The following is a 55387-nucleotide window of genomic DNA, read 5'->3' on the forward strand; positions in this document are numbered from 1 at the left end:
CTAAAATGAAAGAAACCAATGCGGTCTTGTTGATGGATAAATTTATCTACTACCTGAAGCAACACCGCTTATATACCCGCACACTTGGAATTATTTGAGTCTCTAAAAATGAGGGGATCTCTGAGACACCCACCTCCTCAATAGCCGACTTGCCTGGCAAGGTGGGTGTCCTCTGTCAGTCATCCAGTTAAATCATTTCAATGACGATCTTGCCCACGGCAAGTTGCGCTTCGCTGCGCGCTCAAGCATCGCTGGCTTGTGCAAGTGTGTAGACGCGGTCGAGTCGTACCTGTACTTGGCCTTGGTCAATCATGTTGGCAATGATGGTCAAGTCGTCGGCGTTGGGTTGCACCACATACGTTTAAACGTGACTTGGTTGGCGTCCCAGTATTCGGCTGCGACGTCGTCCAAAGTAGAAACCACTGTTCCACCGGGGCGAGGAAACCCTGGGACACCCACCTCCTCGATAGCAACCTAGCCGGGCATGGTGGGAGTCCCAATATTGATGTCAGATAAATACATCGCCCCGTATTTATGCAAAGAGATACTCCTCCACAGACTTGACGGTAGCGTAGCCAAATTCAAACGCGGCCATCATTGCCGCATGGGTATGAGCGGCTGGCACGGTCACGCCACCAAACGAAAGATCCAGGGTAGCGCAGGCGTCATGCAGCACAGTCACCGGATACCCCATGTCCACCGCCGCACGCACTACAGCGTCAACACACATATGGCTCATTGCACCCATGACGACGATCTCTTGAACATTGAACGCATCCAGCTGCTGCTTGAGGTCGGTTTCTCGAAAGGCGTTGATGTGTTTCTTGACGATGACGGCTTCATTGCCTTCCGGGGCGACCGCAGACTGGATCCGGGCGCCGTCGGAGCCCTTGAGAAATAGCCTGGCATCCTGGCCATCGGCTTCGTGCCGAATGTGAAAGACGGGCATATCGCTATTGCGAGCATGGGCGATGACTCGGCCTGCATTCGCGACAGCGGCTTCGATGCCGGACAAGGGCAATTTGCCCGTCGGCAGATACTCGTTTTGCAGATCAACGACGACAAGACCTGGTTTCATAAAGATGCTCCAGTCAAATTATCAAAGTGGCGTTGTGTGAAGGCGCAGGCGTTCGCTGGCGCTTCACATTGGGTGTGCAGCAGTGGGTTATTCAATAACCCACTGCTGCACCGAGCACCGGATCCTTTATGGATCATCACTGGCGACGTCATTCGGTGCCGTGTGATTGACATCAGAACGCCAGCGACGCACCGTCTTCCGGGATATCGACGCGGCGCTCGATCCCCTGCTTCTTGACGTAGGCCCGCAGCTCTTCACGGGTCAAGGACATGTGATTGACTGCATCCATGTGCACCGCGACAATTTTCGCGTTTTTCGCAGCCTGTGACGCCCGCAGCACGTCTTCCTCGCCCATGATGATTGCACCGTCGTACCCGATCATTTTTGCTTTCCCGGCGTTGAGGACGATCACCTCGGGCTCATATGTCTCAATGGCCTGGTCTACTTCTTTGCGCCAGATGGTGTCACCGGCCAAATAGAGGGTCTTGTAGCCCTTCGCTTGAAAAACGACGCCCATGGCTTCACCAAGCAGTTTTGCGGGAACGGGATCGGCATACATTTTGTCTGTGCCATGCTGGCCACCGGTTTTGGTGATTTTTACGCCGCCGAACTCGGCTTCGTCAGCCAGTACGCGTACGTTCTTGAAGCCTTGCGAGCGGATCAGCTGCGCATCAGCCTCATGCTGCGCAAACAGCGGAATGTCTTTAGGCAAGGCTTGTTGTGCCGCATCGTCCCAGTGGTCAAGGTGGGTATGAGTAACGATGACCGCATCAACCCCCGAGAGGATGCTCTCTGCCGATGCGGGTAATTCCACCAGCGGATTGCGAAGGTGGCTGCGATAGGTGCCTTCAAACCCGGGGTAAGTGCCCTTTTTAGCCAGCATCGGATCGATCAGGAAGGTTGTGCCTGCGTAAGTGATTTTCACGGTCGCATTACGAACCTGCTGCATCTCAACTTTATGGGTTGAAGTGGAAGCCTGAACGTCGCTGTCTGCTGCAAATACAGGGGCAGTGACGGTGCCAAACGACATGGCGAGTACGAGGGGAAGAGCGTTGAATTTCATGTGATGGGTCCTGTTGATGTGTCGAGGAGGTCATTTTTGCTCAATCCCCATGCGTTAAAAAGTGGCCAAAATGACAACTTTCGATAGAATTGGGCCATCAATACTCAAGCAGGATCTAATCCATGTCCGTCATACGGGTTGCTGTGCTCGCCTTCGAGGGGGTGAGCCTGTTTCATCTCTCCGTGCCTGGGCTCGTCTTCGGCACCGTCCAAACCGCGCAGCATGAACCGCAATACGAGGTCAGCTACTGTGCTGAAGTGCCGGGCATGATAGAGAGCGATCAGGGCATCGCCATCGCCGTCACGCACGGGCTTGAGCTCATGGAGGAAGCCGATGTCATCATCATTCCGGCCTGGAGTGATCCCGCAGCCGTGGCATCAACGCAACTGGTGGACGCCCTTCGATGCGCCAATGCCCAAGGCAAGCTGATCGTGGGGTTATGCCTGGGCGCGTTCGTGCTCGGCGATGCCGGTTTGCTGGATGAGAGGGAGGCGACCACCCATTGGCTCGCACGCGATATTTTTGCTCAACGGTTTCCGAAGACCCGTTTTCGGCCCGAGGTGCTCTACGCCAGTAGCGACAACATAGTGACCTCTGCGGGAACCCTGGCCGCGATTGACTGTTGCCTGCATCTGGTGCTGCAACGATACGGCGCTGACACGGCAAATCGCACCGCGAAGCTGCTGGTGACCCCTCCACATCGGCAGGGGGGGCAAGCACAGTATGTTGAACACTCCGTCCCCCGGCTCGCTACCGAGACCCATCTGTCCGATGTGCTGACATGGGCGAGGCAGAATCTGGCCAGCGATCTGTCGCTGGATCTGCTGGCTGAAAGGGCAAAGATGAGCAGGCGCACCTTTACTCGGCGGTTTCGCGACGCCACCGGCAGTACGGTCACCCAGTGGTTGAATGCCGAGCGCGTTGTCAGAGCACAGGAGCTGTTGGAAACGACGGATTTGCCGATTGAATGCATCGCGGGTGAAGCCGGTTTCGGGACCCCCTTGTCGTTGAGGCAGCAGTTCAGCGCCCAGCTGGGCACGTCACCCTCTGACTATCGGCGGATGTTCTTTCGCAAGATGAGCCCGGATGCGAAGGCCCAAGGCCCGGAGCGTTCAACCGGGTCGCCAACATAGGCATACTCCCCCGCCTGAATATGCGCCGAACGATAGCCTTGCCCTCTCTCTGTCCGTCGCCTCCCCGCCCCGGCTTCAAGTCGAAGAGAGAAGCTGGCCACCGTCTTGATAGCAGACCCGATCATGGCTTGCTCGGTAAACGGGGGGTCCCCTCTCAGTACACTGCGCCGATGGCGTGCCCCCCCCTCGGGGATGCATTCCCCCCTGCCACTGGCCTATAGTGGGCTCCTTTCACACCACCTTTGCGAGCAGCAGCATGTATATCGGCGAATTTGCCCGGCTGGCGGGCACCACACCCAAGGCCATCCGCCTCTACGAGCAGCTCGGGCTGCTGCCCGAGCCCAGGCGGCGCGGCAAGTATCGCGTCTACCGGGCCGAGGATCTGGAGTGGGTCGCCTTTATTCGCGAGGCCCAGCGGCTCGGTTGCAAGTTGAGCGAGCTGGTTCCCTTGCTGGCGGGCCTCACCCGTCTCGCCGAGTTTCCCTGGCAGGCGGTGGAGCAGCTGGTGGCAGGCAAGCTGGCGCAGATAGAGGCAGAGATGGCCAGGCTGCAACGCCAGCACCAGGGCCTGAGCCAGTGCGCCGCCCTGCTGGCGCAGCACCCCTGCCGCTATGGCGCCCCGGTCCGACAGGACCGGGGCGAGTGGGATCATCCCGTAGAAGTGGATCAGGCGCACAAGGTGGCTTGACTCTGTCCCATGGGACAAGGGGTGTAATGGCGGCTCACCTCAAGGAGCCATACCATGACCCCCAACCTGCTTGTCATCAACGGCAACCCCAAACCCGACAGCCTCTGCCATGCCCTGGCCCGCGAATATGCCCGCAGCGCCGAGGCCAGCGGCGCCCGGGTCACCCTGCTCCATATCGGCGAGCTGGCCTTCGAGCCGGACTTGCGCCATGGCTATGATCAGATGCCGCCGCTCGAGGCGGATCTGCTGGCATTGCAGCAGAGCCTCAAGGCGGCCAGCCATCTGGTGATCGTCTCCCCCGTCTGGTGGGGCAGCCTGCCCGCCCGGCTCAAGGGGTTGCTGGACCGAGCCCTGCTGCCCGGGTTTGCCTTCCGCTACCAGGCGGGCAAGGCGCACCCGGAGCAGCTGCTCGCCGGCAAGACGGCGCGCCTGCTGCTCACCATGGACAGCCCGCCCTGGTACTACCGCTGGTGGCTGGGGGATCCCATAGGTCACACCCTTGGCAAACCCGTGCTGGGCTTGTGCGGCATCAGGCTCAGCCATCAGCAGCATCTGGGGCCTGTCCACACCGCCAGCGAGAAGATGCGCACCCGCTGGCTGGCCAGGGCCTGCGCCGCGGCTCGCGCCGATGTGCGCAGGCTGGCGCGCCAGCGCAAATAAAAAAGAAGCCCCGCGATGCGGGGCTTCTTGTATCAGGCGAGGGCGCTTAGGCGGCCGTCACGGGAGCGCGATACTCCTGCTCGGCATCGGCGAAACGCTGGCTCATGGCGCGGGAAGGCGCCTTGTCCAGCAGGCTGAACACCAGGATGGCGATGCTGGCGAACACGAAGCCCGGGATGATTTCATACAGGCCCAGCCAGCCGAACTGTTTCCAGACGATGACGGTGACGGCACCGACCAGCATGCCCGCCAGGGCGCCATTGCGGGTCATGCGCGGCCAGAGCACGGAGAAGATCACCAGGGGGCCGAAGGCGGCACCGAAGCCGGCCCAGGCGTAGCTCACCAGGCCCAGCACCCGGTTGTCCGGATCCCGTGCCACCAGGATGGCCACGACGGCGATCAGCAGCACCATGGCGCGGCCGACCCAGACCAGTTCAGCCTGGCTGGCGTTCTTGCGCAGGAAGGGCTTGTAGAGATCCTCTGTGATGGCACTGGAGCAGACCAGCAGCTGACAGCTCAAGGTACTCATGACGGCGGCCAGGATGGCGGAGAGCAGCACACCGGCTATCCAGGGGTTGAACAGTATCTTGGAGAGCTCGATGAAGACCCGCTCCGGGTTGGCGCTCACGCCGGCTGCCTGCTCGGGGAAGCTGGCGAAGTAGGAGAGGCCGAAGAAGCCGACGCCGACGGCGCCGCCGAGGCAGAGCACCATCCAGGTCATGCTGATGCGACGGGCGTTGACCATGGTCTGGTGGGATCCGGCCGCCATGAAGCGGGCCAGGATGTGGGGCTGGCCGAAGTAGCCCAGACCCCAGGCCATCAGGGAGACGATGGCGATCACGTCCAGGTTCCTGAACATGTCCAGATGGCTGGCGTTGTTGGCCGCAATCTCCACCATGGCGCTGTCGACGCCGCCGACGGCGATGATGACGAACACCGGGGTCAGGATCAGGGCGAAGATCATCAGGGTCGCCTGCACCGTATCGGTCCAGCTCACCGCGAGGAAGCCGCCGAAGAAGGTGTAGGTGATGGTGGCGGCGGCGCCGATCCAGAGGGCGGTGTCATAGTCGATGCCAAAGGTGCTCTCGAACAGGCGGGCACCGGCCACCACGCCGGAGGCGCAGTAGATGGTGAAGAACAGCAGGATCACCAGGGCGGAGAGGATGCGCAGCACCCGGCTCTTGTCCTCGAAGCGGTAGGTGAAATAGTCCGGCAGGGTCAGGGCGTTGTTGTTGCGCTCGGTGTGGATCCGCAGACGACCGGCCACCAGGCGCCAGTTGAAGTAGGCCCCTATGATGAGGCCGATGGCGATCCAGCCCTCCGAGATGCCGCCGAGGTAGACGGCGCCCGGCAGGCCCATCAGGAGCCAGCCGCTCATGTCGGAGGCCCCGGCGGAGAGGGCGGTGACCCAGCTCCCCATGCGGCGACCGCCGAGGATGTAGTCATCGAAGTTCTTGGTGGCGCGATAGGCGATGAAACCGATCAGCACCATGCCCAATATGTACACCAAGAAGGTGATTAACATAGGCGTGCTAGCTGTCATGCAATACTCCCTTATGTGACTCTGGGGCCCGTTCTATGGACGGACCCTCCTTAAAAAAACGCCCTAGCTTAATCAGCCGATCCCCTCTTCTCAACTGTTTTTAACAATTAAAAAACAGTTGGAAAACGTTTTTCATCTAATCAACTGACCAGCCAGGGGTTTCAAAACCAGATATTGTGCTGCGACTCACAGCAAAAAGCCCCCGCCGTGGCAGGGGCCGGGGGGATGCCGGCTCATGGCAGCCGGATCCCCTGCAGGGCGAAGTCCCGTATTCGCCTCAACGATTGATGGCCAAAGGCATGCCGGTGCGCTGCTCCAACGCCTGCTTGACCCGCTGGGAGTCGCTGTCGGCGTGGGCCAGGAAGCGGGTGATGGCCTGGGTCATGGGCAGCGGGGCCGGGACCTTGGAGGCCATCTCCTCTTCGGTGCGCGACAGGGGCTGGTGCACCTCCAGGTAACGGCGGCCGTCTGGCTCGACGCTGGCCTTGATGGGCTGGTTGACGAACTGGACCCGGGTGCCGACCGGTACCTTGTTGAACAGGTACTCGATGTCGTCGTTGCGCAGCCGCACGCAGCCGTGGCTCACCCGCAGGCCGATGCCGAAGTTGGCATTGGTGCCATGGATGGCGTAGAGGTTGCCGATATAGAGCGCAAACAGCCCCATGGGGTTGTCCGGCCCGGCCGGCCAGACCGCGGGCAGGGTCTCGCCGCGCGCCGCGTACTCCTTGTGCACCTTGGCGGTGGGGGTCCAGGTAGGGTTGGCCCTCTTGCGCTGCACGCTGGTGACCCAGTCTTCCGGGGTGTCGGTGCCGAGCTGGCCGATGCCGATAGGCAGCACTTCCACCACCTGCTGCCCCTTGGGATAGTAATAGAGGCGCATCTCGGCCACGTTGATGACGATGCCCTCCCGGGGCGCATCCGGCAGGATCAGCTGATGGGGAATGGTCAGGGTGCTGCCGGGGCGCGGCAGGAAGGGATCCACCCCCGGGTTGGCTTCCATCAGGTTGGTGAGGCCGAGCTGATAGCGGGCGGCGATATCTTCCAGGGTACCCTTGCCCTCGGGCACCTGATATTGGACGTTCTCGCCCACCAGACGGCTGTTGGCCGCCGGCAGCGGGTATTCCAGGGCCCAGCTCGGCGCGCTGGTGACGATCAGGCCAAGCAGCAGGCTGGCCAGGGAGAAACGAAGGCTGTTCATAAATGTCCTGTGATGATGACTGAACCCCGGCGGGCACGGGCCGCGCCGACCGCCTTAAACGGCCCGCTATTCTTCTTCGCGGCGGCTAAAAGTTCAACTGGCAAATCCACGGCGTCTCAGGCGTGCTCGCGCAAGTGCTCGCGCACCGGCAGGGATCCCTGCAACCCGCGCAGATCGTAACCGGTCGGTGTCTGGTGCAGCCGCAGGAAGAAGGCGCCAATCACCGCAAACAGGTGATCGAAGATGTCGGCCTGGATCCCCTCGTACTCGGCCCAGGCCGTGGTCGAGGTGAAGCAGTAGATCTCCAGCGGGATGCCGTCGGAAGTGGGCGCCAACTGGCGCACCATCAGCGTCATGTCCTTGCGGATGGCGGGATGGGCCTGCAGGTAGGCCTGCAGATAGGCGCGAAAGGTGCCGAGGTTGGTGAGGTGACGGCCATTGATGGGGCAGCTGATGGCGTCGCTCTGCTGCTGGTTGTAGGCGCTCAGCTCCTGCTCCTTGCGGCTCAGATAGGGCGCCAGCAACTGCGCCTGCTTGAGCTGCCGCTGCTCGTCCACCGTCAGGAAGCGGACGCTGGTCATGTCGATGTTGATGCTGCGCTTGATGCGGCGCCCCCCCGCCTCCGTCATCCCCTGCCAGTTCTTGAAGGAATCCGAGATGAGGGCATAGGTGGGGATGGTGGTGATGGTCTTGTCCCAGTTGGAGACCTTGACCGTGGTGAGGCCGATGTCGGTCACCTCGCCATCGGCGCCATACTTGTCCATCTGCAACCAGTCGCCGACGTTGAGCATGCTGTTGGCGGAGAGCTGGATCCCGGCCACCAGGCCGAGGATGGGATCCTTGAACACCAGCATCAGCACCGCCGTCATGGCCCCCAGGCCGCTGAACAGTATGATGGGGGACTTGCCCATCAGCAGGGCCAGCATCACTATGCCGACCAGGATGCTGCCCATCAGCTTGACCCCCTGGAAGATGCCCCGCAGGGGCAGCGTCTTGCCCATGGGGGCGCGGCGGCTGATGAAGAGCACGCAATCGAGCACGCAGAAGCTGGCCAGCAGCAGGAACAGCAGGATCCAGAGCTGGGCCACCGTCTCGATCAGGTGCAGGCTCTCGCTGTAGCCCGCCAGCCAGATCTCGGCCTGGGCCAGCAACACAGCCCCCTGCAGGGCGAAGGCGAAGCGGTTGAACATCTTCTGCTGCAACTGGGGCGGCAGCCAGACCTGCAACCAGCGCCCCAGCTGCCGGGTCAGGGCCACCAGCACATAGCGGTGCAACACCAGGTGCAACACCAGAGAGGTGAGCAGGATGAATCCGATGGCGATCACCAGCGCCATCAGGCTGGTCACCTCCACCCCCTGCCCGGTCAACCAGGCGAAAAATGCCTCTCTCATGGCTTCAGCTCCTCTCATGCAACGAGTCGGTCAGACTACGGATCTGCCGTCATATGTCAAACCCGCCCAGTGCTCAAACGACAGCGCCGGCCCAGGGCCGGCGCTGCGTATCAGGCGGGGGCGTCTCAGCCCACCAGGGCCAGGGCGTCGCGGGCGATCACCAGCTCTTCGTTGGTGGGCATCACCAGGGCCAGGCGGCTGCCCTCTGCCGTGATGGGGCCCTCGCCACCGAGCACGGCGGCATGGTTGGCTTCCTTGTCGACCTTGAAGCCAAGCAGGGCCAGTCGTGCCAGCACCATCTCCCGCACCATGGCGGCGTTCTCGCCGATGCCACCGGTGAACACCAGGGCGTCCAGGCGGCCATCCAGGGCGGCGGCGTAAGCGCCCACATACTTGGCAACCCGATAGGTGAAGACATCCAGCGCCCGTTTGGCACCGGCATCGCTGGCGTAGTTGGACGTGACATAGCGGCAGTCGCTGCTCGCCTCGGTCATGCCCAGCAGGCCGGATTCGCGGGTCAGCACACGGTTGATCTCGTCCACCCCATAGCCCAGCTGATCGTGCATGAAGAAGACCACGGCAGGATCGATGTCGCCGCTGCGGGTGCCCATGGCCAGCCCTTCCAGCGGGGTCAGCCCCATGGAGGTGTCGACGGACTCGCCATTTCTGATGGCGCAGACGGAGGCGCCGTTGCCCAGGTGGCAGTTGATGATGTTGAGTTCATTCAACGGCTTGCCCAGCGCCTTGGCGGTCTCTTCGGCGATGAAGCGGTGGGAGGTGCCGTGGGCGCCGTAGCGACGGATGCCGTGCTCCTTGTAGAGGGGATAGGGCAGCGCGTAGAGATAGGCCTCCTCGGGCAGGGTCTGGTGGAAGGCGGTATCGAACACGGCCACGTTCTTGTCGGCCAGGGTCGGGAACACCTTCAAGGCGGCGCGAATGCCGATGAGGTGGGCCGGGTTGTGCAGGGGGGCGAACGGAATGGCGGCCTCGATGCCGGCGATCACCGCCTCATCGATGCGCACCGAGCGGGAGAACTGCTCGCCACCGTGGACGATGCGATGGCCGATGGCCACCAGCTGCTCGGCCAGGGCGGGATCCTGGGGCAGGATCTGGCCCACGATATGGTCGAGGGCGGCCTGGTGCGCGGCACCCGCGCCCAGCATGGCCTCCCCCTTGACCCCGTGGAGTTTCCATTTGATGCGGGCATCATCCAGATTGAAGCATTCGGCCAGGCCGGACAGCATGTCCTCACCCGTTGTGGCATCCATGACGGCAAATTTCAGGGAAGAGCTACCGCAGTTAAGGATCAGTACCAACTTGCTCATGTTCTACATCTTCCTGTGGGCCGGCGTCACGCCGGACAGTATGGTGTCATCCGCGAGGGATGGGATTTCCCCTGCCGGGGGCGTATGGCCGCCTCTGGCGACCAAGTCTTTGATTCCTTTGCCGGGATGCCGCTCGGTGCTCGCCCTAGGGCAGCAGCAGATCCCTGTGTACCTTGACCACCAGCTTCCTGACGGCGCCCGGTTCGTCCGGGGTGCAGAGCGGGCGGTGCAGCTCGCCGGGCCAGAAGATGGCGAAATCCCCCGGCTGCAACGCCAGGTAGCTGGTCTGTTCATGGTCGACAAACCAGAGATCCGGATAGGGGTGACTCGCCCCCTCCTGCCGATATTGATGGGGGCCCACCCCGATCCACTCCCGGCCACGCAGCAGCAGCTGGATGTCGAGGTATTGCTCATGGAACTCGCCGCGGCGATCGCGGGCGGGCTCCGTCATCTCTTCGCCCACCAGGGTGAACAGGCGCAGGCCATCGACGTGCGCCTTGCCAAGGGGCGCGGCCAGCCAGTGGTCGACGCTGATCACCACCTCTTTCATGATGCGCGCCAAGGGGGCGGGCAAGGGGGTACGACCCAGGGTCTCGAGATTGCCGGTGATCATGGCCGTCGCTCCTTTTGCTGCATCTGGTCAGCATCTTTGTCCACAAACGAAAAAGGACCGCAAAGGGTCCTTGTCATGACTGCCTGCACTCCTTGCAAGCAGTTTGCTCACGGCCTGCAACACCGGCCGGACCCACACTGTTACACACTCTGCGGGCCCTTGCCAAGGCATGGGCGATCAGGCGATGAGGAAACGTACCATCTGAAACAATATTATTCACCAGGGGGGGACATCGCACTTTGACCGGGCGCAAAAACGGGAGCCTGAGCTCCCGTTTTTTCATCCCGCGCTGAATCAGCGCACCTTGCCGGCGTTCTCCACCGGCTTGGCATACATGGCGCGCCAGATGGCCTTGTGCTCCTCGGGTACCTCGGACTGGCGGGTCAGAAACGCCGCCTGCTCCAGGGTGTTGGCCCGATCGGGCACATCCGCCGCCAGATAGTTGCCGGGGAAGAGGCGATAGTTGCCCCAGACCGCCTTGTCGATCAGCGCCGCCAGTTGGTCGGGATCCTCGAAGCCGTCGCGGATGGGGGCGCCGAAGGCCACATGGACCCGCCCCTTCTGGCCGACGATGCCGGCCACTATGCTCTCGATATCCTCGAACTCGCCCTTCTCGTAGCTGCCGTTGACCGACTTCTCGTAGAGCTCCCGCGCCTTGGCCTTGTCGGTGGGATCCAGCTCGTAGCTGATGCTGACCGGCACTATGTTGAGGCTGCGCATGTAGTCGGCGAACGGGATCTTCTGCTTCTTGCCGTCCACATAGAACATCTTGAGGATGGCGGGATCCGTCTTGTCATCCCCGTCCTTGGCGCGCCCTTCCCGCTGGGCTATCCAGATGGAGTGCCCCTGGTGCACCGACTGGCCTATGTAGGCAGACAGCTCGCCCAGCGCCTTCATCATCTCCCGCGGCCCCTTGGCGGAGCGCTTGACGATGAAGCTCTTGTTGAGCTTCATCAGCTCAGTGGCACAGGGCTTGCGCAGCAGGTTGTCGCCGATGGCGATGCGCACCGTCTCGAAGCCGTGGGTATGCAGCCCCCAGTTGACGAAGGCGGGATCCATGGCGATGTCCCTGTGGTTGGAGACAAACAGGTAGCCCTGGCCCTGCTGGAGGTGCTCGATGCCGGAGAAGGTCACCCCCTTGGTGGAGGTGGCAATCATGCGGGACATGTAGCGGGTCACCCCCATCTGCACCTGGTGCACCGTGGTCACATGGCGCCATTTTCTGCGCAGGAAGTAACGGATCAGCGGGCGCAGCGCCCAGCCGAATACGCTCATCAGGGCACCGAAACGGTACTTGGCGATGGCGCCGATAAACTCGTCGTCCTGGATGAGGCGCTCGATGGCGGCGGGAACTTCATCGTCGTGATAGGGGCGAATGTCTGCGAATCTGTCTACTTCTGTCACCGGGTCTGCCTTGCTTGAGAGAGAGGCTGGCCGACGGGTCGGCCAAAATTCAGGGCGCAATTTTACACGCTTTTACCCCGAGGACTATGCCACAACGGTCGATATGAGATCTGACCAGCATCAAGAGAGCAGGGATGGGGCGAAAAAGAGGCCCAATCGATAACGGCGCCGCGGATCGGATAGCCCACGGCAACCGATCCGCTCCTGCCCCTGGCAGGCAAGGCGTCTCACGCCCGGGCCAGAGACCAGGCCACCGCCGCCTCGGCGTGGATGGCGGTGGTGTCATAGAGGGGCACGGCGGCGCTGGCGTCCCCCAGCAGCAGCGCTATCTCGGTGCAGCCGAGGATCACGGCTTGCGCCCCCGCCGCGGCCAGCTCGGCGATGATGGCCAGGTACTCGGCCCGGGACGGCTCGCGGATCTGCCCGAGACAGAGCTCGTCATAGATGATGCGATGCACCCGCTCCCGCGCGGCGTCGCCGGGTACCAGCACCTCCAGCCCGAATCCCGCCTCCAGGCGCCCCTTGTAGAAATCCTGCTCCATGGTGAAGCGGGTGCCGAGCAAGCCCACCCGGGTCACCCCGTCGGCTTGCAGGCGGCGGGCGGTGGCGTCGGCGATGTGGATGAGGGGAATGTCGATGGCGGCGGCGATCTCGGGGGCCACCTTGTGCATGGTGTTGGTGGCGATGAGCAGGCACTGGGCGCCACCGGCTTGCAGCTTGCGCGCCTCGCTGGCCAGCAGGCGGGCGGTGGCGGGCCAGTCACCGGCGTGTTGCAGCCGCTCTATCTCGGCAAAATCCACGCTATTGAGCAGCACCCGCGCCGAGTGCAGGCCGCCAAGCTCTGCCCGCACACCCCGGTTGAGAGCCTGATAGTAGCTGACGGTAGACTCCCAGCTCATGCCCCCCAGCAGACCGATACATTTCATAACTGCTCCTTTTCATTGGGGGCACTGAGCCCCGCGGACAAAAAAGGCCCCGCAGGGCCAACAAGACAGACGGCAAGGTGCAGGCACCTAAATCCAGATCATCAGCACGCAGGCGGCCGTGGCCAGCCCCATGCCAAGGTTGAAGCGACGCCAGCCCCTGGCGGTGCGGATGAGGCGACGCACTTGGGCGCCGAACAGCACCCAAAAGGCGCCGGTGTAGAGGCCGGTCACGAAGAAGATGCCGAGCACCCAGCTGGCGGAGGGCCAGTAGGCCTCCCCCGCCAGGGTGAATCCGCTGATGGCGGAGAGGGCCATCATCCACGCCTTGGGGTTGAGCAGCTGCAACAGGGCCCCCTGATGGGCCGGAATGAGCGGCCGGTTGCCCTCGGCCGGGCCGCTGGCGTTGGCCACCTTCCAGGCCAGCCAGAGCAGGTAGGCCGAGCCCGCCAGCTTGAGGCCGTCGTGCAGCAGCGGCACCTGCTCGAACATGACCCCGAGCCCGAGCGCCGTGGCCAGGATCATCAGATTGATCCCCCCCACCACCCCCACCAGCAGGGGCAGGGAGCGGCGAAAGCCCTGGGCGGCCCCGGCGCTGGTGAGAAGCATGTTGTTGGGGCCCGGCGTGCCACAGGTGATGAGGGCAAAGCCCGCCAGGGGAAGCAACCAGTTCAGATCCATCTCAACCTCTTGGTAATACAGGGCGCCAACGATGCGGCAAGCCTCCTAATATGCAGAGCCTGTGCCGTGACGACAAGGCCGGCAATGCATTTTCTTTGCATGAATAATCAGGCAGTCATTAATACCAGAGCATCACCACGCACAGGGCGGTGAGCGCCCCCAGGCTGCCATTGAGGCGGCGCCAGCCCCGATCCGAGTTGATCCAGCGGCTGAGCTGATGGCCGAACAAGGCCCAGGCGAAGCAGACCGGCAGCCCGGCCATGGGGAAGACGGCCATGATGCCCCCCATGCTCGGCCAGTAGTCGCTGCCCGGCAGGCTGAACAGGCTGATGGCGGAGATCCCCATCATCCAGGCCTTGGGGTTGAGGAATTGAAAGCCCAGCCCCTCCAGCAGGGTCAGCGGGCGCGAGCGCCTCGCCGGATCGCCGGGGGCACCGGCCACGGCGATGCGCCAGGCCAGCCAGAGCAGATAGAGGCTGCCCAGCACCTGCAGGCTCAACTTGAGCAGGGGCCAGCGCTCAAACATGGGATAAAAGCCCAGCGCCAGCACCAGCTGCAATACCGGCTGGCCCGCCGTCACCCCGACCAGGTGCGGCACCGTGCGGCGCACCCCGAAGTTGGCGCCGGACGCCGTCAACATGAGATTGTTGGGGCCCGGGGTGCCGCAGGTGAGCAGGGCGAAACCAAACAGGGTGGCATACCATTCGATCGTCATCTTGTGACTCCTTCCTTGTCACATTGTATCGATACAATGTGCCATTCTTGATTGTCGTTGTGGGAGATTTCACGCTATATTGGCCACAACTTTGGATCAATGGATTTATTGTCACCATGACAATCTGGACCCCGGACCTCACCCCCTTCGATGGCCCCCTCTACCTCAAGCTGGTCAAGGCCATAGAGCAGGCCATCGACGACGGCGCCCTGCCTCCCCTGACCCGACTGCCGACCATGCGGGCGCTGGCAGACAGGCTGGGGGTCACCGTCGGCACCATCACCCGCGCCTATGGCGAGGCGGAGCGGCGCGGCCTGCTGGCCGCCAAGGTGGGTCACGGCACCTGGGTCAAGGGGGCGGGCACGGATCCCGCCAACGAGTGGGTGATCCGCAAGGAGGAGGGGCACCGCATCGAGTTGTGGCAGAACCTGCCGGTGCAGCTGGACAGGGCCGCCATCATTCGCCCCATGCTGACCGAGCTGGCGGACGGGGACCTCAATGCCCTGCTCGGCTATGACAAGGAGGCGGGCCAGCCCGGCCAGCGCCAGCTGTTCATCGACTGGCTGGCCGAACAGGGGGTGGCAGGGAGCGAGGATCGCCTGCTGTTCAGCCATGGCGCCCAGCACGGCATCATGCTCTCCCTGATGGCGACCGGCTGCGTGGGGGAGACGCTACTGTGCGAGGGGCTCAGCTATCCCGGCATGCTGGGCAATGCCCGCCAGCTGAAGAATCAGGTGGTGGGGCTGGCGATGGACGAGGAGGGGCTGATCCCCGATGCCCTGGAGGCGGCCTGCCGCAGCCGTCGCGCCAAGCTGATCTACCTCACCCCCACCTTGCAAAACCCCACCACGGCCACCATGAGCCAGGGCAGGCGCGAGGCCGTCGTCGCCATCGCCCGCCGCCACGATCTGCTGATCATCGAAGATGACGTCAACGGCCTGCTGCCCAGCACCCCGGTGGCGCCCCTGGTGAACCTGGCGCCGGAGCGGGTCATCTACCTCGGCAGCCTGGCCAAGATCGCCTGCGGCGGCCTGCGGGTCGGCTTCGTGCTGGCGCCCTCTCCCCTGCGCAACGCCTTCGCCCAGGCGATGCGGCTGTCGAGCTGGATGGTGAGCCCGCTCCTGATCGAGCTGGCCTGCAAGCTGGTGAGCCAGCACCAGATCATGCCGTTGGTGGAGCAGCAGCGGCGGATCCTGACCCGGCGCGGCGAGCTGCTGCGCCACCTGCTGCCCGGGGCCTGCTGGCAGGAAGGCTCCATGCACGCCTGGCTGCCGCTGCCCGAGCCCTGGCGCAGCCAGGAGTTCGCCGAGGCCGCCAACGCCCAGGGGGTGGGGGTGGCGAGCGGAGAGCACTTCGCCGCCGGCCAGTTCGCCGCCCCGCAAGGGGTGCGCCTGAGCCTGAGCCAACCCGCCACCGACGCCCGCGTCGCCGAGGGGCTGGAGCGGCTGGCCGGCTTGCTGCGCGGCTCCCCCCCCACCAATCCCCTGCTGTAACGGCCACGGGTCGATGAAAAAAGGGTTGGCCATGGGCCAACCCTTTGTCCTCTTGCCTCGCCTGTCAGCCGATGCCCCGCAGCAAGATGCTGGCGATGAGCAGCGGCGCCACCAGCCGCCAGCACCAGAGCAGGGCGAAACGGGCCAGGGGCGGCGCCCCTTCCGGCAGCATCTTGTCCCCCAGGCGCCAGCCCAGCAGCAGGGTCAGCACCAGGCCGAACAGCGGCATCATCAGGTTGGAGGTAAGGTAGTCGAGCAGCTCGAACAGGGTCTTGCCAAACAGGGTCGCCTCGGACCAGATCCCGAAGGAGAGGCTGACCGGCACCCCGGTCGCCATGATGAGCAGGGTCAGCACCCGGCAGGCACCACGACGCGACCAGCCCCACTCCTCGCAGGCGAAGCGCACCAGATGCTCCAGCATGGAGATGGAGGAGGAGAGCGCCGCCACCACCAGCAGCAGGAAGAAGATCAGGGCCAGCCCCTGGCCGAAGGGGAGCTGGTTGAACACGGCGGGCATGGTCATGAAGGTGAGGCCGGGGCCCGCGCTCGGATCTATGCCGGTCGAGGCCAGAGCCGGGAAGATCATCAGCCCCGCCAGCACCGAGATCAGGCTCGCCAGTGTCACCACCCAGACCCCGGAGCGCAGCACGCCCTGGCTGCTTGGCAGGTAGGCGCCATAGGTGGTGTGAACCCCAAGGCCGATGGAGAGGGAGAAGAAGGCCAGCCCCAGGGCATCGAGCACGCTCTGGCCGCTCAGCTGACTGAAGTCCGGCAGCAGCAGCTGACGCACCCCGGCCATGGCGCCCGGCAGGGAGAGCCCCACCCCCACCAGCAGCAGCATCATGACGAACAGGGCGGGCATCATCCAGCGCAGCGCCCGCTCCACCCCCTTCTGGATCCCCCCCTGCACGAACCACCAGGTCAGGCCCGCGAACAGCAGATGGGTCAGGGCAGGCCACCAGGGGTCGCTCACATAGCTGGTGAAGAGGGCGGTCAGGGCATCCCCCTGGCTCAGGTTGAGGCGCCCCATGGCGGCGAAGCCCACGTAGCCCAGGGTCCAGCCCCCCACCACGCTGTAGAAGCTGTAGATGCAAAAGCCGCACAGAATGCCCATGTAGCCCATCCAGCGCCAGTTAGGCCCCACCAGCTTCTTGAAGGCCCCGAGCACCCCGCGCTGGCTCTGGCTGCCGAGCAGGGTCTCCCCCACCAGCACCGCCACCCCCAGGGTGAAGCTGAACAGCAGAAACAGCAGCAGGAAGGCGCCGCCGCCATTGGTGGCGGTCACATACGGAAACTTCCAGATGGCACCGAGGCCGATCGCCGTGCCGGCGGCGGCCAGCACATGACCGAGACGAGAAGACCACTGCACCTGTCTCATACCAACTCCCTTGAGGACAACATGATTGACTCCATGATGGACGCACAAAAAGGGCCGCCTCGCGGCGACCCTGCAACAAGATCCGGCTCCTCAGCCCGTCCAGGGCGGCCTCGTATGGACACAACTGGAACGACTGCATAGCGCGGGGCCCATGCCATGGCATAGGGCCCGGAAAACGAGTGGGCGACAGCCTAAACCATGGCAAGGCAAGTTGACAGATCCTGTCGAACATTCTCGGCAAAATCAGTTGAAAAATCCCGATTTCTCACTCAAGGCAGGGTTTGATCGAGTCGGCGCCCTCACCGCTCGCCGTTTCTGCGGCCGGCACACTGACCGCATCCAAGCCCTCACCCCAGGCCGCGGATCAGGATGCCGCCGATGAGCAGGGGCGCCAGCCAGCGCCACCCTCCCAGCAGCAGCGCCTGCCAGGGCTGGCCCAGCCCTTTGGGCAGTATGGTGCGGCCCAGCCGCCACCCCAGCAGCAGGGTGAGGCCGAGACCGAACAGCGGCATCATCAGGTTGGAGGTGACAAAATCGAGCAGCTCGAAGATGTTCTTGCCAAACAGGGTCACCCCGGACCAGGGGCCGAACGAGAGGCTGACCGGTATACCGCCCGCCATCACCAGGGCGATGATCAGGGTGCAGCTGCTGCGCCGCCGCCAGCCCCAGCTCTCGCTGACGAAGCATTGCAGGTGCTCGAGCAGGGAGATGGCCGACGAGAGCGCCGCCACCACCAGCAGGGCGAAGAAGAGGCTGGCCAGCCCCTGGCCGAAGGGGAGCTGCTGGAACACCGCCGGCATGGTCATGAAGGTGAGCCCGGGCCCGGCGGTGGGATCTATGCCGGTCGCCGCCAGCACGGGGAAGATCATCAGCCCCGCCAGCACGGCGATCAGGCTGGCCAGCAGCACCACCCAGAGGCTGGAGCGCCCCACCCCTTCGCTGGAAGGCAGGTAGGCGCCATAGGTGGTGTGGATGCCAAGGCCGATGGAGAGGGAGAAGAAGGCCAGCCCCAGGGCGTCGAGCACCCCCTCCATGCCGAGCTTGTCAAAATCCGGCAGCAGGAAGTGGCGCACCCCGGCCATGGCGCCGGGCAGGGTCAATCCGACGGCGGCGAGCAGCAGCATCATCACCAGCAGGCTCGGCATCATCCAGCGCAGGGTGCGCTCCACCCCTTTCTGCACCCCGCCCTGCACGCAGCACCAGGCGAGGGCCGCGAACGCCAGGTGAGAGAGTACGGGCCAGAGGGGATCCGCCACATAGTCGTTGAAGCGGGCGGTGAGGGCGGCGCCATCACCGCTGTTGAGGCTGCCGGACAGGGCCATGGCGGTGTAGCCCAGGGTCCAGCCCCCCACCACGCTGTAGAAGCAGAAGATGAGCAGGCTGCACAGCAGGCCCATGGCGCCGAGCCAGCGCCAGCGCGGGCCCGCCAGGCTGGCCATGGCCCCCACCACTCCGCGGCTCAGGCTGCCGAGCAGGGTCTCCCCCATCAGCACCGCCACCCCCAGGGTGAAGCTGAACAGCAGGAACACCAGCAGGAAGGCCCCCCCACCGTTGGCGGCCGTCACATAGGGAAACTTCCAGATGGCGCCGAGGCCGACTGCCGATCCCGCGGCGGCGAGGATATAGCCGAGTCGGGATGACCATTGGGACTGCTGCATATGAACTCCGGGGTCAGGGCCAGGGCCTGGGATGCCGCTGGCGAGAAGCGGCGGCCAGAGTAAGGGAGGGGCTGCGCAATCACAACGATGAAATCTGGCATGAATGCGGAATGATTGGCAGGAATCACCAATAAAGCTCCACTTTAAAGACAATGCTGCCAACAATAAAAAACCGGAGCAAGGATGCTCCGGTTTCGTTGCAGGATGAGCGGGCCGGCCGACTCAGATCACCCCGAGCTCCCGCAGCCGCTCCATCAGGTAGCTGTGGGCGGTGTGACGCTCCGAGAGCACCACGTCCGGGCGCGGATGCAGGAACAGCGGCAAGGAGATGCGCGACTTGCTGGCGCTGCCGCCGGTCGGGTTGATGACTCTGTGGGTGGTGGAGGGATAGTAACCGGCGGAGGCCTCCTGCAGCATGTCGCCGATGTTGATGATGAGGGTGCCAAAGTCGCAGGGCACGTCCATCCACTCCCCGTCGGCTCCCTTCACCTGCAGGCCCGGCTCGTTGGCGGCGGGCAGTATGGTCAGCAGGTTGATGTCCTCATGGGCGGCGGCCCGAATGGCGCCCGGCTCCTCGGTGCCGTCGAACGGCGGGTAGTGCAGCACCCGCAGCAGGGTCTTCTGGCTCTCTTCGATCATGGAGGAGAGCGGGCAGCTGTAGTTGGCGGCGATGTCGCTCGGGGTGTACTGCTCGACCCAACCCAGCAGCTCGGCGGCCAGGTTGTTGGCCAACTGGTAGTACTCCATGGCCTGGGCCCTCAGCTCTTCCGGCATCTGACCCCAGGGGTAGAGGTGGAAATACTCCTTGATGTCCTTCTGGCTGTGGCCCTTGGCCACCTCGGACACCGACGGCGGGAAGTAGCCGTCCTGGGTCTCCCGGTTGAACAGAAAATCCTGCTTGCGTTCGCTCATGAAGAAGCGATACCAGTTGTCGTAGATCCCCTGTACCAGCTCCTTGGGAATGGGGTGATGGGTCAGCACACCGAAGCCGGTGGTGCGCAGGGATTCGGTGAAGCGTTGGGCGGCATCGGGGGCCCGGTAGTCGACGGTCAGGACTTTCATGTGCGTTGTTGCATGGCTGTTAAAAAGTGGCCGCAAGTTTACCCTCATGCCGCCCGCAAGAGAAGCCTTGCCCGCCATCTCGTCGCCGCGCCCTGGCCGTGCCGGGACAGACGCCGTGCCGGGGCAGACGCAGCCCCCTTGTCCCCGGGCCTGCCGACTCCTAGAATGCGCATCCCACACACCGCCGTCTGCGACACCGCAAGGAGTGCAACCATGATGACAACCACGGGATCACGAGCCGTCCTGCTCACCCTCTGCCTGCTGCTGGGGGGCTGCAGCAGCCTCTCCCGGGAGGAGTGCGCCGCCATGAGCTGGTACAACCTGGGCTTTGCCGACGGCGAACAGGGCAAGGCGCCGGATGCGGGCAAGGGGTACGCCGAGCGCTGCGGCGAACACGGGATAGCGGCGGATCTGGGGGAGTGGCAGCGAGGCTACCAGAAGGGACTTGAGCTCTACTGCATCCCGGAACTCGCCTATCGCAAGGGGCGCAACGGGGAGGAGTATCAGGGGGTCTGCCCCCATGACGAGACCTTCCTGCGCCAGTTCGAGCGTGGCCAGCGGGAGTATCAGCTCGCCGCCCGCCTCGACGAGCTGACCCAGGCCATCGGCCAGAATGAGCGGGAGATACGCCAGCTCGAGCAGCTGATCCGCAATGAGGACGACGGCGCCAGGCGCGACGGCTATCGCTATCAGAGGGAGCGGGCCCTGCGCCGCGATGCGGCCTTGCGCCGGGAGTACAACCGCCTGCGCTATCCCCCCAGGGTCATCGAGTTCAAGCTGTAACCAGCCCCCCCCAAGAAGAGGCCGATGACCCATCATGGGCCTCTCTGGTTAGAGGGATCAGAGCACCCAGCGCGCCAGCCCCAGGGCGATGCCATCCTCGTTGTGATCCGCCGTGACCTTGTGGGCCATCCCCTGGATCTGCTGGGCCGCATTGCCCATGGCCACCGCCAGCCCGACCCGCTCGAACATGCTGATGTCGTTGTTGTTGTCGCCAAACGCCACCACCTGCTCCAGGGGGATCCCCTCCCCCGCCGCCCACTGGGCGAGCCGGTTGCCCTTGCTGCAACCGGGTTGCACCAGCTCGACCGCATAGGGCGCCGCCCAGTCCTGGGTGAAGGGCAGCGATCCCACCACCCGGCTGACGAAGTCGTGCAGCCGGGCCGGCTCCTGACCAAACAGCTCCAGCTTCCACACCTGGGGCTGGGCCAGCAGCTCGGCGCAGGTCTGGGGCAGCAACTGCACCCTGTGCTGCTGCGCCGCATTGGCCGACCAGTCGCGGATCCGGGTGACATAGGGCTCGCAGCCGATGTGGCCTATGCCGTGGGAGAGGTGGGCCAGGGCCTCGACCTCCTCCTCGGCCATGGCGGCCAGCAGGCGGCTCAGGGGCGCGCTGGCCAGAGGATCGCCGCAGAGGATCCTGTCCCCTGCGGGGTCGTAGAGATAGGCGCCGTTGCTGCAGATGATGGGGGTATCCAGCCCCAGATCATGGTGGAAGGGGCGCGCCGTCATGAAGTGGCGACCCGTCACCAGCAGCACCTTGATGCCACGGGATCTGGCCTCGGCCAGCGCCGCCCTGGTCGCACTGGAGATCCTGTGATCCCGGGTCAACAAGGTGCCATCCATGTCCAGTGCGATCGCCTTGTACTGCGTCATATCCCCTCCCATCTGCTGAGCCACGAAGGGGATAAATTCCCAGACTCCCGACCCCGATGCAAGCCTCATCCCGCCTGGGTCGCCCATTCTGTGATCTGCCTGCGCCTGTCGGCCCGGCGGCGCAGGGCATAAAATCCCAGGGCGCAGAGCAGGCCGGCCCCCGCCGCCAGATAGAAGGGCCACTGGTTGCCCGCCAGCAGCGCCAGGCTGCCCAGCACCACGGCGAGGATCTCGCTGCCCACCGCGATGCCGCGATACAGTCCCATGGCCTGGCCCTGCTGCTCGGCGGCGCTGCGATTGGAGATGGCCACCGAGGTCGCCAACTCTCCCAGGCTCATGCCGATACCGGCGGGAATGAAGGTGAGCGCCAACCCCCACCACTGGCTCGGCAGAATGAACATCAGCATGCCCGCCGCCATCAACAGATGACCGACCACCCCGAGGGTGCTGCCGCGCCAGTGGCGGGCCAACCGGCTCCCCAGCCAGGATCCCAGCATCATGGGCACGCTCACCAGCACGGCCCCCTGGGCCAGCTGCACCGGATCCCAGGCCAGCTCGTCCACCAGCCAGACGTTGAAGTAGCTGAAATAGAGCTGCACGGCGCCGTAGCTCACCAGGGTGAGGGCGAAGTAGGGCAGCAGAGCGGGGACCCGCAGCAGGGCGCGGCTCGACAGGCGGGGCGTCTCGCTCGCCTGCGGCAGCGGGGGGCGATTTGGCAACAACCAGAGGGCGAGCAGCAGGTTGGCCACCGTCATCCCTACCGCCAGCCAGGCCGCCATGCTGTAATCTCCCGAGATGACGGCGGCATAGCCCCCTATCATGGGGCCCAGCACCCAGCCCAGGTTCATGCCGATGTTGATCATGGCGAAGTTGTGGGCCTTGCTCTTGGGGGTGCTCATGTCCGCCGCCATCGCCTGCACGATGGCGATATTGCCGTTGAAGAAGCCCTCCAGCACCCGGCTGAGCAGCAACAGCGGCAGGGAGCGCCAGGCGATCCCCAGCGCCATCAAGGCATAGCCTGCCAAGACGCCGACCAGGCAGATGGTCAGTATGGGCTTGCGACCATGGCGATCCGACAGCCTGCCAAGCCAGGGGGCCCCCAGCAGCTGAAACAGGGGATAGAGCCCCATCACGACGCCGAGCCACACCTTGCGGCTCCAGTCCGAGGCGTCGGGGGTCAGCATGCCCTGGCCGGGATCCAGCATCAGGGGCGCCAGCACCGGAGAGGGCAGGCTGAAGCCCGCCACCGCCAGGGTCACCGTCATCACCAATACCCACAGCCTCGCCTTGTCTTTGCGGCTCTCCATCGTACTCACCATTATGTAAAGTTAAAAGTTTATTTATACTGGTGAGCGGCGGATATTTTGTAAAGTGAATTGTTGATTTAAATCATCCACCTGCCCATAATTCCCATCAAGCGCAGCAATCGGGGATGCCATGAACGCCAGCACCGACCGGATGCTTCACCGGCTCGAGATGCCGTGGCTCCCCCAGGGCGCCGCCGCTGCCGGCCAGCGCCGCTCGATAACCCGATGCCGATAAGCAGAGCCACAACATGAACGCCAGCACCGACCAGATACTTCACCGGCTCGAGATGCCGTGGATCCCCCAGGGCGCCACCGCTGCCGGCGAGCGCCGCTCGATCACCAGGATCGCCCCATGAACGCCAGCACCGACCAGATGCTTCACCGGCTCGAGATGCCGTGGATCCCCCAGGGCGCCGCCGCTGCCGACGAGCGCCGCCCGATAACCCGATGCCGATGAACAGAGCCACAACATGAACGCCAGCACCGACAAGATACTTCACCTGCTCAAGACCCAAGGCCCCCAGAGCGCCGCCGCCCTGGGGGAGCAGCTGCAGATGACGTCCATGGGGGCCCGCCAGCACCTGCACGCCATGGAGGCCGATGGCTGGGTGAGCTTTCGGGATGAGGCCAGGGGCCGGGGCCGACCGAGCCGGCTCTGGCAGCTGACCGAGCAGGCCTGGCAACGCTTCCCCGATGGCCACGGCGAGCTGACCCTGCGCCTGATTGAAACCGTGCAGCAGCTGTTTGGAGAGAGTGGACTGGACAAGGTGATCGCCGAGCGGGAGCAACAGCAGCTGGGGCGCTACCGGGCAGAGCTGGCCGGCCTGCCTCTGGCGCAGCGAGTGGGCGCACTGGCCGTCTTGCGCACCCGGGAAGGCTATATGGCCGAGGCACGCCAGGAGGAGGATGGCAGCTGGCTGCTGTGGGAGAGCCACTGCCCCATCTGCGTGGCGGCACGGGGCTGTCAGGGGTTTTGTCGCAGCGAGCTGGCCATTTTCGCCGAGCTGCTGGCCCCGGCCCGGGTCGAACGGGAGGAGTACCTGCTCAGCGGCGATCACCGCTGCCTCTATCGCATCCGCCCGCCCCATCCAGCAGCAGCAGCCTGAGCCGGGATCCGGCACGCAAAAAGCAACAAAGCAGGCGCCGGGAGGCCTGCTTTGTTGCTTTTACGGACCGGTAAGCCCGTATCTGTCGGTCATGGCCCGATAAGGCGTGACGTCTCGTGGTGCTAGGAGTCCGGTTGAACTCGTCGCCTCAGGGGCTGGGTGCTGCCGCTGCCTGACCACCGTTTGATGAGTTCATAGTACCGAAGCCGCCCGGGAGAGTGGTTGCGAAGATCCTGTTCTTTTCGGTTGTTTTTGCAATGACTCACCCTTAACCTATAAAAATACAATCAAACATTGCGATAAGGTGGCAAAGCATGCTGAAACTGGATCGTATCGACCGCCATATCCTGGAGTTGATGCAGGAGAATGGCCGCATCAGCAACCTGGAACTGGCCGAACTGGTCGGCCTCTCCCCCTCCCCCTGCTCGCGCCGGGTCAAGGCGCTGGAGGATGCGGGACTCATCGATACCCATGTCACCCTGCTCAACGCCCGCCAGCTGGGGCTCACCCTCACCGCCTACATCCACATCTCCATGGACAGGCATACCCCGGAGCGATTCGAGAACTTCGATACCGCCATCTCCGCCCTGCCCGAGGTGCTCGAGTGCGACCTGATCACCGGCAACGATGCCGACTACCAACTCAAGGTGGTGGTACGGGACATGGAGCACTACCAGCACTTCCTGCTGGACAAGCTGACCCATATTCCCGGGGTGACCGGGGTGAGATCCAGCTTCGTGCTGCGCCGCATCAAGCACAAGACGGCGCTGCCCCTCAATCACCTCGGCTGAGGGCCGGGGCTTGACGGAAACGACAAGAGGAGGCCATGGCCTCCTCTTTTGCATGCATCGCCTGTGCTGGCGGTCAGGTCGCGACCGTGCTGACGTCCTCGACCTGCAACAACCAGCCTTCCGCCTCCTGACGCGGGGCACCGCTCAGCAGCAGCCGCTCATCGGGGGCGGCCACCCGCCCCTGGGGCAACTCCACCAGCAGGCTGTCGGAGCCGGTATCGAACAGCCAGCGCCCCTCACCAAGGGATTCAATCAAGTAGCCTTCCATCTCGACCTGGGACTGGGCATGCCAGAGCGGCTCTACCGGATCCCGGCTCTCGATGAAATCCGCCTGCACGCCGAAACTGGCTAGCCCCCATAAGATGGAGAGCCCGACCCAATGTTGCATATTTGGTACTCCTCTTGCGGGACTGTGAAACCAGTATGGGAAGAGAAAACTGAGTGCACCATGAACAGTCGGGCAAACTGCTGGCGGGATCGCGAAAAAAACCGACCAGGGCGGTCGGTTGCGTCATTTTGTGATGAGGATCTCCCCTCATTTGGTGGCTTCCTCTGCCGTGGCAGCCTTCCCTGGCTTATTCATCCACATGGCCACCCCATGATGATGGTCACAGATCCCCTGCTCGCGCACCGCCTTGACCCGGGTACCATCCTTGCAGGTGGCGCGCCAGGCGTCGGCATCCTCTATCTCCAGCGGGCGGGCATGCTGGCCCGAGCCGCCACAGGCCACCAGCAAGAGCCCCAGCAAGGGGGCCAGTCGGCTTGTTGCTTTCATCCATGATCTCCTCAGGTTGCCGGATGGGCTTCAGCGACCCAGCTGGCGCGAGATGCGATCGCACAGCCCCTTGAGCTGGGTCAGCTCAGCATCGTTCAAGTCCACCTGATTGCGCAAGTTGTCGGCCAGGCAGCAGGCGCGTACCTCGGCCTGCAAGGCTCGCCCCGCGTCGGTCAGCACCACGCATTTTTGCCGCTCGTCTTCCGTCGACACAGTGCGGGTGAGCCAGCCCTTGCTCTCCAGCCGCTTGACGATGGGGGTCAGGGTGCCTGCATCCAGCCCGGTATCCTGGCCAATCTGCTTGAGGTTGACCCCGTCTTCGGCCCAGAGGGAGAGCATCACCAGATATTGGGTGTAGGTGAGATCCAGCCGATCCAGCAGGGGCCTGTATGCACGCATCACCGCATTGGCGGCGCTGTAGAGGGCAAAACAGACCTGCTTCTTCAATTCGCTCATGGCACTACCTCGCTGACTGGGGGGCCAGTATACCCAAGATTAATCACCACCCAAATAATTTGCACACAAAGTAGTTGTCAAACGCGTGTCGCGGCATTAGCCTGAATTTACTTTGCACACAAACAATAGTGAGACGCCATCATCATGAAGAGCCTCTATCGCACCCAGGCGCTGGCCCAGGCCGGTCGCAACGGGGAAGTCCACATCCAGGACGGCACCCTGCAACTGGCCCTGGCCCTGCCTGCCGCCCTCGGCGGCAACGGCCAGGGCAACAACCCGGAACAATTGCTGGCGGCCGGCTATGCCGCCTGCTTCTCCAACGCCCTGCTGCATGTGGCCAAGGCTATGGGCACGCCCCTTGCCAGCGCCCCCGTCGCCACCACGGTCGATCTGCTGGCTCGCGCCGATGGCACCTTCACCTTCGCCATCCTGCTGGAGGTGACGCTGGCCGGTGAGCTCGCCGAGCAAATCGTGCGCCAGGCCCACCAGACCTGCCCCTTCGCCAATGCCATGCGGGGCAATGTCGCCACCCGCCTGCTGCTCAACGGCCACCTGCTGGAGGAAACCAAATGAGCCAGATCAGCCGCCAGATCCACCTGCTGCGCTACCCCAACGGCCTGCCCAGCCCGAGCGATTTCACCCTGGCCGAGGTGGCCCTGCCTCCTCTGAACGATGGGGAGGTTGAGGTCAGCAACCAGTGGTTGTCGGTGGATCCCTACATGCGGGGTCGCATGTCCCAGGCCAAGAGCTATGTGCCGCCCTTCGCCCTCAACAGCGCCCTCGACGGCGGCGCCGTCGGTACCGTGGTCGCCTCCCGCCATCCAGACTTTGCCATCGGCGACAAGGTCAGCAGCATGCAGGGCTGGCGCGATCGCTTCATCGCCCCTGGCGCCGCCCTCACCCGCTTGCCGCAAAGCTCGCTGCCGCCCCAGCGCTTCCTCGGCGCCCTCGGCATGCCGGGCATGACCGCCTGGGTCGGCCTGCACAAGATAGCCCGCCTGCAGGCCGGTGAAACCGTGCTGGTCTCCGCCGCCTCGGGGGCCGTGGGATCCATGGTGGTGCAGCTGGCCAAGCAGGCCGGCGCCCGCGTCATCGGCTCCACCGGCTCGGCCGACAAGATAGCCGCCCTCGAAGCCCTGGGCATAGATGGGGTGATCAACTACAAGACGACCCAGGATCTGGCCGGTGAACTGGCGCGCCTGGCCCCCGAGGGGATCCATGTCTACTTCGAGAACGTGGGGGGCGCCATGCTGGAGGCCGCGCTGGATCACATGGTGGTCAACGGCCGCATCGTCATGTGCGGCCTCATCGACCAGTACAATGGCGCGGGTCAGGGGGGACCGGGCAACCTCTCCCAGATCATCCGCAAGCGCCTCACCATGCAGGGCTTGATCGTCTTCGATCACTGGCAGCACTATGGCGACTTCCTGGCCGAGGTGACGCCCGCCTTCGAACAGGGCCAGCTGCAGGCCAGCGAGACCGTCTATCAGGGACTGGCGCAGGCGCCTGCCGCCTTCATCGGCCTGTTCGAGGGACGCAATACCGGCAAGATGCTGATCAAGCTGGATTGACAGCCTCCCCGCTGGCGGCTTGCGAAACGGGTCCACAGGTTCTAATGTGGTCCCGTTTTTTTATGGTGTTCAGCCAGTGAGGCATTCCAATATCGACTCCTTGTCCCCGCGTCGGGGGTCGACATCAGCGTCATCCTGGTCAGGCAACACCTTCTTTCATGCCTTCATATCAATCCACCACGAGGAATTAACATGTCTACTCCTTACCCCCGCGTCGGGGGTCGACATCAACGTCATCCTGGTCAGGCAACACCGTCTTTCATGTCTTCATATAAATAAAGCCACCACGAGGAACTAACATGTCTACTCCTTACCCCCGCGTCGGGATCGGCGTCATCCTGGTCAATCCCCGGGGACAGGTACTGATCGGCAAGCGCAAGGGGAGCCACTCCCCCTACTGGTCCATCGCCGGCGGCCACCTGGAGCTTGGCGAGAGTTTCGAGTCGGCAGCGGTGCGCGAGGTGGAGGAGGAGACCGGCTTCACCATCCACAACCCCAGGGTCGTTGCGGTGAGCAACAACCTGGAGACCTGGCGCGAGAGCGGCCTGCATTATGTCTCCGTCGCCCTGCTGGCCGAGGTGAACGGTGAGCCCGAGCTGCGCGAGCCGGACAAGTGCGAGCAGTGGCGCTGGTGCGATCCCCGTGCCCTGCCCGAGCCCCACTTCGATGCCAGCCGCCAGGCCATCGCCTGCTGGCTCGCCGGGACCAGCTATCAGCCCGTGCAGCCGCAAGCGTCGTCATAAAAATGACATCAGGCTGTCATATCCTGACACTCCCCTTGTCACCCCCATCGTGAGCAGAGCGCCATGATCCCGGTTTTCCTCCAGTTCCTCTGGCTGGGCTGCACCAGTTTCGGTGGCCCCGCCGCCCATATCGGCTACTTCCAGCGCACCTTTGTGACGCGCCTGGGCTGGCTCAGCCAGGGCGAATTCGCCCAGTTGCTGGCCCTGTGCCAGCTGCTGCCTGGGCCCGCCTCCAGCCAGCTCGGCTTCGCCATCGGCCGCCACCGGGCGGGTCTGGGCGGGGCGCTGGCCGCCTTCGTCGGCTTCACCCTGCCCTCCTTCCTGCTGCTGCTGCTCGCCGCCCTCGGTCTCGAGCGACTGACGGCCAATCTCTGGCTGGATGCGGCCCTACACGGCCTCAAGCTGCTGGCCCTGGTGGTGGTGGCCGATGCGGTGCTGACCATGGCCCGCCAGTTCTGCCGGGACAGTCTCACCCAGGGGATCATGGTGGCGACCGCCGCCGCCCTCTGGTGGCAACCCGGGCTGTTCACCCAGCTGCTGATGCTGCTGGCCGGGGCCCTGATCTGCGCCCGTCAGGCCATGGCGAGCACGGCGCCCGTGCCCCCCTGGCAGGGGCCCCACTGGCCGACCCTGATCCTGTTTGCCCTGCTGTTTCTCGGCCTGCCCCTGCTGACCGCCACCGAGCCCGGCCGCCTGCTTGCCGACTTCTATCGCGCGGGCAGCCTGGTGTTTGGCGGCGGCCATGTGGTGCTGCCCCTGCTGGAGGAGAGCGCGGGCCAGACCCTGGGGGCTTCCCAGTTCCTGACCGGCTACAGTCTGGCCCAGCTGGTGCCCGGCCCCATGTTTACCCTGGCCAGCTACCTCGGTGCCCTGCTGCTGCCGCAGCAGGCGCTGCTGGGGAGCCTGCTCGCCACCCTGGCCCTGTTCCTGCCCGGCTTCCTGCTGCTGTGGGCCCTCGGCCCCTGCTGGCAATCCCTGCTGGCCAGGCCCAGGCTGGCGGGCGCCGTGGCCGGCATCAATGCCGCCGTGGTCGGCCTGCTGCTGGCCGCCCTCTACCAACCCATCTGGCAGAGCGCCGTGCTCACCCCCCGGGATCTGGCCCTCGCCGCCCTCGCCCTCTTCCTGCTGCGCGTCATCAAGCTGCCCGTGCTGGCCCTGGCCGCCCTGCTCATGGGGTGCAGCCTGCTGCTGGCCTGATGGCCCATCAAGAAGATTCAGCTCTGCTTATGGAGGGCAGAACCCGCTGCTGGCTTGATCCCATAAAGCAGCCGATGCCAGCCTTGACCGCCCTGCTGATGGGGGATAATCCGCCGCTGACCTGATGGCCATGGACAAGCCCGCTAAAAAAATGGCGCCTTCCCAAGGGAAGGCGCCATTTTTCATTTCAGGGGACCTCAGGGGTCGGGTGTGGGCTCGAAGTCCAGGCTCAGGCTGTTGACGCAGTAGCGCTGGCCCGTCTCGGTCGGCCCGTCGGGGAAGACATGGCCCAGATGGGAGCCGCACTGGCTGCAGGTGATCTCCACCCGCTTCATGCCGTGGCTGTTGTCCTCTGTCCAGGTCACTGTCCCCTCGATCGCCCGATCGAACGAGGGCCAGCCGCAGCCGGCGTCGAACTTGGCATCGGAATGGAACAGCACGCTCTTGCAGCAGGTGCAGAGGTAGTCACCGCTCTTGCGATTGTGCAGCAGGGCGCCGCTATAGGGCCGCTCGGTCCCTTTCTCCCAGCAGACATGGTACTGCTCCGGGGTCAGGCGCTGGCGCCAGGCCTCGGGGTTTCTTGCACTCATCCGGCCTCCGTGGCACTTGGTCGGTCACTCTGTCGGTGACGGGAGCCACAGCATAACCAGCCAGCCTCACCGACTCCACCCCACACAATGTCCGGACATGCGAGTTTGTGATCCCGTCGGCAGCACGACATCGGCCCTGGGCGGTCAGAGAGCATGATGACAGCCAACTGCGGCGCGATATCGCCCCCGGCTGCCAGAGAGCATGATGACAGCCAACTGCGGCGCGATATCGCCCCCTGGGATCAGGGGGCATGATGACCGCTGGACTCCGCCACCTGGGGGACCCGCTCCAGCAACTTGAGGGAGTGGGCCCGTCCCACCGCCACCTGGCGCTTGATGTCGTCCGGCAGGAAGGGCAGGCCATCGTTGGTGGCCGTGTCTATGGTCTGGATCCACTCCATGCCCTCCCCCGGGGGGGGCAGCCGAAACTGGATGTCGTAACCGCTGGCGTTGAACAGCACCAGCCAGCGCTCCCCCTCCTCGTCCAGCGCGCCAATGTCCATGGCGAAGGCTTGCCCCATGGGGGCCTGCCAATCCTGCTCCGTGAGGCTGTGGCCATCCGGGTGATACCAGTCGACTCTGTGGCAGTTCGCCTGAGGCCCGAACCAGTCGTCGTCACACAGGCGCAGATTGGAGAAGACCTCGGACTCGGACCTCAGGGCCATCATCTGCTGGGTGAAGGCGAGCAGCCGCTCATCCTCCGGCCGCCACTGCCAGTTGACCCAGCTTATCTGGTTGTCCTGGCAGTAGGCGTTGTTGTTGCCAAGCTGGCTACGCCCCATCTCATCCCCACCGAGAAAGTGCGGCGTGCCCTGGGAGAGCAACAGGGTGGCGATCAGGTTGCGCTTTTGCTGCTGGCGCAGGTTGTTGATGCGCGGATCCAGGGTGGGCCCCTCCACCCCGTGGTTGCAGGAGAGGTTGTGGCCATGGCCGTCCCGGTTGTCCTCACCGTTGGCCTGGTTGTGGCGCTGGTTGTAGGAGACCATGTCATCCAGGGTGAAGCCGTCGTGATAGCAGAGGTAGTTGACGCTGGTGTGGGGCGCTCGCCAATTCTTCGGGAAGAGATCCCTCGATCCCATCAGCCGGGTGGCGAGTTCCGCCATCTTGCCGCCATCCCCGCGCCAGAAGGCGCGCACCGTGTCCCGGTAGCGATCGTTGATCTCCTGCCACTGGCTGGGAAACTGGCCGAGCCGATAGCCGAACGGGCCTATGTCCCAGGGTTCGGCGATCAGCTTGACCCCGGCGAGCACGGGATCGGCCATCACCGCCTTGAAGAAGGCCCCCATGGGTTCGAACTCCCCCACCTCCCGGGCCAGGGTCACCGCCAGATCGAAGCGAAAACCATCCACCTGCATCTCGGTCACCCAGTAGCGCAGGGCATCGAGCACCAGGCGCAGGCTGTTGGGGTGATCCAGATTGACGCTGTTGCCACAGCCGGTGACGTTGGCGTGGCGGCTGTAGTCCGGGCCATGGGCCCCCGCCTCGAACGCGTAGTAGCCCGCGTTGTCGAATCCCTTGAACGACAGCATGGGGCCGTCAAAGCCCGACTCGGCGGTGTGGTTGTAGACCACGTCCAGGATCACCTCGATCCCGGCCCGGTGCAGCTCGCGCACCATGGTCTTGAACTCGGTCACCGCATCCGCCACGGCGTAACGCGGCTCGGGGGCGAAGAAGGCGACCGGGTTGTAGCCCCAGTAGTTGGTCAGCCCCAGCTGTTCCAGCCTGGGTTCGGCCATGAAGGCCGCCACCGGCATCAGCTGCAGCGAGCTGATCCCCAGCGCCTTGAGGTGCGCCAGGATATGGGGATGGCACATGCCCAGGTAGGTGCCACGCTCGGCCTCGGGAATGGCCGGATGCAGCTTGGTGAATCCCTTGACATGGGCCTCGTAGAGGATGGTCTGCTGGTTCGGGATCCCGGGCTTGGTGACCCCCTGCCAGTCGAAATCATCCTGGACCACCACCGACTTGGCCTGCATGGGGGCGCTGTCTCCCTCATACAGCTCGGGATCCCAGCGCAGCGGGCGGGAGAGGGCGCGGGCGTAAGGGTCGAGCAGCAGCTTGTCGCCGTCAAACAGCAGGCCATCCTGGGGCTCCCCATAGACGCGATAGCCGTAGCGCTGACCCGCCTTGATGCCCTTCACATGGCCGAAGCTGTACTGGCCCCGCCGTCCGGGCAGCACCAGCCGCGCCGTCTCCTGCTCCTGCTCGTCATAGAGACAGAGCTCGACCAGTTCGGCCCGCGGAGCCCAGACACAGAACTCGCACCCCTGATCATCGAGCCAGGCCCCGAGGCGCAGGCCACTTCCCTTCACTATGTCGAGCATCAGGACTCCTGTTTGATAAACAAGGTCGCGAGCGGTGGCAGATCCAGCACTATGGAGTGCGCCATGCCCTGCCAGGGGGTCGGCTCGGCGACAAACACCACGCCCACATCATAGTTGCTGCCCCAGTAATGCTCGCTGTCCGTGTTGAGCAAGACCCGGTAGTGGCCGGCCGTCGGCACTCCCAACCGGTAGCGCTGACGCGGCACCGGGGTGAAGTTGCTGGCGATAAGCACGGGTGTCTCGCCCGCCAGATCGGCCCGCAGCCAGGCCAGTATGCTGTTGTCGGCGTCGTTGTGATCCAGCCAGCGGAATCCCTGGCGCTCGTGGTCCGCCTCGAACAGGGCGGGTTCGCTGCGATAGAGGCGGTTGAGGTCGCGGATGAGGGCCTGCTGCCCCGCGTGTTTCGGGAACTGCAGCAGCTGCCAGGGCAGCTGGGCATCATGGTTCCATTCGCTGCTCTGGGCGATTTCCGTGCCCATGAAGTTGAGCTTCTTGCCGGGGTGGCCGTACATGTAGCCCATGTAGGCCCGCAGGTTCGCGGCCTGCTGCCACTCGTCGCCCGGCATCTTGTAGAGCAGGGAGTGCTTGCCGTGCACCACCTCGTCGTGGGAGAGCGGCAGGATGAAGTTCTCGTCATAGTGGTACACCATGGCGAAGGTCATCTCGTTGTGGTGATAGCGGCGATGGATAGGCTCTTTTTGCATGTAGCTCAGGGTGTCGTGCATCCAACCCATGTTCCACTTGAAACCAAACCCCAATCCCCCCAGGAAGGTGGGGCGGGAGACGCCGGGAAAGGCGGTGGACTCCTCGGCGATGGTCACCGCATTGGGATATTGGCCGTAGACCGCCTCGTTGAACCACTTGAGCAGGCTGATCGCCTCGTAGTTGTGGTTGCCGCCATCGACATTCGGCACCCATTCACCGGCATTGCGGGAGTAATCCAGATAGAGCATGGAGGCGACCGCATCCACCCGCAGGCCATCGATGTGGAACTTGTCGAGCCAGTAGAGGGCGCTCGCCACCAGGAACTGGCGTACCGTATTGCGGCCGAAATCATAGATGTAGGAGTTCCAGTCCGGGTGCCAGCCCCGGCGCGGATCCTCGTACTCATACAGCGGCGTGCCGTCGAAACGGGCCAGGCCATGGGCATCGGACGGGAAATGGGCCGGGACCCAGTCCAGGATGACGCCAATGCCCGCCTGGTGGCACTGGTCGACGAAATATTTGAAGTCATCGGCGCTGCCAAAGCGGCTGGTGGGGGAGAACATGCCCACCGGCTGATAGCCCCAGGAGCCGCTGAAGGGGTGCTCGGAAACGGGCATCAGCTCGATGTGGGTGTAGCCCATGTCGGTGACATAGCCGACCAGCTCGCTGGCCAGCTCGCGCCAGTTCAGGCTGTCGCCGTTGGGGTGGCGCTTCCAGGAGCCCACGTGCAGTTCATAGATGGAGAGCGGCTGCTGGCGTTTGTCGCCCCCCTGGCGCGCCTGCCAGTCGCCATCCTGCCACTGATACTGCTCGTGGTCGTACACCACGGAGGCAAACGACGGATACTGCTCGCAATAGAAACCGACCGGATCGCTCTTGTGGGGCAGCCGGTTGCCCATGGGATCCTTGAGCTCGAACTTGTAGCGTGCCCCCGCCGTGAGGCCGGGCACGAACAGCACCCAGTGACCGCACAGGCTGCGCTGCATGGGGTGACGGCGGCCATCCCAGAAGTTGAAGTCGCCGATCAGGCTCACCGCCGTGGCGCTCGGGGCATAGACGGCGAAACGCACCCCGGCGACGGGCTTGCCCAGGAGATCTATGGTGGTGAGCTGGGCCCCCAGGGTCTGGTAGAGATGTTCGGGGGCGGCCGTCAGTTCGGCCAGGCCGGTCCAGGCGGCATCCTGGCACTGATAGGGATCGACAAGCTCGGAAGTGGCGTCGGCGTAACGGACGAGTAACTGATAGGGAAAGGGATTCTTGCGGCGGGTGAAAACAGTTTCAAACAGACCTGGTTGGTCGCTGGGGCTGAGGGTGGCAACTATCTTGCCCGATTTGAGATCCTTGACCCGGACCTCGAGCGCATCGGGCAACCAGGCTCTCAACCGCAGACCGGGGCCATCCGGATTGGCACTCAGGCCAAGGTGAGAGAAGGGATCGGCACAACGGGCCGCAGCCAAATGTTCAACAAACATAAAAACATCCTTTGATAGCAGAGCATCCGCCCGGACCTGGGTCCGAACGGATGTAAGCGAGTCATGGTAATGCGACTCAACGACTGGCCTCATCGCGGGCCTGGGTCATCTTGCCTGCCAGCGCCTTGAGCGCGTCATTGGCAAAGATGTCCTCCAGATCGGTGGAGAGTTTGCGACGCCAGTTCGGGTATTCATAACTGGTGCCCGGCACGTTGACCGGTTTGTCCATCTCCAGCCAGTCTTCGAGCTGGGTGCTGAACAGGGCGCAGCTGCCGCGGGACATGTGCAGCTGCAGACCATGGTTGAGTTCGGTGTTCATGCCGACCCAGTTCACGTCGTGACTGATGTCGTCAGAGATGACCCCATGGGCGTGCAGGCTGTCGAGGATCCGCTGTTTGGCCTGGTGGCGATCAGCATACAGGGTCTTGAGGACGTCTTCATCCGGATACAATCCAAGCTGACGGCCCAGGGCCAGATCGTCGCAATGCCAGAAGCCCTTGAGGGTCGGCATGTCGTGGGTGGTCAGGGCGGACATCGCCTGCTCGGCATAGTGGGCCGGGGAGATGAAGCCGCCGTCATCCTTGGAGCGTTCGAAGAAGAACACCTTGTAGGAGTGCACCCCGTTCTCCTTGAGGGTGACGTCTATGCCCTCCGGCACTGTGCCGAGATCTTCCCCGATCAGCAGGCACTGATTGCGGTGGGATTCGAGGGCCAGGATCCCCAGCAGGTCGTTGACCGGATAATAGATGTAGGCCCCCTTGGCGGCGGACTCACCGGGCGGAACCCACCACAGGCGCAACAAGGCCATCACGTGGTCGATGCGCAGGGCGCCGCAGGCACGCATGTTGGCACGGAACAGATCCACCATGGGCTGGTAAGCCGCCTCGAACAGCTGGTTCGGGTTCATGGGGGGCAGGCCCCAGTTCTGGCCGAGGGGCCCCAGGATATCGGGGGGCGCGCCGACCGAGGCCTTCGGGCAGTAGAGATCCCGGTTGGCCCAGATCTCGGTAGAGCCTTCGGAGACCCCTACCGCCAGATCCCGGTAGATCCCCATCACCATGCCGGCCGCCCTGGCACGGGAGTCCGCTTGTGCAAGCTGTTCATCGGCCAGGAATTGCAGATAGAGGTAGAAGGCCACGTCCTGCTGGTGCTCCGCCATCCAGGCCGCCACTGCGGGGTTGTGGTAGTCACGGAACTGTTCCGGCCACACCGGCCAGCCCCAGGCATTCTCGCCCTTGCCGTAGAAGTGGGCCTGCAGGGCATCGAAGGCCGCCTGCTGTTGCAGGCTGTCATCACCGGCCGCCACGAAGGCATCGATGCTGGCCTGACGCGCTTGGCTGAAGCTGGCCTGGTCGAACACCTGACGCAGCATGCCGATCTTGGTCTTGATGACGCCGGTGTAATCGACGTTCTCCTTGGCGCGCAGATCCGACAGGTGCTGCTGGAAGGCAGGGGTCGCCACCTCGGCCTTGAGCCGCTCGTTGGCCAGAAACTCGGGCACCGCCTCCACGTCGATATAGGCCAGGTTGAGCCAGCGACGGGAAGAGGGGCTGTAGGGGCTGGCGCTCTCGGGGTTGGCCGGATAGAGGGCGTGTATGGGGTTGAGACCCACGAAGTGGGCGCCCCAGGCGGCCGCCTTCTCGACCAGCTGGCCGAGGTCGCTGAAGTCGCCAATGCCCCAGTTGGTGCGGCTGCGCAGGCAGTAGAGCTGAACGCTCGGGCCCCACACCTTGCGCCCTTCGGCGATGGGAGCCTGCTTGAAGCATGCCTTGGGCGCGACGATGAGGCGCAGGCTGGCGAGCGGCTCGTCGTTGCCCTCCTCCAGCAGGGTCAGCTGGTGATAACCCAGCCCGGGCTGGGCATCCAGCGCGACCCGATAGGCCTGACACTCCATCTCTTCGAATTCGGCCACGCCGACCAGTTCGCCCTCGATGGGGGTGATCTGACCGGACAACAGCTCCCCCTGCTCCAACGCGAGCTGCCAGTGCAGGGCGTCGTTGACGAAATCGATGGGCAGACGGACTTCCAGGGTGATGGGCTCACCGCTGCGCACCACCATCACGGGATCCAGGGGACGCAGCCAGTGCTGGCGGTGTTCCTGCTCCAACTGCTCGCCCAGGGCGGCCTCGTCATCGACGCGGTAACCCATGGCGCCCAGCATGGCGACTTTGCTCTCTTCGGACACCAGGGCCGGCTGGCCCCAGGCATCAACATACTCACTGGCGATGCCTTTGGCGGCAGCCAGCTGTTCAATCAGGGTGGTCATAGTTTGAGAATTCCCGCTGTGGATTCTGTCTATACTATTTTGTTTAATTTTTATGGATCGGGCTCAAACGCTGGCGTCTTGGCCACGTCAAACCGCGGCTATTTTTACACATCTGGCCCAGAGGTTGTGTGACAAGGCAGGCACTATTGGGTTATCTCTTTCGACAAAAACTGGTAGTCAGTTACATAAACAGAAAATAAATTTCACAGTTTTTCATGATATAGCGCAATTTCAGACAGATTGTTGGTTGACTCACGGGGGAGTTCTAGTAAATTTACAAACGGAATTTTCTTTGACTACTGAACAGTTAGGTAACCAAATATGACTATCAAAGTAGGTATTAACGGTTTTGGCCGTATCGGCCGTTTCGTCTTCCGTCTGGCCGCCGAGCGTGCTGACATCGAAGTGGTCGGTATCAACGATCTGATCGACGTTGACTACATGGCCTACATGCTGAAGTACGACTCCACTCACGGCCGCTTCAAGGGCACCGTTGAAGTCAAAGACGGCAACCTGGTTGTCAACGGCAAAACCGTACGCGTTACCGCCGAGCGTGACCCGGCCAACCTGAAATGGGGCGAGATCGGTGTTGACGTTGTTGCCGAAGCCACCGGTCTGTTCCTGACCGACGAGACCGCTCGCAAGCACATCGCTGCCGGCGCCAAGAAAGTGGTTCTGACTGGTCCGTCCAAAGACGCCACCCCCATGTTCGTCATGGGTGTCAACCAGGACTCCTACGCTGGCCAGGACATCGTTTCCAACGCTTCCTGCACCACCAACTGCCTGGCCCCCATCGCCAAGGTTCTGAACGACACCTTCGGTATCGAGTCCGGCCTGATGACCACAGTCCACGCTACCACTGCTACCCAGAAGACCGTTGATGGTCCGTCTGCCAAAGACTGGCGCGGTGGCCGCGGCGCGGCTCAGAACATCATCCCGTCCTCTACCGGTGCTGCCAAGGCTGTTGGCGTCGTTATCCCGGAACTGAACGGCAAGCTGACCGGCATGGCCTTCCGCGTACCGACTCCGGACGTATCCGTTGTTGACCTGACCGTCAACCTGAAGAAAGAAGCCTCCTACGCCGAAATCTGTGAAGCGATGAAAGCCGCTTCCGAAGGCGCCATGAAGGGCGTGCTGGGCTACACCGAAGACGAAGTGGTTTCCACCGACTTCCTGGGTGAGCGTCAGACCTCCGTATTCGACGCCAAGGCTGGTATCCAGCTGAACAAGACCTTCGTGAAAGTCGTCTCCTGGTACGACAACGAAATGGGCTACTCCAGCAAGGTTCTGGACCTGATCGCTCACATCTCCAAGTAATTTGGGATGCGCGTTCGCGTAGCATGAAAAAGGCGGCCATTGGCCGCCTTTTTGTTTTTCTCTCCCTCGATGACAGGAGTCCCCATGCAATCCACTCGCCCCCTGACCGCCCACTGTCAGCTCGCCAACAACGCAGCCGGGCTGCCCATCCTCACCATCCACAACGATCAGGCCAAGGCGGAGATCAGTCTGTTCGGCGGCCATGTGCTGAGCTATCAGCGCCATGGCGAACCCGCCTCCCTCTGGCTCAGCGACCGTGCCGTGCTCGATGGCAGCAAGCCGATCCGCGGCGGCATTCCCGTCTGCTGGCCCTGGTTCGGTCCGGCTCCGGCCCGGGTCGGCGACGGCAAGCCCGCCCATGGCTTCGCCCGTACCCGGTTCTGGACCCTGGATGGGGTGAGTGACCACCAGGACGGCACCCTGGTACACCTCTCCCTGGCGGAGGATGACGAGACGCTGGCGCTCTGGCCCCATGCCTTCGCCCTGGAGCTGGACGTGCTGGTGGGCAAGGAGCTCTCCCTGGTGCTGACCACCCGCAACACCGGCAAGACGCCTCTCACCTACAATGCGGCCCTGCACACCTATCTGCAGATAAGCGCCCCGGACGCCGTCAGCGTGACCGGGCTGGGCGAACCTTACCAGGACAAGCTGACCGGTCAGGATGCGCAGCAGCAGGGCCCCCTGGCGCTCACGGCGGCCATGGATCGCATCTATCGCCAGCCCGAGGCCATGGTCAGGGTCCAGGATGGCGATCGCACCACCCGGGTGGTGAGCGGCAACCACGACAGCGTGGTGGTCTGGAATCCCTGGGCACAGGGCGCCACCGCCATGGCCGACATGAGCGACGACGGCTATCGCACCATGCTCTGCGTCGAGGCGGCCATCACCGCCGACGCTGGCGTCACCGTCGATCCGGACGAGGAGTACAGCTTCTCCACCGTGATCATCTGATCCCAGGGCGGGCGATGAGGGCTATCACTCCAACCTCGGCATCAAGGCGGCCATCACCGCCGACGCCGGCGTCACCGCCGACCCGGACGAGGAGCACAGCCTCTCCACCGTGAGCATCTGATCCCAGGGCGGGCGATGAGGACTATCACTCCAACCTCGGCGTCGAGGCGGCCATCACGGCCGACGCCGGCGTCACCGCCGACCCGGACGAGGAGCACAGCCTCTCCACACCGTGATCATCTGATCCTAGGGCGGGCGATGAGGGCTATCACTCCAACCTCGGCATCGAGGCGGCCATCACCGCCGAGGCTGGCGTCACCGTCGACCCGGACGAGGAGCACAGCCTCTCCACCGTGATCATCTGATCCCAGAGCGGGCGATGAGGGCGATCACTCCAACCTCGGCATCGAGGCGACCATCACCGCCGACGCCGGCGTCACCGTCGATCCGGACGAGGAGTACAGCTTCTCCACCGTGATCATCTGAAGCCAAGGCGACACGGCGCCCATAACGAAGGAGGGCCCCCCTGGGGTGCCCTCCTTGCATTCACGGCGCCATGACTCAGGCGTTGCCCTGCACCTTGAGCTTGAGCTCGGCGGCAAAATCCAGCATGCGATCCAGCGGGATCAGGGCCTTGATGCGCAGCGCCTCGTCCACCAGGATCTCGTGCTGCTCGGCGCCTTCGGTCAGCGCCTCCTTGATGGCCGCCAGGCCATTCATCGCCATCCAGGGGCAGTGGGCGCAGCTGCGACAGGTGGCGCCATCGCCCCCGGTCGGCGCCTCGACCATCTCCTTGTCCGGACAGGCCTGCTGCATCTTGTAGAAGATGCCGCGATCGGTGGCCACGATCAGCTTCTGCTGGGGCAGCTCGCGGGCCGCCTTGATCAGCTGGCTGGTGGAACCCACCGCATCGGCCAGTTCGATGACGGAGGCCGGGGACTCCGGGTGCACCAGCACGGCGGCGTCCGGATTCTGCTCTTTCAGCTCGCGCAGGGCGCGGGCCTTGAACTCGTCATGGACGATGCAGTGGCCCTGCCAGCGCAGCATCTCGGCGCCGGTCTTCTTCTCGATGTAGGCGCCGAGATGGCGGTCCGGGCCCCAGATGATCTTGTGGCCCTGGCTGTCCAGATGCTCGACGATCTCGAGCGCTATGCTGGAGGTGACCACCCAGTCGGCCCGCGCCTTCACCGCCGCCGAGGTATTGGCGTAGACCACGACGATGTGATCCGGATGGGCGTCGCAGAAGGCGGAGAACTGGTCGATGGGACAGCCCAGATCGAGGGAGCACTCCGCCTTCAGGGTCGGCATCAGCACCCGCTTGTGAGGGCTCAGGATCTTGGAGGTCTCCCCCATGAAACGCACCCCGGCCACGATCAGGGTCTGGGCGGCGTGGTCGCGACCGAAGCGGGCCATCTCGAGGGAGTCGCCGACGAAACCGCCGGTGGCCTCCGCCAGGGCCTGGATCTCGGGATCCGTGTAGTAATGGGCGATCAGCACGGCCTGCCGTTCGACCAAGAGTGCCTTGATCTCCTCGATGAAACGGCTCTTCTCGGCCTGACTCAAGGGGACGGGTTTGGCCGGGAAGGGGTAATCCATCTCAACCACGGGAGGAGTACTGCTCAGTGCATTGCTCATTGCGACTGTTCCATCAACGCTTGGAAAGGTCAAAATTATAACCAGAAGCCGCGCACAAACCCATCAACAAATCCAGTACAGTACAACGGTCAGACTCTGTCCGGATAATTCGTTGTCATTCTTGCCAAAAGGAGTTGTCGAATGAAACAACGCTCGCTCAAGACCAAGTTGTTGCTGCTGACGCTGGGACTCTTTCTCGCCAGTGGCGTCGCCATGACGCTGATGCAGTCTTCCTCCCTGAACACACTGCGCGATGAGATAGTGACCCAGACCCGAGGCGCCCTGGAGCAGGAGGTGTCGCGCACCCTGCAATTCCAGGCCGAACGCTATGCCGTGCAAATTGCCGATCTGCTGCAACAGTCCTATCAGATCCCCCTGGGGATGGCGGCGCAGCTGGAGGGCAGCATGGCACGGCCGGATCTGATGCCAAGCCGTCCGCAGGTGGAACTGCTGCTCGGCAGCCGCCTGCGCCAGGCGGACGGGATCAGCTCCATCTATGCCCAGTTCGAACCCGATGGCTATGACGGGCAGGATACCGAGTGGCAGACCGGCGCCAGCCACTCGGTGGCAGGCAAGGGCAGCCTGGAGATCTATTTCACCCGGGAGCAGAACGGCGACATCGCGCAGCAGACCATAGACGCGGCAACCAGCGACGCCAAGTTCGACACCTCGCGCAACGAGTTCGGCATTCGCAACAGCGAGTGGTACCTCTGCGGCCGTGACACCCTTCGCCCCTGTCTGATGGAGCCCTATCTCTACGAGATAAGCCCGGGCAAGCAGATGCTGATGACCAGCCTGACGGTGCCCATCCTCAAGGAGGGCAAGTTTGTCGGGATCACGGGTGTGGACATGAACCTGCCCATCTTCCAGCAACTGGCGGAGCACCTTGGCAAGAGCCTCTATGACAATCAGGCCGAGGTGACCCTGGTCAGCAAGATGGGCTTCATCGTCGGCAGCAATCGCCACGCAGACAAGCTGGGGCGCCCCCTGACGGAGGTCGGGCTGGTGGCACCGGACGGCAAGCCCCGGGATAGCGACAGCGACTTCATCTTGCAGCAACCCATCAAGATCGACGCCGCCGACAGCCAGTGGTGGCTGATGATCAAGGTGCCCAAGGTGCTGGCCATGAGCCAGGCCAACCTCATCAGCGACCAGCTCGGCAGCCTGCTGCAAGCCACCCAGCAACAGCAACTGGTGGCCATCGTCGTCATCACCCTGCTGGCGCTGGGTCTGCTGGTCTGGTTTATCCAGACCATCACGGCCCCCCTCTCCCTCATCAGCCGCCATGTCTCCCACCTCGCCAGCAGTGAGGGGGATCTGACCCAGCGGATGCAAATAGACACCCACCAGGAACTCATCGAGCTTGGCGGGCAGCTCAACGCCTTCCTCGGCAAGCTGAGGGCCATGGTGCAGGGCAGCAAGCAGATAGGACAGCAGGTTCATCAGCAGGCCAGGGGCATGAAGCAGACGGCCGATGCCATGCGCAGCAGCCTGGATGAACAGAGTCTGGAGCTGGAGAGCGTGGTCAGCGCCATGCACGAGATGAGCACCACTGCGGTCAGCGTGGCGGGTTACGCCGAGCAGGCGGCGCAAGAATCCCAGGCGGCAACCCAGCATGTCAGCACGGCTCAGCAGACCCTGAGCCGGGCCCGCAGCGAGATCCACACCCTGGTCGAGGACATGCACCAGGCGGACAAGGCGGTGGCGCAGGTGGCCCAGCGCAGCACCAATATCAGCCGCATTCTCGACGTGATCCGGGCCATCGCCGAGCAGACCAACCTGCTGGCGCTCAACGCGGCCATCGAAGCGGCGCGGGCCGGCGAGATGGGCCGGGGATTTGCCGTGGTGGCAGATGAAGTGAGGGCCCTGGCCAACAAGACCCGCTCATCCACCGACGAGATAGGCCAGCTCATCGGCAGCCTGCAAGCCGAGGTGAGCAGCAGCCAGCAGCTGATGAGCACGGGCATCGCCCGCTCGGTCAGCACGGTCGAGGGCACAGAGCAGGCGTTCGAGGCGCTCAACCAGGTGGTGGCCCAGATCCAGCAGATCCATGATCACATCAGCCAGGTGGCGACCGCCGCCGAGCAGCAGAGCGCCGTGAGCGACGACATCAACCAGAACCTGATGCGCATCGGGGATACCGCCACCACCCTGGGCCAGGAGGCGAGTGCCAGCCATCTGCTGAGCGAGGAGCTGGAGCAGGCGGCCACCACCCTGGCCGGCGAGCTCGAACGGCTGCGCACCTGACGACAGACGCAAAAAAGCCCGCAGCGATGCGGGCTTTTCAATATGGTGGTCGTTACTGGGCTCGAACCAGTGACCCCCTCCTTGTAAGGGAGGTGCTCTCCCAGCTGAGCTAAACGACCTGGGAATCTGTCCATCTCGTGGATGGTGAAATGATGGTGGGTCGTGCTGGGTTCGAACCAGCGACCAATTGATTAAAAGTCAACTGCTCTACCGACTGAGCTAACGACCCATCTAAATCATTTGTCTAACACTTGCAAAACATGGTGGTCGTTACTGGGCTCGAACCAGTGACCCCCTCCTTGTAAGGGAGGTGCTCTCCCAGCTGAGCTAAACGACCTGGGAATCTGTCCATCTCATGGATGGTGAAATGATGGTGGGTCGTGCTGGGTTCGAACCAGCGACCAATTGATTAAAAGTCAACTGCTCTACCGACTGAGCTAACGACCCTCACCACTGTCGCCTCGACTACATGACTGTACCGACGCTGACGGCGGCCTATAATACGGATTTAAATTCCTGGTGCAATAGAAAAATCTTAATTTAAACCCGTTTGCTCACTGCGCGTACAAACTGCTGTCACATTTACAAGAGTGTTACGAAAACAACTACCTAGCGCAATGTTACAGCTTGTCGAGGCTCTGCTTGGCCAGCTGTGCCGGCGAGGTATTGGGATACCCCTTGATCACCTGCTCATAGTAGCTTTTAGCCTGGGCCTTGTTGCCATCCAGCTGCGCTATCATGCCCAGCTTGACCAGGGCGTCCGCCCGCTTGGGCGACTTGCCGTACTTGTCAGCCAGGGTCTTGAACTGGGCGCTGGCACCGGGTCTGTCACCCTTGTTGAACAGCAACTGCCCCAGCCAATAGTGGGCATTGGGCACATAGCTCGAGTCCGGGAACTGCTTGATGAACCCCTGGAATGCCGGGATCGCCTTGTCGTAGTTCTTGTCCTTGAGCACCAGATTGACGGCCGAGTCGTAGGCCTGATTCTCATCCTGGTTGCTGGAGTAGGTGGCGGCACTGGCGGTGGTCGCGGTCGCCGCCGTGGCGGCTGCCGCTGCGGCGGGAGCGGCCTGCTGGCTGCTCACCTTGTCGAGCTCCTGATAGAGCTGACGCTGGCGCTCCTGGGACTGCTCCATCTTGTAGCTCTGCTGCTCCAGCTGGCCACGCAGGTCGGCCACCTCCCCTTGCAGGGAGTCCACCTGCTGCTGCAGGTCCGCTTGCAGGCGCAGACGGGCATTGAGGGTGCGCTCGAGCAGCGCCACCCTGTCCTCCAGGCTGCCTGAGGGCACGATGGCACCCGCATTGCTGCCGAAGGCGGCGGTGACGGCACTGTCGCCACCCGAGAGATCGGTCACGGGCGCCGCGGCGTGGGCACCCATGCTAAATAGAAGTGCGGCCATCGAAATGGCCGCATGCTTATACACAAGATTCATCCGAATGAAACCTTAGTAGACCAGAACCGCACGACGGTTCTTGGCAAAGGCATCCTCGGTGTGAGACAGGTCCAGCGGCTTCTCTTCGCCATAGCTGACGATGGACAGCTGCTCGGCCTGCACACCCAGGGTTTGCAGATACTTGGCAACGGCCTTGGCACGACGCTCGCCCAGGGCGATGTTGTACTCCGGAGTACCGCGCTCGTCGGCGTGGCCTTCGATCAGAACTTTCACGGACGGGCGCTCACGCAGGTAGCTGGCGTGGGCATCCAGCAGGTCGGCGTACTGACCCTGGATGTCGTAACCGTCATACGGGAAGAAGATCACGTTGTCGCGCTGCAGCGCTTCGAACTTCTGACGCATCTGCTCTTCGGGGGACAACATGCCGTTGGCACCACCGGTTTGAACCCCACCCATGCCGTCGGTCATGCCCGCTTCGGCGCCGGAGGCGTCGGAGTCGGAAGAAGAACTACAGGCGGCCAGGGTGAACAGTGGCAGTGCGATGGCCAGGCCCTTGAGCAGTTTATTGAGTTGCATGCTATTTCCTTAAACCTTTATAACAAAACAAAAAACAATCGAATTTTTATCAATTCAAAAAGGGCGACCAAGCTGGTGCACGTATTTCCCCACTGCTCGTCGGCAGGACTGCCTTGAAGCGACCATCGGTCGAGACCAGAGCCAGGCTCTTGCGTCCTTGATAGATGGTGGAGTAGATGATCATGCTGCCATTAGGAGCCACACTTGGCGACTCATCCAACGCACTCTGGGTCAGTACCAACATGGCTCCACTCTCCGTATCTTGCCGAGCGATGCGATACTGTCCTTGTTCCCGGGTGACCACTACCATGGACTTGCCGTCCGCTGTCATGGACGCACCCTGGTTCGAATCCCCTTCCCAGGTGATGCGACGAGTGGCGCCAGTGGCCAAATTTACGCTATAAATCTGGGGTTTGCCACCACGTTCAGAGGTGAACAGCAAACTTTGTCCGTCCGCCGCCCAGGAGGGTTCGGTGTCTATGGTGCGGCTGTTGGTGACCCGGGTCAGTTGCTTGCTAGCCACATCAATCACATAGATATCCGGTTGGCCGTCCTTGGAGAGAACGATAGCCAATCGACGACCATCCGGCGACCATTTCGGCGCCCCATTGATGCCACGGAAACTGGACACCAGGCTGCGCTGCTGGCTGTAGATATCCTGCACATAGATCTCGGATTTCTGGTTCTCGAAGCTCACATAGGCCAGCTCGCTGCCATCCGGCGACCAGGCCGGCGACATCAGCGGCTCACGGGAGCGCAGCAGTGTCTTCTCGTTGTAGCCATCGTAGTCGGAGATGCGCAGCTGATAAGGGAACTGGGCCCCTTGTTCGATGGAGACATAGGCCAGACGGGTCAGGAAGGCGCCACGCTCGCCGGTCAGACGCTCATAGACGATGTCGGAGATGCGGTGGGCAAACTGACGCATCTGGGCACCCGGGATGGTGGCCATGCGGCTGTCGAGGATGTAACCGTTCGCTTCGCCGCCCTGGGTCTTGGCCAGTTGGCCCTTGAGCACGTCGACCAGCTCGAAGTTGATCTTGTAGGAACCGTTACCGGCCGGCGCTATGGTGCCGACCACCACGGCCTCCACCCCTTGCGAGGCCCAGGGGGCGAAGTTGATCTCGCCACTGGTGCTCGGGGTTTGCGGCATCTGGCCTCGCGCCAGCGGCTTGAACTTGCCGCTGCGCATCAGGTCATTGGAGACCACTTCCGCGATGTCCTGGGGTAACTGCCCCTCCCCGCTCCACTTGAAGGGGGCGACGGCGATGGGGCGTGCGCTATCGATACCGCCGGTGATGACGATGTCCAACGCTGCCTGGGCGCTCTGACCCATCAACAAGCAGCCAACCAAAGCAAAAAACACTTTTCTTATCATGGCTTAAGTACTCGGTTCCAATAAAAATGAGAGATTAACGTCCTTGCTCGGCAGGAGGGGCAGACCCTGGACACTGTCCGCCCCGTCCCGCTTAGATGCTAGGTTCCAGCTTGAGGTTGAACTCCTTGAGTATCTCGAATGCCGCCGGATCCTTGGGTACCGGCAACTGATTCGCCTTCAGCACCGCCGCCCTGCCGGATCGGCAGACCGCCGGGTCACCCTGACCGTTGTCGACCGAGATGACGAAACCGCTGCTGGCCAATTTGACACCGATAGTACAGGTTTTGCCCCGCATGGTGGGATCCAAAATCATGTAGCGCTCCACCGTGGCCTTGATGAGGGCGGCATATTTATCGACCTCACCCTGGGCAGCGGCCGAGGCGGCCTGACTGCGGGCATTGGCTTCCGCCGCCATCTGGGCCTGCATCTGGGCCTCCAGTTGCGCCTGCAACTTGGCCTCCTCGGCCGCCTTGCGTTTGCGCTCAGCCTCGGCTTTCGCCTTCTTGTCGGCTTCTTCCTTCGCTTTCTTTTCCGCGTCAGCTTTTGCCTTCTTGGCCGCCTCTTCCTTGGCCTTCTTGTCGGCTTCGGCCTTGGCTTTCTTCTCGGCTTCCGCCTTGGCCTTCTTGTCTGCCTCGGCCTTGGCCTTCTTCTCGGCCTCCGCCTTGGCCTTCTTGTCTGCCTCGGCCTTGGCTTTCTTCTCGGCCTCCGCCTTGGCCAGCTTCTGCTGGGCCTCTTTCTGCTCTTGTTCCTTTTTCTTCTTCAGCGCCAGGGCCTTGCTCTCGGCCTCGGCGGCCTTGCGTTCAGCTTCCGCCTTCTGGGCCTTCTGTTCCGCTTGTTTGCGAGCCTGTTCGGCCTGCTCGGCCCTTTCTTCGGCCTGCTTCTGCTCGGCTTGCTTCTTCTGTTTTTCGGCTTCGGCCTTGCGGGTCGCCTCTTCGGCCTCCTTGCGCTTGGCCTCGGCGATGCGCAGCCGTTCCTGCTCCAGTTCCCGGGCCTGCTTGGCCTGATCTACCTCGGCCTTCACCGCCGGCTTGTTCTGTTGCTGGGGCTGCTGTTGCTGGATCTTCGCGGCCTGTTCGGCGAGAAACTCGTCATCCAGCATCACGGCATTGACTATCTGGGCCGAGGAGGCGGGCCGCTTGGGCTTGCTGAAGTCGACACCGACCAGCAAGATGATGCCGATGATCAGGTGCAGCAGCAGCGAGACGATGAGATAACCGGAAATACCACGCTTCACATCCATCTCCGTCAGTTCACCGGATCCGTCATCAGACCGACCTGGGGCACACCCGCATTTTTCAAGGCCACCATCAGCAGGATCACCTCTTCATAGCGCACGGACTTGTCGCCAGCCACCACCACGGGGGCGTTCTGGTTGACCGCAAGATAACCCATGGCCTTCTCGGTGATGTATTGCTGCATCGCCTCCGGGGATCCCGGGGGCACGGGTTCGTCGTCCGCCTCACCGGCCTTGACGACGTATTCACCCTCGGTGTTGACGCTGACGATGAAGGGGGGCTTGGTGTCTTCCGGCAACTGCTCGGACTCTGCCTGGGGCAGATCCACCTTGACCCCCTGGGTGATCACGGGCGTCACCGCCATGAAGATGATGAGCAGCACCAGCATGACGTCGATATAAGGCACCACGTTGATCTCGGCCACCTTCTTGCGCCGGATCCGCTGATAGGTTTGCATTACTGGTCACCCTGCTGCTGAGCAATCTGACGGTTCAAGATGGTGGTGAACTCGTCCATGAAGTTGGCGTAAGCGTTCTCCAGCCGTTCCACCTTGTTGGAGAAGCGGTTGTAGAAGATGACCGCCGGGATGGCGGCAAACAGACCCATGGCGGTGGCGATCAGCGCCTCGGCGATACCCGGTGCCACCATCTGCAGGGTGGCCTGCTGCACCTGACCCAGGGCGATAAAGGCGTTCATGATGCCCCAGACGGTACCGAACAGACCGATGTAGGGGCTGATGGAGCCCACGGTCGCCAACACCGGCAGATTGGATTCCAGATCGTCCACCGCACGGGACAGGGAGACGCGCATGGCACGGTAGGTGCCGTCCATCACCGCATCCTGACCCCGGGCGCCGGCCTTGAGCAGGCGGGCATACTCCTTGAAGCCGGAGTAGAAGATGTCTTCCATGCCTTCGATGTCATCGCGGCGGGACGAGGACTCCTGGTAGAGACGATTGAGATCCACACCGGACCAGAATCTGTCCTCGAATTGCTCGGACGCCAGATTGGCCGCCTTGATCACCTTGGAGCGCTGAATGATCAGAGCCCAGGAGACGACGGACATGCCCATCAGGGTCAACATGACCAGTTTGACCAGCAGGCTGGCTTGCCAGAACAGACCAATAAACGAAATTTCAGCGTGCACTTAACAGCACTCCCTTCACATTTTCAGGTATTGCAACAGGTTTCATCATCGGGTGGCTGACGCAGGCTATCTGTACCATGGCCTGGGTGATCAACCGCCCATCAGCCGCCAGTATCCGCTGCGAGAAGCGCATGGAGGCGCGTTTCACTTCGGTCACTTGCGTCATTACGGTCAGTAATTCGTTGAAGCGGGCCGCCGAGCGGAAATCGATCTCGGTCCGGCTCACCACGAAGGCGATGCCAAGATCGAGCAGGACGTCCTGCTCTATGCCGCCGGCGCGCAAAAACTCGGTGCGGGCCCGCTCCATAAACTTGAGATAATTGGCGTTGTAGACGATGCCCCCGGCGTCTGTGTCTTCGTAGTAGACCCGTACCGGAAACTCAGAGACTTCCCCCATAACAATCTGTGATCCATTCGACAGCCTGATGGGGGGCTATCATAGCGCAGGGGTGCATAGGAAAGAAGCAGGGGGAGACAGGGAAATCCTGTCTCCCCCCGTTTTTATGGCAGGAAGTAAGTGTGTGTCAGCCAGAGCCCATAGAGCAGGGTTGGCCAGGCCAGCCAGGGACAGAACAACAGCCTGCCAATCAGGCTACGGGGATGAAATCCCAGGCCGTGCATCACGCCGCAACTGACGCCCCACATCAGCCAGGGCGCGACCCAGTGGCCGTGCTCGCTGGTGTTGGCCGCCACCAGATTGGGCGCCTGCAAGATGGCGACGGCCAGCAGGGCTGCCGCCAGCAACATCAGGCCCTGCCATGGCTGGCGCTCCAGGGGAGCCGCCAGCCTGGCCAGCCTGTCACTTGTCTTCATCTATCTGGCGATCCAGGTTCTCGGTGTGCTCCAGCCAGAGCGCATTGATGATGCCAAACGCGCAAGCCAGCAACAGACCCAGGATCCAGGTGAAATACCACATATCAGGGCACCTTCTTAGTAGAGCGATTGTTGGTTGTCTTCGATGTGCTGGTTGCTCACCCGGCCAAACATCTTGATGTAGGTCCAGACGGTGTAGGCCAGCACGGTCGGCACCAAGACGACGGCGACGACCGTCATCACCTTGAGGGTGTTGAACGATGCGGTGGCATCCCACATGGTCAGGCTCAGTGACGGCGCCAGGCTGGAGGGCATCACGAACGGGAACATGGAGAAGCCCGCGGTCAGTATGATGCCGGCAATCGCCAGGGAGGAGCACAGGAACGCCAGCCAGCCCTTGTCCAGCTTGGCCGCCACCGCGGTCAGCAGGCTCATGGAGAGGCCCAGTGCCGGCGCGATCATCATCCAGGGATAGAGGCTGTAGTTGTTCATCCAGGCACCGGCCTGACGCACCACTTCCTTGTTCATCGGATTGGAGACCGCATCGGTCGCGGCGGCCTTGACCACCACGAAGCCGTCCATGCCGCTCACCCACCAACCGGCCAGGGCGAACAGAACCAGGGTCAGCAGGGAGCAGAGCATGGCGGCGCTGCGGGAGCGGGCCAGCACTTCCCCTTCGGTCTTCATCATCAGCCAGGTGGCGCCCTGGGTCACGATCATGAACAGGCTCACCAGACCGGCCAGCAGGCCGAACGGGTTGAGCAGGCCGAAGAAGTTGCCGTGGTAGGTCAGCATCAGGAACTGGTTGAAATCAAACGGGACCCCTTGCAGCAGGTTGCCGAAGGCCACCCCGAAGACGACGGGAGGTACGGCGCTGCCGATGAAGAGTCCCCAATCCCAGTTGTTGCGCCACTTGGCATCTTCGCGCAGGGAGCGGTACTTGAAGCCGACCGGGCGCAGGAAGAGCGCCATCAGGGTCAGGATCATGGCGATGTAGAAGCCGGAGAAGGCCGCCGCATAGACCATGGGCCAGGCGGCGAACAGGGCACCGCCCGCCGTCACCAGCCACACCTGGTTACCCTCCCAGTGGGGGCCCATGGTGTTGAGCATCACCCGACGCTCCACATCCTTCTTGCCGACGAAGGGGAGCAGGGCGCCCACCCCCATGTCGAAACCGTCGGTGATGGCGAAGCCGATCAGCAGCACGCCGACCAGCACCCACCAGACCAGACGCAATAATTCGTAATCAAACATGAGTCGATCCTCTTATGCCTTGAGCTGTTCGAAATGATACTTGCCGGTTCTGAGGCTGCTTGGGCCCAGACGCGCGTACTTGAACATCAGGTACATCTCGATGACCAGGAGTACCGAGTAGAACAGGCAGATGCCGATCAGGGAGAACCAGATCTCGGCGGCGGGCACGTTGGAGGCAGACACGAAGGTCGGCAGCACTTCCGCTATGGTCCAGGGCTGACGACCATACTCGGCCACGAACCAGCCGCACTCGATGGCGATCCAGGGCAGCGGGATCCCCCACTGCAGCGCCTTGAGCAGCCACTTGCGCTCACCGATGCGGTGGCGGGTGCTGTCGTAGAAGGCCAGACCGATCAGCACCAGCATCAACATGCCGCAGGCGACCATGATGCGGAAGGCGAAGAACAGCGGCAGCACCTGCGGGATGGAGTCATCCACGGCGGCCTTGACCTGCTCATCGGTGGCGTCGGTCACGTTGGGGGTGTAACGCTTGAGCAGCAGGCCATAGCCCAGATCCTGCTTCACCTCGTCGAAGCGGGCGCGGGTCTCGTCGGACTTGTCGCCGGATTGCAGCTTGGTCAGCAACTCGTAGGCGGTCATGCCGCTGCGCACCCGCAGTTCATGCTCGCTCTTGAGATCCTTGATGCCGGTGACCTGCTCATCGAGGGAGCGGGTGGCGATGATGCCGAGGGCGTAGGGGATCTTGATGGCGTAATCGGTGCGCATCTCATCCTGGTTCGGGATGCCGAACAGGGTGAAGGAGGCCGGGGCCGGGTGGGTGTCCCACTCCGCCTCGATGGCCGCCAGTTTCACCTTCTGCACCTCGCCGGTCTCATAACCGGATTCATCACCCAGGATCAGCACGGAGAGGATGGAGGCCATGCCGAAGGCGGCCGCGATGGCGAAGGAGCGACGGGCGAAGGCCACATCACGGTTCTTCAGCAGGTAGTAGGAGGAGATGCCCAGCACGAACATGGCGCCCGTGGTGTAACCCGCCGCCACCGTGTGGACGAACTTGACCTGGGCCACAGGGTTGAACACCAGATCGGCGAAGCTCACCATCTCCATGCGCATGGATTCGAAGTTGAACTCGGCACCGACCGGGTTCTGCATCCAGCCGTTGGCGACCAGGATCCAGAGGGCGGAGAGGTTGGTCCCCAGCGCCATCAACCAGGTCGCAGCCAGGTGCTGACGCTTGGAGAGACGATCCCAGCCGAAGAAGAACATGCCGACGAAGGTGGATTCGAGGAAGAAGGCCATCAGCCCTTCGATGGCCAGCGGGGCCCCGAAGATGTCGCCGACATAGTGGGAGTAGTAAGCCCAGTTGGTACCGAACTGAAACTCCATGGTCAGCCCTGTGGTAACCCCGAGGGCGAAGTTGATACCAAACAGCTTGCCCCAGAACTTGGTCATGTCCCGGTAGACAGGGTTGTTGGTCATCACATAGACAGATTCCATGATCGCCAGAATGAAGGCCATTCCGAGCGTCAGGGGCACAAACAGGAAGTGATAAAGGGCCGTCGCGGCGAATTGGAACCGCGATAGGTCTACCACATGCTCAGCAATCATGATGTTTCCTCACCGATTATTGGCACGGCTATTTTAGGTGTATTAAGAACAAGGCTTCCGTTGGAGCTCCCGAACCCACAGCGCACAGCGTCACTCAACCACAGCGTCGTTCGGTCACGACCAAAAATTAACAACAAGGCAATAACTGAGAACAAAAAAAGCTAATGTTTAACAAACACAGAACAAGCAAGCCATATTTGTTCTCGCCTATGATGGCCGCCGTTTTATATCATCATTATTTGATTGAAATCAATGTAAAACCGGGGTGTATACATGTGTTTCAAAGGTATTTTTCCACCGAAGACGAACACATTTCGGGAGCAAAATCACATTTTGCGAAAGATTTTAATTTATTGATTTAAATCAATTTTTTAAATGAACGCTGCGGAATGACTCTCCTCTGAAAAATATAATGTCAGCGACACCTGGCTTGATTTATCCCCGAAAGAGCGCCTTGCTTGAAATTCACTGAAAAACCGAGGAAAACGCATGTTCATGCTAAATACCACCCTCGAACTTTTAATTAAAAAAACTAATGCGATTGATGCAATTTTTCTTGTTTGCCCCCCCAGATGACAGCTCCTACAATGCGCCCCGCAGTGAGGGCAATCCCTTGGGTTCAGGCCGGTTAATCAGGGTTCCCTATGCACATTTCATGACCATATTGACTGAACAGGGCAGAGGGAAACCGAGATGAAAAAGTTTGTGACCAAGGCCATCCGCTACTACAAGCTTTCGTTCGTTCAGCTCTATCAAATGAACCGACTCTGAGTCTCGCGACGACTCACCGTTTTTTGTTTGTCCGGCCTGTGCCCGGACGCGCTCACTGTCTGTGAACATCCACCCTGAATTGTCTTTTACGCCCACCGCTCATGCGTGTGGGCTTTTTTTTGTCGACCATGAAAAAACCGCCCCTGGAGGCGGTCCGGTATCGAGTCTGCCATTTTAGGCCTGTTCCGGTCGCTGCAGGCCGAAGTGGGCATAGGCTCGGGCGGTCGCCATCCTGCCTCTTGGGGTACGTTGCAGGTAGCCCTGCTGGATCAGATAGGGCTCCAGCACATCTTCGATGGTGTCCTTCTCCTCACCGATGGCGGCGGCCAGGTTGTCGAGCCCGACGGGCCCCCCCATGAACTTGTCAATCACAGCCAACAATAGCTTGCGGTCCATGAAGTCGAATCCTTCGTTGTCCACGTCCAGCATGTCCATGGCACGGGCCGCTATGGGTCCATCTATTCGTCCGTCGGACTTCACCTGGGCAAAGTCACGCACCCGTCTTAACAAACGGTTGGCAATGCGCGGCGTCCCGCGGGAGCGGCGCGCCACCTCCAGCGCACCGTCGTCGCTCATCTCCAGACCCAGGCAGCGGGCGCTGCGCGCCACTATGTCGGTGAGATCCTTGACGTTGTAGAACTCGAGGCGCTGGACGATGCCGAAGCGGTCGCGCAGTGGGCTGGTCAGGGAGCCGGCCCGGGTGGTGGCGCCGATCAGGGTGAAGGGGGGCAAGTCCAGCTTGATGGAGCGGGCGGCGGGCCCCTCCCCTATCATGATGTCGAGCTGGTAATCCTCCATGGCCGGGTAGAGCACCTCCTCCACCACCGGGCTGAGGCGGTGGATCTCGTCGATGAAGAGCACGTCGTTGGGCTCGAGGTTGGTGAGCAGGGCGGCGAGATCGCCGGCCTTCTCCAGCACGGGGCCCGAGGTGGTCTTGATGTTCACGCTCATCTCGTTGGCCACGATATTGGCCAAGGTGGTCTTGCCCAGACCCGGCGGCCCGAAGATCAGCAGGTGATCCAGGGCCTCGCCGCGCTGGCGGGCCGCCTCGATGAAGATCTCCATCTGGGCACAGACATGGTCCTGCCCGGTGTAATCGGCCAGTTTCTTGGGGCGGATCGCCCTGTCGATGACCTCATCTTCACGGGCGGCCGAGGCCGAGATGAGGCGGTCAGCTTCTATCATCACTTACCTCACACCAAGCTACGCAGGGACTCGCGGATGATGGCTTCCACCGACATGCCCTCCTTGGCAACCTTGCCGACGATCTGGCTCGCCTGCTGGGGCTTGTAGCCGAGGGCCACCAGGGCGCTGGCCGCCTCTTCGCTGGCATCGGGGGCCCGCAGGCTGCTCTCCTGGGCGGGCAGGCTGATGGCGGCCGGGGAGAAGAGGTCGTGACTGACCCAGCCCTTGAGCCTGTCTTTCATCTCCACCACCAGCCGCTCGGCGGTCTTCTTGCCCACCCCGGGCAGCTTGATCAGGGAGCTTATCTCCTCGCGCTCCACGCTCATCACGAACTGGCTGGCGGTCATGCCTGAGAGGATGGCCAGCGCCAGCTTGGGGCCGACGCCGTTGGTCTTGATCAGCTCGCGAAACAGCGCCCGCTCCTGCTTGTGGTTGAAGCCATAGAGCAGCTGGGCATCCTCGCGCACCACGAAGTGGGTCTGGATGGTCGCCTCCTTGCCAAGTTCGGGCAGGTCGTAGAAGCAGCTCATGGGCATCTGTACCTCATAACCCACGCCCCCCACCTCGAGCAAGACCTCGGGGGGATTCTTCTCAATCACAATGCCTCTCAAGCGACCGATCACGGCTTATCTCCTCAACCAACACAGCTAGCAATAAAGTGGCCCTTAGCTTAAATAATTACTGGATAAGTATCCAGCACACTGATGCCCCCTCTCCCCCTGTCCGCCATATGGCAGCAGGATGACGGCGCCGCCGCTGCATTTAGTCACTTATTGAAGATAGAAAATCGCGTTAGGATACGGACCCATGTTAAAATCCGGCCCTTGAATTTACCCAGGGCCCAGCGGCCCGTCTCACGTTAAGGTTCATCGCGATGCGCACCAGCCAATATCTGCTTTCTACCCTCAAGGAAACCCCGTCCGACGCCGAGGTTGTCAGCCATCAGCTGATGCT

The 55387-nt window shown here is 62.8% G+C and carries 53 protein-coding genes and 4 tRNA genes (1 of these 57 cut by a window edge); 15 read left to right on the plus strand and 42 right to left on the minus strand.

Going from position 1 to position 55387, the window contains the following annotated elements; translation table 11 throughout:
- Positions 1-532 precede the first annotated feature (532 nt).
- Together ACLHZ1_RS02160 and ACLHZ1_RS02165 are read right to left on the minus strand one after the other, a co-directional pair.
- Positions 533-1078: a cysteine hydrolase family protein gene (locus tag ACLHZ1_RS02160; protein ID WP_427260788.1), complete on the minus strand. Its 546-nt coding sequence runs from the start codon at positions 1076-1078 to the stop codon at positions 533-535.
- A gap of 172 nt (positions 1079-1250) precedes the next feature.
- Positions 1251-2141 (minus strand): MBL fold metallo-hydrolase, encoded by an 891-nt coding sequence (locus tag ACLHZ1_RS02165; protein ID WP_427260789.1) that lies wholly within the window; start codon positions 2139-2141, stop codon positions 1251-1253.
- 122 nt (positions 2142-2263) lie between these two features.
- Between ACLHZ1_RS02165 and ACLHZ1_RS02170 the strand changes: the two genes are divergently transcribed.
- The 3 genes from ACLHZ1_RS02170 to ACLHZ1_RS02180 all read left to right on the plus strand — a co-directional run bounded on the left by ACLHZ1_RS02170 (position 2264) and on the right by ACLHZ1_RS02180 (position 4622).
- Positions 2264-3274, plus strand: a complete 1011-nt coding sequence (locus tag ACLHZ1_RS02170) for a GlxA family transcriptional regulator (RefSeq protein WP_427260790.1) — start codon at positions 2264-2266, stop codon at positions 3272-3274.
- Positions 3275-3530: 256 nt separating this feature from the next.
- Positions 3531-3962 carry a MerR family transcriptional regulator gene (locus ACLHZ1_RS02175; protein WP_427260791.1) on the plus strand — a complete coding sequence of 144 codons (432 nt, stop codon included), beginning with the start codon at positions 3531-3533 and terminating at the stop codon, positions 3960-3962.
- A 54-nt stretch (positions 3963-4016) separates the two neighbouring features.
- The gene (locus ACLHZ1_RS02180) at positions 4017-4622 is read left to right on the plus strand and encodes an NAD(P)H-dependent oxidoreductase (RefSeq protein WP_427260792.1); all 606 of its coding nucleotides are present in this window, start codon (positions 4017-4019) and stop codon (positions 4620-4622) included.
- Positions 4623-4668: 46 nt separating this feature from the next.
- Here ACLHZ1_RS02180 and putP read toward each other — a convergent pair whose 3' ends face one another.
- The 9 genes from putP to ACLHZ1_RS02225 all read right to left on the minus strand — a co-directional run bounded on the left by putP (position 4669) and on the right by ACLHZ1_RS02225 (position 14415).
- Entirely contained in the window at positions 4669-6165 is a 1497-nt protein-coding gene (gene putP / locus ACLHZ1_RS02185) for a sodium/proline symporter PutP (protein WP_427260793.1), read from the minus strand.
- 277 nt (positions 6166-6442) lie between these two features.
- Positions 6443-7363, minus strand: a complete 921-nt coding sequence (locus tag ACLHZ1_RS02190) for a L,D-transpeptidase family protein (protein ID WP_427260794.1) — start codon at positions 7361-7363, stop codon at positions 6443-6445.
- 116 nt (positions 7364-7479) lie between these two features.
- The gene (locus ACLHZ1_RS02195; protein ID WP_427260795.1) at positions 7480-8754 is read right to left on the minus strand and encodes a mechanosensitive ion channel family protein; all 1275 of its coding nucleotides are present in this window, start codon (positions 8752-8754) and stop codon (positions 7480-7482) included.
- 125 nt (positions 8755-8879) lie between these two features.
- Positions 8880-10079, minus strand: a complete 1200-nt coding sequence (locus ACLHZ1_RS02200) for an acetate kinase (protein WP_427260796.1) — start codon at positions 10077-10079, stop codon at positions 8880-8882.
- A 145-nt stretch (positions 10080-10224) separates the two neighbouring features.
- Positions 10225-10692, minus strand: a complete 468-nt coding sequence (locus ACLHZ1_RS02205) for a YhcH/YjgK/YiaL family protein (RefSeq protein ID WP_427260797.1) — start codon at positions 10690-10692, stop codon at positions 10225-10227.
- Between the two features lie 294 nt (positions 10693-10986).
- Entirely contained in the window at positions 10987-12096 is a 1110-nt protein-coding gene (locus ACLHZ1_RS02210) for a 1-acyl-sn-glycerol-3-phosphate acyltransferase (protein WP_408797034.1), read from the minus strand.
- Between the two features lie 227 nt (positions 12097-12323).
- Positions 12324-13022 (minus strand): aspartate/glutamate racemase family protein, encoded by a 699-nt coding sequence (locus ACLHZ1_RS02215; protein ID WP_408797032.1) that lies wholly within the window; start codon positions 13020-13022, stop codon positions 12324-12326.
- An 87-nt stretch (positions 13023-13109) separates the two neighbouring features.
- A complete protein-coding gene (locus ACLHZ1_RS02220; RefSeq protein WP_408797030.1) occupies positions 13110-13700 on the minus strand; it encodes a LysE family translocator in 591 nt (196 codons plus the stop codon).
- A 118-nt stretch (positions 13701-13818) separates the two neighbouring features.
- On the minus strand, positions 13819-14415 hold the full coding sequence (locus ACLHZ1_RS02225) for a LysE family translocator (protein ID WP_427260798.1): 597 nt from the start codon (positions 14413-14415) through the stop codon (positions 13819-13821).
- A gap of 116 nt (positions 14416-14531) precedes the next feature.
- On the opposite strand from ACLHZ1_RS02225, the gene ACLHZ1_RS02230 reads away from it, so the two are divergent.
- Positions 14532-15908 carry a PLP-dependent aminotransferase family protein gene (locus ACLHZ1_RS02230; protein ID WP_427260799.1) on the plus strand — a complete coding sequence of 459 codons (1377 nt, stop codon included), beginning with the start codon at positions 14532-14534 and terminating at the stop codon, positions 15906-15908.
- 64 nt (positions 15909-15972) lie between these two features.
- On the opposite strand, the gene ACLHZ1_RS02235 is transcribed toward ACLHZ1_RS02230, so the two are convergent.
- The 3 genes from ACLHZ1_RS02235 to ACLHZ1_RS02245 all read right to left on the minus strand — a co-directional run bounded on the left by ACLHZ1_RS02235 (position 15973) and on the right by ACLHZ1_RS02245 (position 20006).
- The gene (locus ACLHZ1_RS02235; protein WP_427260800.1) at positions 15973-17286 is read right to left on the minus strand and encodes a sodium-dependent transporter; all 1314 of its coding nucleotides are present in this window, start codon (positions 17284-17286) and stop codon (positions 15973-15975) included.
- Between the two features lie 347 nt (positions 17287-17633).
- Positions 17634-18944, minus strand: a complete 1311-nt coding sequence (locus ACLHZ1_RS02240) for a sodium-dependent transporter (RefSeq protein WP_427260801.1) — start codon at positions 18942-18944, stop codon at positions 17634-17636.
- A 222-nt stretch (positions 18945-19166) separates the two neighbouring features.
- Positions 19167-20006 (minus strand): isopenicillin N synthase family dioxygenase, encoded by an 840-nt coding sequence (locus tag ACLHZ1_RS02245; RefSeq protein WP_408797021.1) that lies wholly within the window; start codon positions 20004-20006, stop codon positions 19167-19169.
- A 213-nt stretch (positions 20007-20219) separates the two neighbouring features.
- Between ACLHZ1_RS02245 and ACLHZ1_RS02250 the strand changes: the two genes are divergently transcribed.
- A complete protein-coding gene (locus ACLHZ1_RS02250; protein WP_427260802.1) occupies positions 20220-20789 on the plus strand; it encodes a DUF2799 domain-containing protein in 570 nt (189 codons plus the stop codon).
- A gap of 57 nt (positions 20790-20846) precedes the next feature.
- Here ACLHZ1_RS02250 and ACLHZ1_RS02255 read toward each other — a convergent pair whose 3' ends face one another.
- The 3 genes from ACLHZ1_RS02255 to ACLHZ1_RS02265 form a co-directional block, all read right to left on the minus strand.
- Complete coding sequence (locus ACLHZ1_RS02255) at positions 20847-21662, minus strand: Cof-type HAD-IIB family hydrolase (RefSeq protein WP_427260803.1); 816 nt, start codon at positions 21660-21662, stop codon at positions 20847-20849.
- A 65-nt stretch (positions 21663-21727) separates the two neighbouring features.
- Entirely contained in the window at positions 21728-22969 is a 1242-nt protein-coding gene (locus tag ACLHZ1_RS02260) for an MFS transporter (protein WP_427260804.1), read from the minus strand.
- Between the two features lie 274 nt (positions 22970-23243).
- On the minus strand, positions 23244-23459 hold the full coding sequence (locus tag ACLHZ1_RS02265) for a hypothetical protein (RefSeq protein ID WP_427260805.1): 216 nt from the start codon (positions 23457-23459) through the stop codon (positions 23244-23246).
- Between ACLHZ1_RS02265 and ACLHZ1_RS02270 the strand changes: the two genes are divergently transcribed.
- Positions 23440-24075, plus strand: a complete 636-nt coding sequence (locus ACLHZ1_RS02270; RefSeq protein ID WP_427260806.1) for a helix-turn-helix transcriptional regulator — start codon at positions 23440-23442, stop codon at positions 24073-24075. The two genes, ACLHZ1_RS02265 and ACLHZ1_RS02270, sit on opposite strands and share 20 nt — an antisense overlap.
- A 314-nt stretch (positions 24076-24389) precedes the next feature.
- Positions 24390-24866 carry an Lrp/AsnC family transcriptional regulator gene (locus tag ACLHZ1_RS02275; RefSeq protein WP_041992115.1) on the plus strand — a complete coding sequence of 159 codons (477 nt, stop codon included), beginning with the start codon at positions 24390-24392 and terminating at the stop codon, positions 24864-24866.
- A gap of 73 nt (positions 24867-24939) precedes the next feature.
- Here the strand turns inward: ACLHZ1_RS02275 and ACLHZ1_RS02280 are convergent, their stop codons facing one another.
- The 3 genes from ACLHZ1_RS02280 to ACLHZ1_RS02290 form a co-directional block, all read right to left on the minus strand.
- Positions 24940-25254 carry a hypothetical protein gene (locus ACLHZ1_RS02280; protein ID WP_427260807.1) on the minus strand — a complete coding sequence of 105 codons (315 nt, stop codon included), beginning with the start codon at positions 25252-25254 and terminating at the stop codon, positions 24940-24942.
- A gap of 147 nt (positions 25255-25401) precedes the next feature.
- Entirely contained in the window at positions 25402-25641 is a 240-nt protein-coding gene (locus tag ACLHZ1_RS02285) for a hypothetical protein (protein ID WP_427260808.1), read from the minus strand.
- 30 nt (positions 25642-25671) lie between these two features.
- The gene (locus tag ACLHZ1_RS02290) at positions 25672-26097 is read right to left on the minus strand and encodes a MarR family winged helix-turn-helix transcriptional regulator (RefSeq protein ID WP_427260809.1); all 426 of its coding nucleotides are present in this window, start codon (positions 26095-26097) and stop codon (positions 25672-25674) included.
- A gap of 144 nt (positions 26098-26241) precedes the next feature.
- Between ACLHZ1_RS02290 and ACLHZ1_RS02295 the strand changes: the two genes are divergently transcribed.
- From ACLHZ1_RS02295 to chrA, 4 genes are all read left to right on the plus strand, one after another.
- Positions 26242-26670 carry an Ohr family peroxiredoxin gene (locus tag ACLHZ1_RS02295; protein ID WP_427260810.1) on the plus strand — a complete coding sequence of 143 codons (429 nt, stop codon included), beginning with the start codon at positions 26242-26244 and terminating at the stop codon, positions 26668-26670.
- Positions 26667-27668, plus strand: a complete 1002-nt coding sequence (locus ACLHZ1_RS02300; RefSeq protein WP_427260811.1) for an NADP-dependent oxidoreductase — start codon at positions 26667-26669, stop codon at positions 27666-27668. Before ACLHZ1_RS02295 ends, ACLHZ1_RS02300 begins: the two co-directional genes overlap by 4 nt.
- 299 nt (positions 27669-27967) lie before the next feature.
- Positions 27968-28411, plus strand: a complete 444-nt coding sequence (locus ACLHZ1_RS02305; RefSeq protein WP_427260812.1) for a nucleotide triphosphate diphosphatase NUDT15 — start codon at positions 27968-27970, stop codon at positions 28409-28411.
- Positions 28412-28474: 63 nt separating this feature from the next.
- The gene (gene chrA, locus ACLHZ1_RS02310; protein WP_427260813.1) at positions 28475-29608 is read left to right on the plus strand and encodes a chromate efflux transporter; all 1134 of its coding nucleotides are present in this window, start codon (positions 28475-28477) and stop codon (positions 29606-29608) included.
- Positions 29609-29805: 197 nt separating this feature from the next.
- Here the strand turns inward: chrA and msrB are convergent, their stop codons facing one another.
- From msrB to malQ, 4 genes are all read right to left on the minus strand, one after another.
- Positions 29806-30198, minus strand: a complete 393-nt coding sequence (gene msrB / locus ACLHZ1_RS02315; RefSeq protein ID WP_427260814.1) for a peptide-methionine (R)-S-oxide reductase MsrB — start codon at positions 30196-30198, stop codon at positions 29806-29808.
- A 242-nt stretch (positions 30199-30440) separates the two neighbouring features.
- On the minus strand, positions 30441-32522 hold the full coding sequence (glgX, locus tag ACLHZ1_RS02320; RefSeq protein ID WP_427260815.1) for a glycogen debranching protein GlgX: 2082 nt from the start codon (positions 32520-32522) through the stop codon (positions 30441-30443).
- The gene (gene glgB, locus ACLHZ1_RS02325; protein ID WP_427260816.1) at positions 32522-34699 is read right to left on the minus strand and encodes a 1,4-alpha-glucan branching protein GlgB; all 2178 of its coding nucleotides are present in this window, start codon (positions 34697-34699) and stop codon (positions 32522-32524) included. The genes glgX and glgB overlap by 1 nt, the downstream gene beginning before the upstream one ends.
- Before the next feature lie 76 nt (positions 34700-34775).
- Positions 34776-36965: a 4-alpha-glucanotransferase gene (gene malQ, locus ACLHZ1_RS02330; RefSeq protein ID WP_427260817.1), complete on the minus strand. Its 2190-nt coding sequence runs from the start codon at positions 36963-36965 to the stop codon at positions 34776-34778.
- A 321-nt stretch (positions 36966-37286) separates the two neighbouring features.
- Between malQ and gap the strand changes: the two genes are divergently transcribed.
- Complete coding sequence (gap, locus tag ACLHZ1_RS02335; protein ID WP_041992149.1) at positions 37287-38282, plus strand: type I glyceraldehyde-3-phosphate dehydrogenase; 996 nt, start codon at positions 37287-37289, stop codon at positions 38280-38282.
- A gap of 84 nt (positions 38283-38366) precedes the next feature.
- Positions 38367-39233, plus strand: coding sequence for a D-hexose-6-phosphate mutarotase (locus tag ACLHZ1_RS02340; RefSeq protein ID WP_427260818.1), 867 nt, complete (start codon positions 38367-38369; stop codon positions 39231-39233).
- A gap of 561 nt (positions 39234-39794) precedes the next feature.
- On the opposite strand, the gene nadA is transcribed toward ACLHZ1_RS02340, so the two are convergent.
- Entirely contained in the window at positions 39795-40868 is a 1074-nt protein-coding gene (nadA, locus tag ACLHZ1_RS02345; RefSeq protein ID WP_427260819.1) for a quinolinate synthase NadA, read from the minus strand.
- Between the two features lie 141 nt (positions 40869-41009).
- Here nadA and ACLHZ1_RS02350 point away from each other — a divergent pair, with 141 nt between their 5' ends.
- Entirely contained in the window at positions 41010-43115 is a 2106-nt protein-coding gene (locus ACLHZ1_RS02350; RefSeq protein WP_427260820.1) for a methyl-accepting chemotaxis protein, read from the plus strand.
- Between the two features lie 43 nt (positions 43116-43158).
- Here ACLHZ1_RS02350 and ACLHZ1_RS02355 read toward each other — a convergent pair.
- From ACLHZ1_RS02355 to ruvA, 17 genes are all read right to left on the minus strand, one after another.
- A tRNA-Val gene (locus ACLHZ1_RS02355) sits at positions 43159-43234 on the minus strand.
- Positions 43235-43268: 34 nt separating this feature from the next.
- Positions 43269-43344 (minus strand) — tRNA-Lys (locus tag ACLHZ1_RS02360).
- A 32-nt stretch (positions 43345-43376) separates the two neighbouring features.
- Positions 43377-43452, minus strand: a tRNA-Val gene (locus tag ACLHZ1_RS02365).
- A 34-nt stretch (positions 43453-43486) separates the two neighbouring features.
- A tRNA-Lys gene (locus ACLHZ1_RS02370) sits at positions 43487-43562 on the minus strand.
- Positions 43563-43735: 173 nt separating this feature from the next.
- On the minus strand, positions 43736-44548 hold the full coding sequence (ybgF, locus tag ACLHZ1_RS02375; RefSeq protein ID WP_427260821.1) for a tol-pal system protein YbgF: 813 nt from the start codon (positions 44546-44548) through the stop codon (positions 43736-43738).
- A gap of 12 nt (positions 44549-44560) precedes the next feature.
- Positions 44561-45085, minus strand: a complete 525-nt coding sequence (pal, locus tag ACLHZ1_RS02380; protein ID WP_427260822.1) for a peptidoglycan-associated lipoprotein Pal — start codon at positions 45083-45085, stop codon at positions 44561-44563.
- Between the two features lie 49 nt (positions 45086-45134).
- Positions 45135-46460 carry a Tol-Pal system beta propeller repeat protein TolB gene (gene tolB, locus ACLHZ1_RS02385; RefSeq protein WP_427260823.1) on the minus strand — a complete coding sequence of 442 codons (1326 nt, stop codon included), beginning with the start codon at positions 46458-46460 and terminating at the stop codon, positions 45135-45137.
- Positions 46461-46551: 91 nt separating this feature from the next.
- Positions 46552-47700, minus strand: coding sequence for a cell envelope integrity protein TolA (gene tolA / locus ACLHZ1_RS02390; RefSeq protein ID WP_427260824.1), 1149 nt, complete (start codon positions 47698-47700; stop codon positions 46552-46554).
- 5 nt (positions 47701-47705) lie between these two features.
- On the minus strand, positions 47706-48152 hold the full coding sequence (gene tolR, locus ACLHZ1_RS02395) for a protein TolR (protein WP_427260825.1): 447 nt from the start codon (positions 48150-48152) through the stop codon (positions 47706-47708).
- Complete coding sequence (gene tolQ, locus ACLHZ1_RS02400) at positions 48152-48841, minus strand: protein TolQ (protein ID WP_427260826.1); 690 nt, start codon at positions 48839-48841, stop codon at positions 48152-48154. Before tolQ ends, tolR begins: the two co-directional genes overlap by 1 nt.
- Entirely contained in the window at positions 48831-49238 is a 408-nt protein-coding gene (ybgC, locus tag ACLHZ1_RS02405; RefSeq protein ID WP_427260827.1) for a tol-pal system-associated acyl-CoA thioesterase, read from the minus strand. The genes tolQ and ybgC overlap by 11 nt, the downstream gene beginning before the upstream one ends.
- A 104-nt stretch (positions 49239-49342) precedes the next feature.
- A complete protein-coding gene (locus ACLHZ1_RS02410; protein ID WP_427260934.1) occupies positions 49343-49588 on the minus strand; it encodes a cyd operon YbgE family protein in 246 nt (81 codons plus the stop codon).
- A 52-nt stretch (positions 49589-49640) separates the two neighbouring features.
- A complete protein-coding gene (gene cydX / locus ACLHZ1_RS02415) occupies positions 49641-49757 on the minus strand; it encodes a cytochrome bd-I oxidase subunit CydX (protein WP_005331536.1) in 117 nt (38 codons plus the stop codon).
- A gap of 14 nt (positions 49758-49771) precedes the next feature.
- Positions 49772-50908: a cytochrome d ubiquinol oxidase subunit II gene (gene cydB, locus ACLHZ1_RS02420; RefSeq protein ID WP_427260828.1), complete on the minus strand. Its 1137-nt coding sequence runs from the start codon at positions 50906-50908 to the stop codon at positions 49772-49774.
- A gap of 12 nt (positions 50909-50920) precedes the next feature.
- Positions 50921-52477: a cytochrome ubiquinol oxidase subunit I gene (locus tag ACLHZ1_RS02425; RefSeq protein ID WP_427260829.1), complete on the minus strand. Its 1557-nt coding sequence runs from the start codon at positions 52475-52477 to the stop codon at positions 50921-50923.
- A gap of 945 nt (positions 52478-53422) precedes the next feature.
- Complete coding sequence (ruvB, locus tag ACLHZ1_RS02430; RefSeq protein ID WP_408794223.1) at positions 53423-54433, minus strand: Holliday junction branch migration DNA helicase RuvB; 1011 nt, start codon at positions 54431-54433, stop codon at positions 53423-53425.
- 8 nt (positions 54434-54441) lie between these two features.
- On the minus strand, positions 54442-55056 hold the full coding sequence (gene ruvA, locus ACLHZ1_RS02435) for a Holliday junction branch migration protein RuvA (RefSeq protein WP_042002205.1): 615 nt from the start codon (positions 55054-55056) through the stop codon (positions 54442-54444).
- 251 nt (positions 55057-55307) lie between these two features.
- On the opposite strand from ruvA, the gene ACLHZ1_RS02440 reads away from it, so the two are divergent.
- Positions 55308-55387, plus strand: partial view of a proline--tRNA ligase gene (locus ACLHZ1_RS02440; protein WP_427260830.1) — the beginning only. It continues 1645 nt past the right edge of the window; only the first 80 of its 1725 coding nucleotides appear in the window; the start codon lies at positions 55308-55310; its stop codon lies off the right edge, out of view.

Source organism: Aeromonas sobria (assembly GCF_050266975.1).
GTDB lineage: Bacteria > Pseudomonadota > Gammaproteobacteria > Enterobacterales > Aeromonadaceae > Aeromonas > Aeromonas sobria_B.

Coding starts and splice junctions, on each gene's coding strand:
- malQ (WP_427260817.1), bottom strand. CDS start 36,965: ATGACCACCCTGATTGAACAGCTGGCTGCCGCCAAAGGCATCGCCAGT.
- ACLHZ1_RS02285 (WP_427260808.1), bottom strand. CDS start 25,641: ATGAAAGCAACAAGCCGACTGGCCCCCTTGCTGGGGCTCTTGCTGGTG.
- ACLHZ1_RS02215 (WP_408797032.1), bottom strand. CDS start 13,022: ATGAAATGTATCGGTCTGCTGGGGGGCATGAGCTGGGAGTCTACCGTC.
- ACLHZ1_RS02190 (WP_427260794.1), bottom strand. CDS start 7,363: ATGAACAGCCTTCGTTTCTCCCTGGCCAGCCTGCTGCTTGGCCTGATC.
- ACLHZ1_RS02240 (WP_427260801.1), bottom strand. CDS start 18,944: ATGCAGCAGTCCCAATGGTCATCCCGACTCGGCTATATCCTCGCCGCC.
- cydB (WP_427260828.1), bottom strand. CDS start 50,908: ATGTTTGATTACGAATTATTGCGTCTGGTCTGGTGGGTGCTGGTCGGC.
- ACLHZ1_RS02295 (WP_427260810.1), top strand. CDS start 26,242: ATGAAGAGCCTCTATCGCACCCAGGCGCTGGCCCAGGCCGGTCGCAAC.
- ACLHZ1_RS02300 (WP_427260811.1), top strand. CDS start 26,667: ATGAGCCAGATCAGCCGCCAGATCCACCTGCTGCGCTACCCCAACGGC.
- ACLHZ1_RS02340 (WP_427260818.1), top strand. CDS start 38,367: ATGCAATCCACTCGCCCCCTGACCGCCCACTGTCAGCTCGCCAACAAC.
- ybgF (WP_427260821.1), bottom strand. CDS start 44,548: ATGAATCTTGTGTATAAGCATGCGGCCATTTCGATGGCCGCACTTCTA.
- ACLHZ1_RS02160 (WP_427260788.1), bottom strand. CDS start 1,078: ATGAAACCAGGTCTTGTCGTCGTTGATCTGCAAAACGAGTATCTGCCG.
- ACLHZ1_RS02260 (WP_427260804.1), bottom strand. CDS start 22,969: ATGGAGAGCCGCAAAGACAAGGCGAGGCTGTGGGTATTGGTGATGACG.
- tolB (WP_427260823.1), bottom strand. CDS start 46,460: ATGATAAGAAAAGTGTTTTTTGCTTTGGTTGGCTGCTTGTTGATGGGT.
- ACLHZ1_RS02305 (WP_427260812.1), top strand. CDS start 27,968: ATGTCTACTCCTTACCCCCGCGTCGGGATCGGCGTCATCCTGGTCAAT.
- ACLHZ1_RS02220 (WP_408797030.1), bottom strand. CDS start 13,700: ATGGATCTGAACTGGTTGCTTCCCCTGGCGGGCTTTGCCCTCATCACC.
- putP (WP_427260793.1), bottom strand. CDS start 6,165: ATGACAGCTAGCACGCCTATGTTAATCACCTTCTTGGTGTACATATTG.
- ACLHZ1_RS02275 (WP_041992115.1), top strand. CDS start 24,390: ATGCTGAAACTGGATCGTATCGACCGCCATATCCTGGAGTTGATGCAG.
- ACLHZ1_RS02245 (WP_408797021.1), bottom strand. CDS start 20,006: ATGAAAGTCCTGACCGTCGACTACCGGGCCCCCGATGCCGCCCAACGC.
- ruvB (WP_408794223.1), bottom strand. CDS start 54,433: ATGATAGAAGCTGACCGCCTCATCTCGGCCTCGGCCGCCCGTGAAGAT.
- ACLHZ1_RS02235 (WP_427260800.1), bottom strand. CDS start 17,286: ATGAGACAGGTGCAGTGGTCTTCTCGTCTCGGTCATGTGCTGGCCGCC.
- msrB (WP_427260814.1), bottom strand. CDS start 30,198: ATGAGTGCAAGAAACCCCGAGGCCTGGCGCCAGCGCCTGACCCCGGAG.
- chrA (WP_427260813.1), top strand. CDS start 28,475: ATGATCCCGGTTTTCCTCCAGTTCCTCTGGCTGGGCTGCACCAGTTTC.
- ACLHZ1_RS02230 (WP_427260799.1), top strand. CDS start 14,532: ATGACAATCTGGACCCCGGACCTCACCCCCTTCGATGGCCCCCTCTAC.
- ACLHZ1_RS02165 (WP_427260789.1), bottom strand. CDS start 2,141: ATGAAATTCAACGCTCTTCCCCTCGTACTCGCCATGTCGTTTGGCACC.
- glgX (WP_427260815.1), bottom strand. CDS start 32,522: ATGCTCGACATAGTGAAGGGAAGTGGCCTGCGCCTCGGGGCCTGGCTC.
- ACLHZ1_RS02280 (WP_427260807.1), bottom strand. CDS start 25,254: ATGCAACATTGGGTCGGGCTCTCCATCTTATGGGGGCTAGCCAGTTTC.
- ACLHZ1_RS02425 (WP_427260829.1), bottom strand. CDS start 52,477: ATGATTGCTGAGCATGTGGTAGACCTATCGCGGTTCCAATTCGCCGCG.
- ACLHZ1_RS02205 (WP_427260797.1), bottom strand. CDS start 10,692: ATGATCACCGGCAATCTCGAGACCCTGGGTCGTACCCCCTTGCCCGCC.
- gap (WP_041992149.1), top strand. CDS start 37,287: ATGACTATCAAAGTAGGTATTAACGGTTTTGGCCGTATCGGCCGTTTC.
- tolA (WP_427260824.1), bottom strand. CDS start 47,700: ATGGATGTGAAGCGTGGTATTTCCGGTTATCTCATCGTCTCGCTGCTG.
- ACLHZ1_RS02170 (WP_427260790.1), top strand. CDS start 2,264: ATGTCCGTCATACGGGTTGCTGTGCTCGCCTTCGAGGGGGTGAGCCTG.
- ACLHZ1_RS02195 (WP_427260795.1), bottom strand. CDS start 8,754: ATGAGAGAGGCATTTTTCGCCTGGTTGACCGGGCAGGGGGTGGAGGTG.
- glgB (WP_427260816.1), bottom strand. CDS start 34,699: ATGTTTGTTGAACATTTGGCTGCGGCCCGTTGTGCCGATCCCTTCTCT.
- ACLHZ1_RS02180 (WP_427260792.1), top strand. CDS start 4,017: ATGACCCCCAACCTGCTTGTCATCAACGGCAACCCCAAACCCGACAGC.
- tolR (WP_427260825.1), bottom strand. CDS start 48,152: ATGCAAACCTATCAGCGGATCCGGCGCAAGAAGGTGGCCGAGATCAAC.
- ACLHZ1_RS02250 (WP_427260802.1), top strand. CDS start 20,220: ATGATGACAACCACGGGATCACGAGCCGTCCTGCTCACCCTCTGCCTG.
- cydX (WP_005331536.1), bottom strand. CDS start 49,757: ATGTGGTATTTCACCTGGATCCTGGGTCTGTTGCTGGCTTGCGCGTTT.
- ybgC (WP_427260827.1), bottom strand. CDS start 49,238: ATGGGGGAAGTCTCTGAGTTTCCGGTACGGGTCTACTACGAAGACACA.
- ACLHZ1_RS02255 (WP_427260803.1), bottom strand. CDS start 21,662: ATGACGCAGTACAAGGCGATCGCACTGGACATGGATGGCACCTTGTTG.
- ACLHZ1_RS02225 (WP_427260798.1), bottom strand. CDS start 14,415: ATGACGATCGAATGGTATGCCACCCTGTTTGGTTTCGCCCTGCTCACC.
- nadA (WP_427260819.1), bottom strand. CDS start 40,868: ATGAGCAATGCACTGAGCAGTACTCCTCCCGTGGTTGAGATGGATTAC.
- pal (WP_427260822.1), bottom strand. CDS start 45,085: ATGCAACTCAATAAACTGCTCAAGGGCCTGGCCATCGCACTGCCACTG.
- ACLHZ1_RS02410 (WP_427260934.1), bottom strand. CDS start 49,588: ATGTTGCTGGCGGCAGCCCTGCTGGCCGTCGCCATCTTGCAGGCGCCC.
- ACLHZ1_RS02350 (WP_427260820.1), top strand. CDS start 41,010: ATGAAACAACGCTCGCTCAAGACCAAGTTGTTGCTGCTGACGCTGGGA.
- ACLHZ1_RS02270 (WP_427260806.1), top strand. CDS start 23,440: ATGAACGCCAGCACCGACAAGATACTTCACCTGCTCAAGACCCAAGGC.
- ACLHZ1_RS02200 (WP_427260796.1), bottom strand. CDS start 10,079: ATGAGCAAGTTGGTACTGATCCTTAACTGCGGTAGCTCTTCCCTGAAA.
- ACLHZ1_RS02175 (WP_427260791.1), top strand. CDS start 3,531: ATGTATATCGGCGAATTTGCCCGGCTGGCGGGCACCACACCCAAGGCC.
- ACLHZ1_RS02290 (WP_427260809.1), bottom strand. CDS start 26,097: ATGAGCGAATTGAAGAAGCAGGTCTGTTTTGCCCTCTACAGCGCCGCC.